General features: G+C 65.6%; 65 protein-coding genes and 3 pseudogenes (1 of these 68 cut by a window edge). 31 read left to right on the top strand and 37 right to left on the bottom strand.

The window, feature by feature from the left end:
* The 7 genes and pseudogenes from OVA26_RS16245 to OVA26_RS16220 form a co-directional block, all read right to left on the bottom strand.
* On the bottom strand, positions 1-441 hold the 5' end (the start) of the coding sequence (locus OVA26_RS16245; RefSeq protein WP_268105038.1) for a DNA topoisomerase. The gene continues 1803 nt to the left of window position 1, outside the view; 441 of the gene's 2244 nt are visible here — the first part of the coding sequence; the start codon lies at positions 439-441; the stop codon falls past the left edge of the window.
* A 322-nt stretch (positions 442-763) separates the two neighbouring features.
* Positions 764-1087, bottom strand: a complete 324-nt coding sequence (locus OVA26_RS16240) for a hypothetical protein (protein ID WP_268105036.1) — start codon at positions 1085-1087, stop codon at positions 764-766.
* Between the two features lie 40 nt (positions 1088-1127).
* Positions 1128-1970 (bottom strand): sigma-70 family RNA polymerase sigma factor, encoded by an 843-nt coding sequence (locus tag OVA26_RS16235; protein WP_268105035.1) that lies wholly within the window; start codon positions 1968-1970, stop codon positions 1128-1130.
* Positions 1971-2101: 131 nt separating this feature from the next.
* Positions 2102-3835: a WD40 repeat domain-containing protein gene (locus tag OVA26_RS16230; RefSeq protein ID WP_268105034.1), complete on the bottom strand. Its 1734-nt coding sequence runs from the start codon at positions 3833-3835 to the stop codon at positions 2102-2104.
* Positions 3836-4246: 411 nt separating this feature from the next.
* Positions 4247-4399 (bottom strand): annotated as a pseudogene (locus tag OVA26_RS17450) (Ig domain-containing protein); the annotation flags it as partial.
* 892 nt (positions 4400-5291) lie between these two features.
* The gene (locus OVA26_RS16225; protein ID WP_268105032.1) at positions 5292-5831 is read right to left on the bottom strand and encodes a helix-turn-helix transcriptional regulator; all 540 of its coding nucleotides are present in this window, start codon (positions 5829-5831) and stop codon (positions 5292-5294) included.
* Positions 5832-5900: 69 nt separating this feature from the next.
* Positions 5901-7628 carry a DNA primase family protein gene (locus tag OVA26_RS16220; RefSeq protein WP_268105031.1) on the bottom strand — a complete coding sequence of 576 codons (1728 nt, stop codon included), beginning with the start codon at positions 7626-7628 and terminating at the stop codon, positions 5901-5903.
* Between the two features lie 772 nt (positions 7629-8400).
* Here OVA26_RS16220 and OVA26_RS16215 point away from each other — a divergent pair.
* Entirely contained in the window at positions 8401-8886 is a 486-nt protein-coding gene (locus OVA26_RS16215) for a hypothetical protein (protein WP_268105030.1), read from the top strand.
* A gap of 271 nt (positions 8887-9157) precedes the next feature.
* Positions 9158-11032, top strand: coding sequence for a hypothetical protein (locus OVA26_RS16210; RefSeq protein ID WP_268105029.1), 1875 nt, complete (start codon positions 9158-9160; stop codon positions 11030-11032).
* Here OVA26_RS16210 and OVA26_RS16205 read toward each other — a convergent pair whose 3' ends face one another.
* Together OVA26_RS16205 and OVA26_RS16200 are read right to left on the bottom strand one after the other, a co-directional pair.
* On the bottom strand, positions 11033-11602 hold the full coding sequence (locus tag OVA26_RS16205) for a ParB family protein (RefSeq protein WP_268105028.1): 570 nt from the start codon (positions 11600-11602) through the stop codon (positions 11033-11035). It lies immediately after the preceding gene.
* Positions 11599-12504: a ParA family protein gene (locus OVA26_RS16200; RefSeq protein WP_268105027.1), complete on the bottom strand. Its 906-nt coding sequence runs from the start codon at positions 12502-12504 to the stop codon at positions 11599-11601. Before OVA26_RS16200 ends, OVA26_RS16205 begins: the two co-directional genes overlap by 4 nt.
* Positions 12505-12999: 495 nt before the next feature.
* Between OVA26_RS16200 and OVA26_RS16195 the strand changes: the two genes are divergently transcribed.
* The gene (locus OVA26_RS16195; protein ID WP_268105026.1) at positions 13000-13875 is read left to right on the top strand and encodes a replication protein RepA; all 876 of its coding nucleotides are present in this window, start codon (positions 13000-13002) and stop codon (positions 13873-13875) included.
* A gap of 547 nt (positions 13876-14422) precedes the next feature.
* Here the strand turns inward: OVA26_RS16195 and OVA26_RS16190 are convergent.
* Genes OVA26_RS16190 through OVA26_RS16180 form a run of 3 tightly spaced genes read right to left on the bottom strand, consistent with a single transcriptional unit; the run spans position 14423 to position 16117 of the window.
* Positions 14423-14686, bottom strand: coding sequence for a hypothetical protein (locus OVA26_RS16190; protein WP_268105025.1), 264 nt, complete (start codon positions 14684-14686; stop codon positions 14423-14425).
* Entirely contained in the window at positions 14683-15684 is a 1002-nt protein-coding gene (locus OVA26_RS16185; RefSeq protein WP_268105024.1) for a hypothetical protein, read from the bottom strand. The genes OVA26_RS16190 and OVA26_RS16185 overlap by 4 nt, the downstream gene beginning before the upstream one ends.
* Positions 15685-15742: 58 nt before the next feature.
* Positions 15743-16117 (bottom strand): hypothetical protein, encoded by a 375-nt coding sequence (locus OVA26_RS16180; protein ID WP_268105023.1) that lies wholly within the window; start codon positions 16115-16117, stop codon positions 15743-15745.
* 194 nt (positions 16118-16311) lie between these two features.
* Between OVA26_RS16180 and OVA26_RS16175 the strand changes: the two genes are divergently transcribed.
* The 7 genes from OVA26_RS16175 (at position 16312) to OVA26_RS16145 (ending at position 20744) form a co-directional block, all read left to right on the top strand.
* A complete protein-coding gene (locus tag OVA26_RS16175; protein WP_268105021.1) occupies positions 16312-17385 on the top strand; it encodes a hypothetical protein in 1074 nt (357 codons plus the stop codon).
* A 223-nt stretch (positions 17386-17608) separates the two neighbouring features.
* Positions 17609-17812 carry a hypothetical protein gene (locus tag OVA26_RS16170; protein WP_268105020.1) on the top strand — a complete coding sequence of 68 codons (204 nt, stop codon included), beginning with the start codon at positions 17609-17611 and terminating at the stop codon, positions 17810-17812.
* Entirely contained in the window at positions 17809-18243 is a 435-nt protein-coding gene (locus OVA26_RS16165; RefSeq protein WP_268105019.1) for a hypothetical protein, read from the top strand. Before OVA26_RS16170 ends, OVA26_RS16165 begins: the two co-directional genes overlap by 4 nt.
* Entirely contained in the window at positions 18240-18665 is a 426-nt protein-coding gene (locus OVA26_RS16160) for a hypothetical protein (protein ID WP_268105017.1), read from the top strand. The genes OVA26_RS16165 and OVA26_RS16160 overlap by 4 nt, the downstream gene beginning before the upstream one ends.
* Positions 18662-19225 (top strand): SLOG family protein, encoded by a 564-nt coding sequence (locus OVA26_RS16155; protein WP_268105015.1) that lies wholly within the window; start codon positions 18662-18664, stop codon positions 19223-19225. The genes OVA26_RS16160 and OVA26_RS16155 overlap by 4 nt, the downstream gene beginning before the upstream one ends.
* 174 nt (positions 19226-19399) lie before the next feature.
* On the top strand, positions 19400-19885 hold the full coding sequence (locus tag OVA26_RS16150; RefSeq protein ID WP_268105014.1) for a hypothetical protein: 486 nt from the start codon (positions 19400-19402) through the stop codon (positions 19883-19885).
* A 136-nt stretch (positions 19886-20021) separates the two neighbouring features.
* Positions 20022-20744 carry an Abi family protein gene (locus OVA26_RS16145; protein WP_268105013.1) on the top strand — a complete coding sequence of 241 codons (723 nt, stop codon included), beginning with the start codon at positions 20022-20024 and terminating at the stop codon, positions 20742-20744.
* 15 nt (positions 20745-20759) lie between these two features.
* Here OVA26_RS16145 and OVA26_RS16140 read toward each other — a convergent pair whose 3' ends face one another.
* From OVA26_RS16140 to OVA26_RS16115, 6 genes are all read right to left on the bottom strand, one after another.
* Positions 20760-21275 carry a hypothetical protein gene (locus OVA26_RS16140; RefSeq protein WP_268105012.1) on the bottom strand — a complete coding sequence of 172 codons (516 nt, stop codon included), beginning with the start codon at positions 21273-21275 and terminating at the stop codon, positions 20760-20762.
* A gap of 90 nt (positions 21276-21365) precedes the next feature.
* The gene (locus OVA26_RS16135; protein WP_268105011.1) at positions 21366-21599 is read right to left on the bottom strand and encodes a hypothetical protein; all 234 of its coding nucleotides are present in this window, start codon (positions 21597-21599) and stop codon (positions 21366-21368) included.
* On the bottom strand, positions 21592-21912 hold the full coding sequence (locus tag OVA26_RS16130) for a hypothetical protein (protein WP_268105010.1): 321 nt from the start codon (positions 21910-21912) through the stop codon (positions 21592-21594). Before OVA26_RS16130 ends, OVA26_RS16135 begins: the two co-directional genes overlap by 8 nt.
* A gap of 326 nt (positions 21913-22238) precedes the next feature.
* Positions 22239-22415, bottom strand: coding sequence for a hypothetical protein (locus tag OVA26_RS16125; RefSeq protein ID WP_268105009.1), 177 nt, complete (start codon positions 22413-22415; stop codon positions 22239-22241).
* Positions 22416-22453: 38 nt separating this feature from the next.
* Positions 22454-23341 carry a hypothetical protein gene (locus tag OVA26_RS16120; RefSeq protein ID WP_268105008.1) on the bottom strand — a complete coding sequence of 296 codons (888 nt, stop codon included), beginning with the start codon at positions 23339-23341 and terminating at the stop codon, positions 22454-22456.
* A gap of 187 nt (positions 23342-23528) precedes the next feature.
* On the bottom strand, positions 23529-24065 hold the full coding sequence (locus OVA26_RS16115) for a hypothetical protein (protein ID WP_268105006.1): 537 nt from the start codon (positions 24063-24065) through the stop codon (positions 23529-23531).
* A gap of 178 nt (positions 24066-24243) precedes the next feature.
* Between OVA26_RS16115 and OVA26_RS16110 the strand changes: the two genes are divergently transcribed.
* A complete protein-coding gene (locus OVA26_RS16110) occupies positions 24244-24828 on the top strand; it encodes a thermonuclease family protein (protein WP_268105004.1) in 585 nt (194 codons plus the stop codon).
* Positions 24829-25137: 309 nt separating this feature from the next.
* Here the strand turns inward: OVA26_RS16110 and OVA26_RS16105 are convergent, their stop codons facing one another.
* From OVA26_RS16105 to OVA26_RS16060, 11 genes and pseudogenes are all read right to left on the bottom strand, one after another.
* Entirely contained in the window at positions 25138-25578 is a 441-nt protein-coding gene (locus OVA26_RS16105; protein WP_268105002.1) for a hypothetical protein, read from the bottom strand.
* A 141-nt stretch (positions 25579-25719) separates the two neighbouring features.
* Positions 25720-25836: pseudogene (locus OVA26_RS17445) on the bottom strand (DUF2510 domain-containing protein); the annotation flags it as partial.
* Positions 25837-25962: 126 nt separating this feature from the next.
* Positions 25963-26565, bottom strand: a complete 603-nt coding sequence (locus OVA26_RS16100) for a hypothetical protein (RefSeq protein WP_268105000.1) — start codon at positions 26563-26565, stop codon at positions 25963-25965.
* A complete protein-coding gene (locus OVA26_RS16095) occupies positions 26562-29486 on the bottom strand; it encodes a hypothetical protein (protein WP_268104998.1) in 2925 nt (974 codons plus the stop codon). Before OVA26_RS16095 ends, OVA26_RS16100 begins: the two co-directional genes overlap by 4 nt.
* Positions 29487-29509: 23 nt before the next feature.
* A complete protein-coding gene (locus OVA26_RS16090; protein WP_268104996.1) occupies positions 29510-31063 on the bottom strand; it encodes an RCC1 domain-containing protein in 1554 nt (517 codons plus the stop codon).
* Positions 31060-31866 carry a hypothetical protein gene (locus OVA26_RS16085; protein WP_268104995.1) on the bottom strand — a complete coding sequence of 269 codons (807 nt, stop codon included), beginning with the start codon at positions 31864-31866 and terminating at the stop codon, positions 31060-31062. Before OVA26_RS16085 ends, OVA26_RS16090 begins: the two co-directional genes overlap by 4 nt.
* A gap of 101 nt (positions 31867-31967) precedes the next feature.
* Entirely contained in the window at positions 31968-32489 is a 522-nt protein-coding gene (locus OVA26_RS16080) for a hypothetical protein (RefSeq protein WP_268104994.1), read from the bottom strand.
* 118 nt (positions 32490-32607) lie between these two features.
* Positions 32608-33036, bottom strand: a complete 429-nt coding sequence (locus OVA26_RS16075; RefSeq protein WP_326493380.1) for an A24 family peptidase — start codon at positions 33034-33036, stop codon at positions 32608-32610.
* A gap of 65 nt (positions 33037-33101) precedes the next feature.
* On the bottom strand, positions 33102-34514 hold the full coding sequence (locus OVA26_RS16070) for a type II secretion system F family protein (protein WP_268104992.1): 1413 nt from the start codon (positions 34512-34514) through the stop codon (positions 33102-33104).
* A 35-nt stretch (positions 34515-34549) separates the two neighbouring features.
* Complete coding sequence (locus tag OVA26_RS16065; RefSeq protein ID WP_268104990.1) at positions 34550-35656, bottom strand: type IV pilus twitching motility protein PilT; 1107 nt, start codon at positions 35654-35656, stop codon at positions 34550-34552.
* On the bottom strand, positions 35649-36977 hold the full coding sequence (locus OVA26_RS16060) for a GspE/PulE family protein (protein ID WP_268104989.1): 1329 nt from the start codon (positions 36975-36977) through the stop codon (positions 35649-35651). Before OVA26_RS16060 ends, OVA26_RS16065 begins: the two co-directional genes overlap by 8 nt.
* Before the next feature lie 368 nt (positions 36978-37345).
* Between OVA26_RS16060 and OVA26_RS16055 the strand changes: the two genes are divergently transcribed.
* The 3 genes from OVA26_RS16055 to OVA26_RS16045 are packed head-to-tail and all read left to right on the top strand — an operon-like array spanning position 37346 to position 38480.
* Entirely contained in the window at positions 37346-37744 is a 399-nt protein-coding gene (locus OVA26_RS16055) for a hypothetical protein (RefSeq protein ID WP_268104987.1), read from the top strand.
* The gene (locus tag OVA26_RS16050; protein WP_268104985.1) at positions 37741-38175 is read left to right on the top strand and encodes a hypothetical protein; all 435 of its coding nucleotides are present in this window, start codon (positions 37741-37743) and stop codon (positions 38173-38175) included. Before OVA26_RS16055 ends, OVA26_RS16050 begins: the two co-directional genes overlap by 4 nt.
* 11 nt (positions 38176-38186) lie before the next feature.
* Positions 38187-38480 (top strand): hypothetical protein, encoded by a 294-nt coding sequence (locus OVA26_RS16045; RefSeq protein ID WP_268104984.1) that lies wholly within the window; start codon positions 38187-38189, stop codon positions 38478-38480.
* Positions 38481-38539: 59 nt separating this feature from the next.
* Here the strand turns inward: OVA26_RS16045 and OVA26_RS16040 are convergent, their stop codons facing one another.
* Complete coding sequence (locus tag OVA26_RS16040) at positions 38540-39013, bottom strand: single-stranded DNA-binding protein (RefSeq protein WP_268104982.1); 474 nt, start codon at positions 39011-39013, stop codon at positions 38540-38542.
* 196 nt (positions 39014-39209) lie between these two features.
* Positions 39210-40025: a hypothetical protein gene (locus OVA26_RS16035; protein ID WP_268104980.1), complete on the bottom strand. Its 816-nt coding sequence runs from the start codon at positions 40023-40025 to the stop codon at positions 39210-39212.
* A 101-nt stretch (positions 40026-40126) separates the two neighbouring features.
* Between OVA26_RS16035 and OVA26_RS16030 the strand changes: the two genes are divergently transcribed.
* A complete protein-coding gene (locus OVA26_RS16030) occupies positions 40127-40339 on the top strand; it encodes a hypothetical protein (protein ID WP_268104978.1) in 213 nt (70 codons plus the stop codon).
* Between the two features lie 15 nt (positions 40340-40354).
* Here the strand turns inward: OVA26_RS16030 and OVA26_RS16025 are convergent, their stop codons facing one another.
* Positions 40355-40837, bottom strand: a complete 483-nt coding sequence (locus tag OVA26_RS16025; RefSeq protein ID WP_268104976.1) for a hypothetical protein — start codon at positions 40835-40837, stop codon at positions 40355-40357.
* Positions 40838-41008: 171 nt separating this feature from the next.
* Here OVA26_RS16025 and OVA26_RS16020 point away from each other — a divergent pair, with 171 nt between their 5' ends.
* The 14 genes from OVA26_RS16020 to OVA26_RS15955 all read left to right on the top strand — a co-directional run bounded on the left by OVA26_RS16020 (position 41009) and on the right by OVA26_RS15955 (position 49247).
* A complete protein-coding gene (locus OVA26_RS16020; RefSeq protein WP_268104975.1) occupies positions 41009-41560 on the top strand; it encodes a hypothetical protein in 552 nt (183 codons plus the stop codon).
* On the top strand, positions 41557-41907 hold the full coding sequence (locus OVA26_RS16015; protein WP_268104973.1) for a hypothetical protein: 351 nt from the start codon (positions 41557-41559) through the stop codon (positions 41905-41907). Before OVA26_RS16020 ends, OVA26_RS16015 begins: the two co-directional genes overlap by 4 nt.
* A 37-nt stretch (positions 41908-41944) precedes the next feature.
* On the top strand, positions 41945-42517 hold the full coding sequence (locus tag OVA26_RS16010; protein WP_268104971.1) for a hypothetical protein: 573 nt from the start codon (positions 41945-41947) through the stop codon (positions 42515-42517).
* Positions 42518-42535: 18 nt separating this feature from the next.
* Entirely contained in the window at positions 42536-42874 is a 339-nt protein-coding gene (locus OVA26_RS16005) for a hypothetical protein (RefSeq protein WP_268104969.1), read from the top strand.
* A gap of 599 nt (positions 42875-43473) precedes the next feature.
* Positions 43474-43998 (top strand): single-stranded DNA-binding protein, encoded by a 525-nt coding sequence (locus OVA26_RS16000; protein WP_268104968.1) that lies wholly within the window; start codon positions 43474-43476, stop codon positions 43996-43998.
* Positions 43999-44375: 377 nt separating this feature from the next.
* Positions 44376-44618 (top strand): hypothetical protein, encoded by a 243-nt coding sequence (locus OVA26_RS15995; protein ID WP_268104966.1) that lies wholly within the window; start codon positions 44376-44378, stop codon positions 44616-44618.
* Positions 44619-44689: 71 nt separating this feature from the next.
* Complete coding sequence (locus OVA26_RS15990; RefSeq protein ID WP_268104965.1) at positions 44690-45208, top strand: hypothetical protein; 519 nt, start codon at positions 44690-44692, stop codon at positions 45206-45208.
* Between the two features lie 49 nt (positions 45209-45257).
* Positions 45258-45731, top strand: coding sequence for a hypothetical protein (locus tag OVA26_RS15985; RefSeq protein ID WP_268104964.1), 474 nt, complete (start codon positions 45258-45260; stop codon positions 45729-45731).
* Between the two features lie 104 nt (positions 45732-45835).
* Positions 45836-46282 (top strand): hypothetical protein, encoded by a 447-nt coding sequence (locus OVA26_RS15980; protein ID WP_268104963.1) that lies wholly within the window; start codon positions 45836-45838, stop codon positions 46280-46282.
* Positions 46283-46385: 103 nt separating this feature from the next.
* A complete protein-coding gene (locus tag OVA26_RS15975) occupies positions 46386-46682 on the top strand; it encodes a hypothetical protein (protein ID WP_268104962.1) in 297 nt (98 codons plus the stop codon).
* Positions 46683-46717: 35 nt separating this feature from the next.
* Positions 46718-47263 carry a hypothetical protein gene (locus OVA26_RS15970; RefSeq protein ID WP_268104961.1) on the top strand — a complete coding sequence of 182 codons (546 nt, stop codon included), beginning with the start codon at positions 46718-46720 and terminating at the stop codon, positions 47261-47263.
* 126 nt (positions 47264-47389) lie between these two features.
* Positions 47390-47827, top strand: a complete 438-nt coding sequence (locus tag OVA26_RS15965) for a hypothetical protein (RefSeq protein WP_268104960.1) — start codon at positions 47390-47392, stop codon at positions 47825-47827.
* Between the two features lie 30 nt (positions 47828-47857).
* On the top strand, positions 47858-48556 hold the full coding sequence (locus OVA26_RS15960) for a hypothetical protein (protein WP_268104959.1): 699 nt from the start codon (positions 47858-47860) through the stop codon (positions 48554-48556).
* 343 nt (positions 48557-48899) lie between these two features.
* Complete coding sequence (locus OVA26_RS15955; RefSeq protein ID WP_268104958.1) at positions 48900-49247, top strand: histone-like nucleoid-structuring protein Lsr2; 348 nt, start codon at positions 48900-48902, stop codon at positions 49245-49247.
* 89 nt (positions 49248-49336) lie between these two features.
* Here OVA26_RS15955 and OVA26_RS15950 read toward each other — a convergent pair whose 3' ends face one another.
* From OVA26_RS15950 to OVA26_RS15930, 5 genes are all read right to left on the bottom strand, one after another.
* Complete coding sequence (locus tag OVA26_RS15950) at positions 49337-50179, bottom strand: class F sortase (RefSeq protein WP_268104957.1); 843 nt, start codon at positions 50177-50179, stop codon at positions 49337-49339.
* Positions 50176-50709, bottom strand: coding sequence for a hypothetical protein (locus OVA26_RS15945; RefSeq protein WP_268104956.1), 534 nt, complete (start codon positions 50707-50709; stop codon positions 50176-50178). Before OVA26_RS15945 ends, OVA26_RS15950 begins: the two co-directional genes overlap by 4 nt.
* A 74-nt stretch (positions 50710-50783) precedes the next feature.
* Positions 50784-52034 carry a ParM/StbA family protein gene (locus tag OVA26_RS15940; RefSeq protein ID WP_268104955.1) on the bottom strand — a complete coding sequence of 417 codons (1251 nt, stop codon included), beginning with the start codon at positions 52032-52034 and terminating at the stop codon, positions 50784-50786.
* A 17-nt stretch (positions 52035-52051) separates the two neighbouring features.
* Complete coding sequence (locus tag OVA26_RS15935) at positions 52052-52243, bottom strand: hypothetical protein (protein ID WP_268104954.1); 192 nt, start codon at positions 52241-52243, stop codon at positions 52052-52054.
* Entirely contained in the window at positions 52236-52601 is a 366-nt protein-coding gene (locus tag OVA26_RS15930) for a hypothetical protein (protein ID WP_268104953.1), read from the bottom strand. Before OVA26_RS15930 ends, OVA26_RS15935 begins: the two co-directional genes overlap by 8 nt.
* A 411-nt stretch (positions 52602-53012) precedes the next feature.
* Between OVA26_RS15930 and OVA26_RS17440 the strand changes: the two are divergent.
* Positions 53013-53189, top strand: a pseudogene (locus OVA26_RS17440) (DUF4326 domain-containing protein); the annotation flags it as partial.
* A 72-nt stretch (positions 53190-53261) separates the two neighbouring features.
* A complete protein-coding gene (locus OVA26_RS15925) occupies positions 53262-53762 on the top strand; it encodes an NADAR family protein (protein WP_268104951.1) in 501 nt (166 codons plus the stop codon).
* The last annotated feature ends 170 nt before the right edge of the window (positions 53763-53932 follow it).

The following is a 53932-nucleotide window of genomic DNA, read 5'->3' as shown; positions in this document are numbered from 1 at the left end:
TGACGCCGGCGCCTCGTCGGTGAACTCCATGCGAGAGAAGCGCTTGTGGTGCAGTTTCAGCTCGTCGATGATGTTCCACGCGATCGCGTCACCCTCACCCGTGGGGTCGAGGTCCGTCGCGATGACGATCTCGTCGACGCGGCCGAGCACCGCGCGCAGCTGATCGAGAGTCTGCTTCGTGTCTTTGATCGGCACCCGGCTCCAGGCAAAGCGAGTGCTGTCCCAAGGGAGATCCGCCAGATCCCATGACTTCATCTTCGAGGCCTCGTCCGCTGTCGCTCCGGTCAGCTGGGCCTCCGGGGGTGCGAGCTCGAAGAGGTGGCCACGCGCGGAGACGATGACGTAGCTCTCGCCGTTGGGGGCGACCCCCTGGACGCCACCGAGGGCGGCGGCGAAGGCTCGTCCCGCCGAGGGCTTCTCCGTGAGAATGGCCAGCGTCATGAGTCTCCTTGCGTTCGTTTTTCCTCGTATACGAGTTTAATCGTAACCGAAGACACTCCTTTCGGCGGCGGCTGCGGGGTCGACCACCCTCCTAGGTTCCACGTCGACATGGCGGTTTCCGCGGACAAATGACGCACACATGGCGGTTTCGCCATCTCCCGCGGACGGCACCCGCCCACGCGACGCCAGCTCACGCTCCTTCCCACAGTGCGCCGCGGACCGGGGGGCTGATGTGCGCGCAGGCGCAGGCGGCGTGTGGGACCACAGGCCGCCGCCGGATATGCGTGGAGCCCGGAGATCAATCCGGGCTTCACGAGAACTGTCAGGCGGCGAGGGCCACCGGGTGCGTGATGTCGAAGAAGATCACGGCCGATTCCATCTCGCTCTGATGACCTTCGGCGCGCAACGAGGCGTCCAGACGTCGGGCCGCGTGGCGGAGGCAGATGCGGTTGAACTGGCGGAGCTCGAGGCGCGCGGACTCCAGCGCCTGCTGAGCCTCTTCGGGAACGTGGGCGTCAACGGCGTCGTGCAGCTCGACGGCCTTCTCGCGCATCTTGACAACCTCCTCCGCGATCGCGCGGTAGGACTGCGCTGCCTGGCGATCGTGCTCGGCCAGCAGCATGCGTTCGACGTGTCCCTTCATCATCGTGCGATCCTAGCGGCCACCACCGGCACCTCGGCCGGCATCAGGATGCGAGCAGCTCAGGGGCCGAGTTGGCGCCGAAAACCTGATCGAAGAAGTCCGCCCGCTTCGGCGTCGACCGATCGGGGTCCTCCCCGCTCTCCCACGAGCGCATCGCCTCGCCCATCAGAGCCAATGCCGTCTTTCGCAGCTTTGACACATACGGGTGGCTCACGGCCATTTGCGCAGCAATTTCTATGAGAGGGCGGTCCTCGAGGTAGATGCCTCGGATCACGAGTCCCATCTGCTCGGGAAGAGCCGCGATGATCCGCGCCAGCATCCGTCGCCGTTCGGAGCGCTCCGCGGCATCCTCGGGGAGGATGACCTGGTCGATGAGGTCTGTCGCCTCTCGCCCCGTATCCGGAGCGAAGTGCTCTTCGAAGCTCGTCGACGTGCGCACCATCTCATCGAGCTGCAGGTGCTGAGTCACGGTCTCCCGATCCATCCCGGTCCGCGAGACGAGCTCAGCGATGGAGGGTCGGCGGCCGTCGGGGGTCGTCCCAGCCTCGATGGCCACGTGCAGCTTCTTGATCTTCTGGCGACTGCGCTCCCCCGCGGGATCGAACCTGCGCATCTCGGTGGCCATCGACCACTTGATCTGGCTGCTCGCGTAAGCGCTGAAGGGCACGCCCCGCGAGGCGTCGAAGCTCAACGCTGCCTGCGCCAGACCGACCCGTGCGGCCGAGAGAAGATCGTCGAGGTCCAGGTGGTCGGCTGTGCGAGCTTTCTGCGTGGCCAGGTAGGTCGCCAGTGGCATGTTCTCGTTCGCCAGCTGCTCGGGCGTGAGGGTCAGGGGTGTGGTCGTTACTGCTGCAGAACCAGATGAACTGGGGGAATCGTCCGGCAACGTGTGCTCCGATTTTCGCTTGTTTAAGAGCAAACTAACAGCAACCAAGGGTTACGGGAAACGCCCCTTCGCGTTGCGACTACGACGAAGGCCCCGGACCGTCGCCCGGGGCCCCCTCGCAATACTCGATCTCAGTCGGACGCGGTGAATTTCAGGAGGGTCGTCGTATTGGGCCCGCCTGTTACGGCCACCATTCGGCCATCCGGGGAGACAGTCGTTCGAGGTGACATCCCGCTGGGCAGCGGAACCCTGACCACTTCACTTCCGTCGCGGGTGTCGACCGCAATCAGATTTCGCGAATCCGACACGTACAGCCACCGCCCATCTGGGGACATCGTGAGTCCAGCGAGCACGATCCCCTTGATGGAGTGCGTAGCGATGACATCGCCCGTCTCGAGGTCGACGCGCCGGAGAGTCCCGCCGGCCCCGGTCCACGCCGTGTTGCCCGGAGCTGCCGCGACGAAGTACGACGTGAGGGTGGGGGTGATCACCCGCGTCGTCCCTGACAGGGTGTCGAGAACGTAGATGCCGGACGATCCTGAAGCGGTCGCGAGCACGCGGCCGTCCGCAAGCGCGTCGATCCGCCAGCCGGAGCCGGTTTTGCCGAAGGCGACCGATCCGAGCACCGCCCCCGTCGACGCGTCGTACGAGACCAGTTCCGCGACGCTGCCCGACTTGGACCGAGCGAAGTGCAGCGTGTTGCTGTCGGCGGACCACACGACCGCCATGGCGCTCGTCCCCACCTTGATCTCGTTCACCTTCTCGAGCGTCTTCGCGTCGTAGACCTGCAGAGCGCCGTCGGACGCGACTGCGTAGCGGTTGCCGTCGGGGCTCAGAGCGGCGCTTCGATTCGTGCCGATCTTCAGCTGCTTGATCGTCGTGCTCGTGGCGATGTCGACGAGGGAGATCGTCTGATTCGTCGCCAGATAGAGCTGGGAGCTGTCAGCCGAGAAGATGGCGCTGTACGGCCCCACCGCGGTGGTGAGCGATCCCGCAGGGGTGATCGCAGGGTTCCCCTTCACGGTGATCGTCACCACGCCTCTTGCCGTCAGGCCCTTGTTGTCGACGACCTCGATTGTCACGCTCCGAGTGTCAGTGTCACGCGGCGCCCCAGAGAGGGTGCCGTCCCATTTCAGGGAGAGCCCAGCGGGAAGCGAGCCTTCGACCACCCGGAACTGATAGCCGCCCCAGCCCCCGGCCGCGGTGAACCGTTCGAGCGTGGTGACGTACTGCGTCGTGTCGAGATCGGCAACGCTGATGGTTAGCGGAATGACGTCGACGACCACCGGGATGCGGAAAGTGTTGCGGCTAATCTGCGGCGAGTTCACATCCTGCGCCTCGATGACGAGTTCGTAGGTGCCGGGCAGCGCGTAAGACGCCGTGAGCATGCTCTCATCGATCGTGGCTGTCGCCCCTTGAGCGCTGATGAGCGTGTAGACGAAGTTCGCATTGCTCGCGCCGTTGCTCGCCTGGAGAGGGACTGAAAGCGCCTGCCCGGAAACCATCTGCAGCGGTGTGGTGTTCATCTCGATGTGCGCGGGAAGCACGTAGACGGCCGAGCGCTGCGCGACAGAGCCCTTCTCGTTCTTGGCCGTGACTGTGAGGTTGAAGCTCCCCGTCGTGGACGGCGCGGTGCCTCGCAGATGGCCGTCGATGATGTTCAGCCAGCTCGGCAACCCCTCGGCAACGTACGCGATCGCCAGACCAGTCGAGCTGGTGGCGCCGAGATCGAGATCGATCTCGCTGCCGACCGTGAAGCTGATGCGAGGGTTGAGCGAGAACTCGATCTTGTCTATCTGAATACCGCCGGCTCCCTGGTCGATCTCCGGGTCCGCGGGCTCGACCTCGCTGCCTTCTCCGTCCACCGGCTCGTTCGGGGTCTCGTTTCCGGAGGCCGAGGGGGTCGGCGTGGGTGAAGGTGAGGCCGGCTGCGCCGGTCCCTCGGTAGCGGGGGCAGTCGGTGTGGGGCTCGCGGCATCGCCCGGGTCCACCTGTCCTGTTCCGCCTCCCGGCACGACTGGATCCGTACCGGTACCGGGGGTGTCGGGGTTCGCCGGGGCGTCGGGATCCGCTCCGGGGCCGGGAGTCTCGCCGCCTTCATCCGGGGCGTCCGGCTCGGACGGGTTCGTCGGGACAGAGCCGCCGTCCTCTCCGCTACCGTTCCCCTGGCCTGGGTCCGGGTTCGCGGTCGAGTCGTCGCCGGGCTCGGGGGCGGGGGTGATGGGCTTCGCCACCACCATCAGGAACCAGCCTCGGATCGCGCGTTGGCTGTTCGCGACCTCGAGCTGGAAGACGTAGCGTCCGGGTTCTGCCAGGGTGCGCCCCGAGATCGTCCCTGTCGCGGGGTCGATCGTGAGACCTTCAGGAAGATCGCCTGCCGCGATGCGCCACGTGGCCCCCTCGAGGTCGAAGACTCCCTTCACGTGCATGAGGAGGTGGTAGGCCTCGTGCTGGATCGCGATCGAGAGTTGCTGGGCGTTCACTTCGTCGCCGCCGCCGGTTGAGGGCTCATCCTCGGACGTGGGAGATTCCGTGGGATCCGGCGATGTACCTGCGCCACCCTCCTCCGAGGTGTCGCCGGGATGTGGCGTCGAGGGGTCACCGCCCTCTTCGTCGCCGTGACCGACGCCGGTTCCCGGCGTCGCCACTCCCCCACCGGCCGTCGGCTCCGGCTGAGAGGTCGCGGAGGGCGAGGCGGTCGGCGTGGCGGGAAGCGTCGGACTCGGACTCTGCGTCGGCTCGGCAGGCGCCGGCTGCAGGGGGCTCGGTTCGGGCTGCGTGGCATCCGGGATCACCGACGGCGCAGGCGCTGTCGGTGTCGAGGGTCGCAGATCCGGAAGTCGCGTCGGCGGCCCGATCGGCCAGAGCGGCTCATCGACGGAATCATCCTCGACGGCGTCGATCTCCGTTGGCAGGTCGGTCTCCGCGCTCGGGGTCGCGATCTGATCCGCATCCTCGTCACCGAGCGAGCCGGGGACGATCTCGGGGGGCGCCGAGGCCGCGGCCTCGGCTTCCACGGAGGCCGGTGAGCTCGAAACGCTGCTCGTGGCCACGACGATCCCCGCCGTGCTGAGCGACAGTGCGGATACGCCGGCGAAAGCGATGAGCATCATGAGGCGCTTGCGCTTCTTCCCACCCTCTTCCGTATCGGCCAGACCGGGCTGAGAGGTGTCCGCCATCAGGTGCTCCATCTTCAGTTCGTCGCGCACCGTCGGATACGGCCGCCCCCCCAACGGTATCAGTGCAAGAACGTCGAATTTGCTCGTAAACGTGGCGGATATAAGCAAAGCCGCCGATTGTGTCGAAGCTTTGCGCCCTCGCTCACGTGCGCAGAGCGACTCCGGCACGCACGCACAAGGCGGCCAGCACCTTGAAGAGCGTGGCCATCGACTCGGGATGCCCGATCCCCTCCTCGAGCTCCTTCAGTCGGATGGGCCGTACGCCGGCGACCTCGGCGACCTGCTTGCGCGTGGCATGTCCACGGAGCTTGACCAGCAGATCTGCTAGGTCGGCCGGGTTCTGCAGCATGCGGAACTGCTCGGTGCCCGGATTGATCCGGCTGTGGCCGATGTGCAAGGCCCCGCAGTGGTTGCGGCACCAGTAGTGGTCAGTGGACGCGTCCTCGCGGATGCGCTCCGGGATCTCGCTGATGCTGCGGTATCGGCGCTTGAAGACCCACTGACCGTCGCGTTGGGTCTTGCATTCGCGTGGCGCCGCCGTGGGGTCGGTTACCGGGGCCGCCATGCCCGCACAGCGCGCCGAGCAGTACAGGCCGAGGAGGACCTCGGCGCCGCCGCCGCCCAGAGCCTTCTGGCAGGCCTTGCAGCGCTGTCGCGTCGGGAAGAGGGTTTCGGACGCCATCAGAAGCCGCCGGTCGTGGGGTGCGTGTTCTGGCCGGGTGTCATGGTGTTCCTTCGATGTGGGGCGGGCTCAGGCGGCAAGGTCGTCGAGCAGGGGTGAAGAGGTGGCCGCGTTGGTGATGAGGCGGGCGATGCCGAGATAGTTCGTCTTCAGCGGGAACGGGGTGCAACGACGCACCGGGTCCGTCCCGGTGTAGGCGCTGTTGGTCCAGTCCTGCAGGTTGTACTCGGCGATGAGTGGCTCCGGCTGCGCCATCTTCTGCCCGGGGCGGTGCTTTTTCTGGGGGTCCGAGTACGACCACTCGGTCGAGTCGGACAGGATCTCCACCAGCTGCGAGGCGAAGTCGTTCCTGTTGCCCGGCATCCCGGATGGGTGCGTCTGCTTGAACCAGACCAGGTAGTGATCCCAGAGGAAAGCGGTCGGAAGTAGATCCCACACCCACTGCTCGGAGAACTCCTCCCACCAGTCCTTCACTGGTGCGTTCTCGCGGAGTACCTGCGCGAGAAGGTCCTGGCATGCCTGCGGGTTGGAGAACTCCGTGTGCTTCATCGAGAGCGCGCGCTGCAGCACGTACTCGAGGACGTCTTGACGTCGGAGATAGTCGGCCTTGATGTAGCGCCGCTCTGTGTTGCCGAACCAGCGCCGGAAGGGCACGTAGAGCTGGCGGCGGGCGTAGGACGCGCTCTTGTCGCGGCTCTTGGGGAAGTCGTTCACGCACTGGATGACCGTCCCCGAGAAGCTCAGGGTCACGGGGTCTTTGAACTTTCGCTGCAACGAGACGCGGTCGCCCGTGACCACGCTCTTGAAGTCTCCGAGGTCTTTCGCGAAGGCTCCGACGCTGTTCTCGTCGACGATGATCGCGCGAGCGTGGATCAGCTCCGTGAGCGCGAACGGCTTGCCGAAATCTGCGATCGGGATCGATGCGTGCCCGGAGGGACCGAGAAGGTTTCGCGCGAGCTCGCAGAAGGTGCCCTTCCCGTTGTTCCCACGACTCGAGTACAGGAAGGCGGCCTTGTTCCAGCGGACGCCCGGGCGCACCGCTGCGCTCAGGATCTCCCAGAGCAACTCCGGAACCCCCTCATCCTCAGAGAGATCGGCGATCCAGCTCTCGACATCCCAGGTGTCGCCGTGCGGGGTCTTAATGATCGGGTTCGCGGCCGCGGCGTTGTAGGCAACGGGGCTCTTCGAGAGGAAGACCAGGTCCGGGCTGAATGGGAGAAGCTCCTGTGTGTTGTGGTCGAACACCCCGTTCGCGACGGGGACCAGGTGAGCGTCGGTCGTGCGTGCGACGACCTCGGCGTGGATGCGCAGGCGCTTCAGCATGGAGTCGATTGCGTTGCTCGTGAAGCTGGGGCGGATCTCGCTGGCCAGCTGCGCGATGGGGGTGTCCGAGACCACGTAAAGCCCCGCGTCCGGGCCGAAATCGCCGCGGTACATCGCGAGGAGGGTCTCGTCGGGAGACGTCGAGCCGGCCAGGTTGATCGCGACGATGCGGAAGCGCGAGAGCAGGACGCGAACGACGGTGATCTCGTCGAGAACCTGCACCTTCGTGACTTGCGGCGAGCTCGACGATGAGTCTTTGCGCGCCCGATTCTCCATGGCGATCTCGCCGTTGATGCGCTGCAGGATTTCGTCGCGGATCACGCCGAGCGTGACGTCGTCGTTGACGATGCTGGTCAGATATGCGGAGACCACGCGATCGGTGAGAGTCTCCGCGGAGGTCGGTACGAAGCCGAACAAGTCCTGGGTGTGATGGGCGTCAGTGTCGATTCCGGGGTCATCAGATGTACGTCCCATGCGGGTCCCTTCGGTGGCTTTGCGTCCTCCCCCGGTGCTCGGCCTGACGACCGAGTGGTACCACCGTGGGGAGAGCCGCCAAGTTAGCACGCGCCACAGGCGGAATCAGCTCGTATACGAGGAAAAGGAGCGCGTACCTGCTCGGTACCTGGCAAATTCGGCGCCCAGGTACACCACCAGGTACGTCTGGAGCCCCGGAAATACGGGCTCAGGGGGCCGGTCGAGGGGGTGTACCTGGCTGTACCTGGAGATATTGAAGAAGAAGTAGGTACACCCACACCCCCCCCCCCCCGCTCATCGCCGAACTCATCCCCTGGAGGGATCTCGCCAGCGCCAGGTACAGCAGGTACGCCGACGAAAACACCCGATCAGCCTGACTAAAGAGAGTGAGCTCGTGTCGCATGGTTGCGCCCACCGATTCCGCCCCCGATCACCCCTTTTCTTGTCCGCGGCTGTACCTGCGTCGATCTAGGTACGTCCAGGTACGGGCGGTGGCGCTTTGGCGAGCTGGGCGACATGTGGCCAGAGAGTGCCCGCATCCTGACCGCGGGGTGACCGCTCCGTGGCCACGCCGCGGTCACGCGTGGCCCATGGTGGAAACACGCCGCTTTGCCACGTAAACGTGCAGAACCGACTGCGCCCTGATAGCGTCTCGCGGGTGCCCGTCGTTTCGCTCTGTTCGACTTCGGCGTCGGGAACCTTTTTCGGAAAAGATCACCGCGCCGTGTGTCGTGCCGCAGTTAACGCGCACGGCGACCCTAATCTCGGCCACATGACCACCATGATCGAGCAGCCCAGCGTGGGTTCCGGTGCTGTCAGCTCCACCCCCGCGAACCTCCCAGCTAAGCCCGTCCGCGGCCGCCCCGGCAAGGGAGCGCGCGACGCGATCGTTGCCCGCCCGGACATCGACCTGGGTGACACCATCATCTACTTCGCCGTGCGCGCGCACCTGACGCCGGGCGAGTACATGGTCAAGCTCGCGGCCGAGCGGCTCGACATGCCGGAGTACATCCCGGCGCCGATGATGCGAACGGTCCGAGTGGCCGACCACGCGATCCGCAATGGTCACTACGCCTTCACCGCCAAGCCTCCCGTGGAGTTCGGGGCGATCCTCAAGGACAACGCCACCGAGAACGGTCTGAGCTTCGGCGACTACATGGTCCTCCTGGCCGCCGAGGCTCTCGAGATGCCCGACAGCAAGCCGTCGGTGCCCGAGCAGCTCGAGATCGCGAAGGAGGCCGTTCCGACAGCCGCCTAAACACAGGAAACCCCCACCAGAGGCGGGGGTTTCGAGTGGAAGCGAGAGCTTCCGAAGATTCGATCTTCTGAGCGCCAGACGCCAATCAAGTCGCTCAGAAGGACTTCCGTCAAAGATCCGGTTGGAGCCGGTCCTTTGACGTACCGCCAGGCCGTTCCCCGGAGGTACCGCCATCGTAGCCTACGAGCGCGCCATTTTCGCGCCATCGCTCGACCACGACACGCCGACGAAGGCGTCGTCTGTCGATGCCGCGTGGGCGATCACGCGACAGATGGTCAAGCGGCGCTACGTCAACACGATGGTCGCCGACGCCTACGGCACGCTCACTTCACACCGATACCCGCGGCCGTACCCAGCACGAATCCCCCTCCCCCCTCGCACCCCCTGGACCATCGATCTCGCTGACGACGTCGACAACCTGTTCTGGTTCGCCTGCTTCGACCTCGACGCCAAGACCCCGGACGCGCTCGAGTTGGCCATCGAGGACTTCGGCGTACTCACTCGACTGCTTCACCGCGCCGGCGTGCCCCACGTCTCCTGCCGCTCCAGCCGCGATGGTGGCTTCCACGTCTGGGTGCCGCTCGCTGGGATCCCGCTCACCCTCATGCACGAGCTCGCGGATGCCGCCGGCGCCGTGCTGAAGACCCTCGACAGCGGCATGCTCCGCAACTCCAAGTCGGGCGCTGCCCGCCCTCCTGGGTCCCCGCACCGCAACGGCAGCTTCTCCCAGATCATGACGGGCGAAGACACCTACCCCGTCGACGTGCTCTACACCCCGAGCGTGACCGAGACAGACGTACGTCGGATGATCGACAGCTTTCGTGAGCTCCGTCCGACCGTGGATCTCGACAAGTCGGTCCCCGCGGGCCCGACAGATTCACGTCACCAGGCTCACCGGGAGATCCCCGCGTGGGGTCTCCCCCACATGCAGACTGTCGGCGGCGGCTACGATCCGTCCCGCAACGCGTACATGTGCCTGCTCGCCGCGGCCGTCGCCGGCTGGTCGTTCTCAGACGTTCAGCAGGCGGCCCAGACGGCGCCCGGCATGGAGCACTACCGGACCCAGAACGCGGTGGCCGGCGGCCGCGTGCCGCGGCGCCCGGCCGAGGCCCACGCTCGCCTGCGCCGCCAGTGGGATGCGGCCGTCCAATACGCCCAGAGCTACGTGAACTACCCCGAGAAGCGCACCGAGCGCGACCTCACCGAGCTGCAGGGGATCGTCCTGAGCGCCGAGGCCATGCTGAACGCCTTCCGGGTCTCCCCCGGCCGCTGGTGCCGCGCCGAGGCAGACATTCACGACAGCACCGTGCTCACTGCGCTGGTCTGGATGTCTGTTCGCTCTGGCCAACGAAAGGTCACCGCGGCGATTCGCTCGGTCGCGTCGCTGACAGGGATTCCGTCGACCACGGTTGATCGGTCCCTCCGACGCCTGACTAGTGCGGGATGGATCGAGCGAGTCCGCTACGCGGAAGGCACCGAAGCGTCCGTTTGGCGGGTCGCGGAGAAGTTCTCCACAGCTCACCTACACGTCGGGCCACATCACCTAATGACCGCCCGCCCCCCACAACAGCTCTTCGACGTCAGAGCCACCGTTCTGCGTTCACTCGAGGATCGTTTGAACGCAGGCCGCAGCGACGTTTTCACACGCGCCGGACTCGGCCCGACAGCACGCCGGGTATACGAATCGCTGCAGACGGAGAGCTTCGACGCCAACGACCTCGCTGAGAAATCAGGAATCCCTCGCGGGCGACTCCTCGCAGCGCTCAGTCGGCTGCGTCGCTACTCGCTGGCCATTAGCTCGCCGCAGGGATGGCGCCGCCGGCTGAACGATATCCGTCACCGCGTTGCCATGAAGCTCGGGGTGCACGGCATTCTGGCTCAGCGTGATCAGGCCTATGGCTGGGAACGAGAGCAATGGGCCTGGTGGATCGCGGAGACCACATTCCGTGCTGGACGCACGACAAGACAGCGCCGTAGGCCCGACACGGGGCAAGTTCGATTCCGACTCACCGATGAGCGTGGAGATCCCAATTCATGGCCAGCGTACCCCCGTGACGTCGACGGGCGCGCCGACCATCGGACGGCTATGGCGTACATCCGCGCGGGTGCTTTGCAGGCCCTCAGAGACCGCGAGCTCGCTGCGTGATCACGCCCTGGGCGTTGGACCGCTCGGGAGCCGACCGGGGTTGTTTCTGAATGGCTGTCCGTTGTTGTACAGGTCCTGGCGACGTTGTACTTCTCTCTCCATGGCGAGCTCGACGAATGCCCCGAAGGATGGGTCGCCCTCAAGATAACCCGTGAGCCGAAACGCCTCGCGAGCACGGTTTCTGGCACCAGCTGTCACTCGTGCCGACATGGTGATGGGCGTGAGCCCATCGGCTTCGGCCTGCGACGCGGGTCGATCGCGCACGATTTCATTGTCTTGTTCCGCGGGCTGAACAGGTTCACGAAACCCGACAGATGGAGTGAACGTAGGGCCCGGTTGAGGCCGGGATCCCACGCCATCCGCGGATCGAACACCGGTTCCTGAAGTGTCGTGTTCGTCACCCGCCTCAGCAACGATCTCGGCGGCTCGTTGTGGTCGTGGTGGAAGCGCGATCTTTCGCTCGACGTTTTCGGGCTCGTCTTTCCCCTGCTGCGCGAGCTCAGCATTTGCGGCGACCCGATTTTTTCTCGACAAGCTCGACAGATCGACGACTCGTGGTTGGTCGCTCATCGGGACTCCTCCGACTCTCGCTCCGACATGCGTTCGATGATTTCCTGTGCAACCGAATGCAGATCGGCGGCCACATCAGACACGGAGCCCGGCATAGCTTTCGTTCCAACAGCCTCACCGCGCACAACCTGCCACCAGTTGGGCTCGTCTTTGGCCTGCTTCTCAAGCTCGAAGACGAGTTTGCCTTCCTCCCTCGCGCGCTGAGCAGTCGCGTCGGAGTGCCGAATGATTGTCTTGAACACAACGTCGTCGTCCCCGCCGAACATCTCGGTGACGTGCTCGATGGTTTCGCGCCGCACCTTGGTCGATGCCTTGCCGATGTCACCGATGACGCAGCCGAGAAAGTCGATGTCCGGGTTGATGTCAAGAATCTCTGCGAAGCGTTGCGTGACCTTGAACAACCCCGCGCGGCTCGATTTGTCGGCTTTCGTGGGTGCGATCACGTACTTGGCGGCCGCGAGAGCGTTCTGCTGAATGACAGGCTCACCAGGAGGGCAGTCGATCAGAATGACGTCGTAGTCACCGGCGAGCTTCTCGAGCACGTGAGCGAGCTTCAATCGCCAGTCCCCGCCATTTGATTGACGCAGACCTGCTGCCGCCACCTCGAGGTGACTCCCCCCGACGAGGACGTCGAGGTTTTCGCGCACACCTTGAAGAGGCGCCGGCTCCGTACCGAACGCCCAGGCCGCGGCCAATCCCCGACCATCGTCGTTGTTCTCCGACTCGCTGTAGCCAAAGTCCTCTGCCGCATTACCTTGCGGGTCCATGTCTACGAACAGAACGCGATATCCGCTTGCCGCCAGCATCCCTGCGGTGTTCGTGCAGATCGTCGTCTTGAGCACACCACCTTTGCCGTTGATGACGGCGATCACGCGGTTGAGTACTGAGCGGTCGAGAGCCATGTTGGTCCTTCGAAGAAGCGGTTCACCTCCCCCACTTCATTCGCTTACCTGTTCGGCGAATGGCTGCAGGCCGGTGAGGGTCCCCCCGATCGTACCGTTGCTTACGTTCGACGCATAGAACCCGTATGACAGGTTCAACACGTTCAACGGGTCATACAGGTTGCACATGTTAAACAGGTTGCACACGTTGTACATGTTGAACACGTTGTACACAACACTAGTGAGAATCTGCGATCGTGAGGTCTGTGCGTTGTACACGTTGTACACGTTCGATACATTCGGCGCGGAATGCAGCCGCGTCTCCACCCATCTAGGTCGAAGGTCAGGGACAATAGACGGGAGAGACAGGGGCCCCAGTCGATGCCAGCACGCAATGAAGGATCCTCCGCCGCCCCCGTACGTCGTGGTGCGTCGTCCAGCCCGCAACCTGAGCGCGACATCGTCATAGCGCCGTCGATTGCCGAGACCACGAACAACGGCCTCACCTTGCCCGGGGTGGCTGACGACAGTATCGGATACTCGGCGCGCATGTTCGCGCAGGTCTCTCTGCCGCAGCGCAATCCGGGGGATAGGCCCTACATCGAACGCACGGACGGGAATCTGACGCTCACGCTGCGTCCCGGGTACATCAAGGTGCCCGGAGAGAAGGCGGGAGAGTTCGAGCTCGTTCAGAAGTACCCATTCGGCGTGTACCCCCGTCTCGCGCTCACATACGTCTCGACAGAGGCCTTCCTGTCGAAAAGCCCGGTGGTCGACCTGGGTCACAGCATGAGGTCGTTCCTCTCAAAGCTCGGCGTCGAGTACAGCGGCAAGACGAACAGGCTCGTCAAGGAGCAGCTCGCTGCACTCTTCAGTGCACAGCTGACGCTCACCGGCACGGGTCACAACGCGGCTGGGCGAGGAACCATCACGCAGTTCGTCAATGTGGCCGAGAAGTACTCGCTGTGGTGGGCGAACGAGGAGAGCGAAGGTGTCGACGGGCTCTGGGGCTCTACAGTTCGGCTTGACGACAAGTTCTACAACTCGATCGTCAAAGAGCCTGTTCCGGTGGATCTTCGGGCCCTTCGCACCCTCGGCGGCAGCCCTCTGCGGATCGACCTGTATCTCTGGGCGACCTACCGCGTACAGACACTCGAGGCCCCGGCGTTGGTCACGTGGGCTGAGCTCTACACGCAGTTCGGTTCGCAATACGGACGACCGCGAGCCTTCAAGTCGCCGTTCATCAAAGCTCTCGACGAAGTGAAAGCGGTGTACCCGCAGCTCAACGTGGAAGTCGCCGAGTCCGGCGTCACTCTTCATCCCACCCTCTCGCGCATCACCTCGAAGCGTTCCGCAAGGCAGGTCGGTTCTAAGTCGGCAGGCGCCGCCTGAGTCCTCCTGGGCTGATTCGACACTGAAACGCTGGGGTGTTTTGGTGGCGCCTTCTCTCGAGGCCGCCATCGGTTCGGCCTCGGTGCACGGTCTGATGTCAGAAGATCCGCGGAATCACTGGGGCATTTTGGTGGCGCACCCCGCTTACGCAGGCGTGCGCTGCCTGGCCAGTGCCTCTTCGACTGAGAACCAGAGGGGTGGGTACTTTGGTGGCGGCTTCATGGTGGACTCGCGTATTTCCGGGGAGATTTGGGAGGTCGCGAGCCGTATTCTCGCTTCCCATGCCGCGGTATTAAATGTCACCCGCTCGCGGCAGGTGTGGTTGGGGAGTTGGAGCGCGTGGGTGGGTACTTTGGTGGCGCATTGTCATCCCGCCTTCGCGAAAGTCCTCGAATACGTGACTTTTCTGGACGGAAGTGACGTTGTCACCGGTTATGCTCTCGGTACAGGTCGCGAATGGCTTTGCGGACTCAGTCGGCTCCTCGTGGGCAGACACAGAAAGCCCCCCGGATGGTACCGGGGGGCTTTCCTCGTTCCGTGCTGGTTCTTACGCTTCGCTGCTCTCGAGCGCCTGCTCGAACGCCTCTGCGTGTTCAAGGTCTCGGCGTGCGTCGTCGACGCGGCGTTCCTGCTCGGCGGCTTCCCGGCCACCCCGGGCCGCAGCGACACGGAGTCGGCGCTCTTCGACAGCCACGCCGAGACGGGCTTCGTGGGCTGAATCCGTCGCGCGCGACAAAGCGCCCAGATCGGGTTCGATGACTCCAGGCGCCGCGCCCCGGCGGCCGGACTGCGTCGATTCGTTGATGCTCATCGGTTGCTCCTCATCTGGTCGTGCTGCTCGATCGTACGTTGGGCCCTCGCCGCAGCGCGCACTTGGCTACGGGCGACGAGAACCTTCTTCTGGGTGACGTCGACGTTCGATTCGTTGACGTCCGCTGTGGAGAGTCCGGCCACCCGGTCGGTCAGCAGGTACGCCACGGCGAAGTCGATGCTGTCGGCGGTGACGCCGACCTCACTGACTCGCTTCAGCCCGAGACGCGTCGCCTGTGCGAGCTGATCGATGTTCTGCAGAACCAGGTCGATCTTGTCCTCCATAGCGGTGACCCGTTGGTCCTCACCGCGAAACGCTTGCTCGGCTGCGCGAGTGCCTTCGTCGAGCTCGAGATCCATACCCGTCTTCGCCACGATGAAGGCGGTGATGATCGACGGGCCAGAGAGTGACTCTGCAAACTCTCCTCCGAGGCTCTCCGCGAGCAGGAGGCGAAGTCGATCGATCACGGGCACGGGGAACGGCTTCACGACGACGGTCGGAGTGTCCTGGCCAGTCGAGAAAGCCGCGCGATTGCGGGGTCGAGGGCTCGTGCCCACCGTTGTGGCGAGACGCTCCTCGAAGCTGAGCTCCGACCTCTCCTCATGAGGATCGGCGTTCTCGTGCTGAGAAGTGACCATGACCAAGGGTTCGGGCTCGAGAACCGCGGTGGTCGTTTCGGCATCGTCCGCGCCCTGCTGCTGCGTCGAGGATGATTCCGCCGCTCGACGAGCACGATCATCGATCTGCTCCTGTGTGGAATCGGTGTGCTCGCCCTCATCAGGGTCATCCCGCTGGGGGAGCGGGGTTGCGTCGGCGCCTGTCGAGGCGTCGCCCGGCGTCTCCGCGCCGCCGCCGTGTTGACCCACGTCGCGAATCTCGGCCGGGGCACCAGTGGGCTCGGCATCCGGCTTGGGCTCGCGACGCGGTGGCAACGTGATCTGCAGGTCGTCCGTCGTCGGCATCTTGATCCCGCCGAGGGCATCATCGAATCGACTCATAGCGGTACTGCTCGCTCTTCTGTGTGTTCGGAATCGGTGGTGGGGGAGTGGTCCAGGGTCAAGCGCCGGCGGCCGCGGAAGCGCTGGTTCCGGATGCCAGCTCGCCGTCTTCCGGATCGTGCAGGTAGTTGTCGCCCTGCGTCAGCCGGATGATGCTGCTGAAACCGCTCGTGGTCACGCGCTCGAGGTTCGCGGCGTTCGTGGAGAGGGCGTGCACCTCGTCGATCAGCTGGTTCAGTCGCTGGATGCCGAGATGCGGGATATCGAAGTCTCCGCTCATGCGGAGGTTCTTCTCCTCGATCGCCGCGACGAGGTACTCGGTCTCGGTGAGGCCCAGTTTCCGCGCCCAGTGATTCGCCGTGACCACCGTGTCCGGGTGCAACCGAACCGACTTCCGAATGCGCTTCGGGTCGTTGTCGATGTTGTCGGTCATGCCGCTCCAAAGGTCATAAACTGCTCGAAAACGAGGATTAAATGCAATTGTAGGCCCTGATGTGGACTGACGTGGAGATTCACCTGCGGTGGACATACCTGCACGGCGCAGCCGTTGCCGGGGGAGTGGTTGAGGCGCTCCCACCGTTCGGGTGCGAGCCCGGACACGATCACCTCGCGAATGCAGGAGTAGTCATGGACACCATCACGCCGCAGCTCTACTCAGGTGCCCTCCGCCCTTATCCCGGCGTGATCGCAGAATGGTCGACGGCGAAGCAGGCCCGGGCCCGGAGTATCCTCGCCGACGTCGACGCTGCGTTTCCCGGCATGGTCGGGAAGGTCGATCCGTCTGCGGACGTCGAGGACTTCTGGGAGGACGCCGCTCGCATCTCCGCCGCGTGGCGCGCCACCGGCGGCCGGCTGGTCCTGACGGAAGCGGGGACCTCGTGGTGCACCTGGTCGAACGACAAGATGCTTCGTCGAATCGGTCCCGTTGCCCGGTCCGAGGAAGGTGGTGACCACGGCACCGACGACCTCGCCGGTCACGCGCTGGTCGCTCGCCACGGTGGTCGCGGCATGTTCATCGGAGGAGTGGCGACCGATGACCCCACGCGCGACGTCGCGATCTGGCTCGCTGCCCGCCACCGCGACCACGGCGTCCGGCGTGGCGTGGTGAAAGCCGTCGCTCGGAAGAACGGCATCTGGTCGATCGAGCTGGACCGCGACCCCGAGGTCGTCACACGCAGGCTCGCGGACGCCATGGACTGGACCTTCGTTCGACTCGAAAGTCTCTCCGGTGCGCTTCTCGCCCAGGATGAGCTCGAGTTGACATGGGAGCTCCGTCTCTTCGTCGTCGACGGCCGAGTGGTGTCGGCTGCCGGTTGCATCGAAGAGTTCACGCCCCTCGATCACGACCGAGCGATAGGGCTCATCGACACTCGGGTTCGCCGCATCCGCGGTCACCTAGAACAAGGGCTCCCCAGCCCCGTCGAGGACCGTCCCGACATCGTCCATCGACTCGTCTCGTTCGGCCGACGGGTCGCGCTCGAGCACGGCGGCACCGTCTGCATCGACGTGGCGATCGATGCGGCAACGGACGAGCCCGTCGTGATCGAGCTCAACCACCTCCCCAATTCCGGTCTCTACGCCTCGGACCCCTGGGCGGTGACCGCCGCCGTGGTCAGAGCGCGCGACCGCGGCTACGCACCCATCCGGCGCCCGGAGGACGTTCTCCGATCAGCCCCGAAGACAGAAGGAACCCCCGCATGAGCAAGTCCGATCGAGACCGCCCGGCCCGACCCCGCTCAGGAAAGAGCGGCTGCACCGGGTGCCCGGCCTGCGGTCGCGGCCCCTACAAGAGCACCCGCAACCGTGGCATCCGTCACCAGAAGACAGCCCGCATAGCCGAACAGCTCGGTTGATCACGAGGGTGCGCTTTGCTGCGCGCCCTCGTCCATTCCCGACTACCACGACGTCATCCAGGAGGGTGAGCATGAGCACCACACGAACCATCGAGCCCGAGGGGGACGCCACCGCCGGCGCGGAGGCGGACACACACGAGGCGATCGCGTACACGCGGTACGAGTGGGACTGCCCCGTGTGCTCGGAAGTGAACGAAGTTGATCACGATCCTCAGTCCGAGACCGTCTCGTGCGGTGACTGCCGCACCACCGTCCTGATCAGGGAGACCCGATGAGCGGCCCGTCGCGACCAAACGCCGCCGGCGTCATCTGGCTCGTCGAGCAAACCCATCAGTACGAGGAGGCCACGGAGGTTGTCTTCGCCAGCCGCCACGGGGAGGTCGCCGCGACCATCGCGCGGGCACTGAGTGCTCAGAACCCGAGCGCAGCGTTCACCCCTGTCAGCGTCCCGCTGGTCGACGATGTCGCGACCGCATTGGCTGAACGGCTCACCCTTCGACAGACCCCGGCTGTTGGCGACGTCGTGCTCGAAGCCATCGAGACGCGCCTGAGCGAGTGGGTCTTCGACCCTCGCTTCGTTCACGTGGACGTCAAAGACATCTCGACCCCGACCCACATCGCCGTTACCGGCCACGACCACGCTCTTGTGCGCGGGATGTACACCGCCCTCGTAGAGAACAGCCAGCAGAAGGAGAGCCCTCGATGACCTCGATCGCCACGTTCAAGGACGACCTCGAGTCCGCGCGCGTCACACGTGTCGTGGAGACCGCCGCAGACGCCGCCTACCGTCGCCGTGCGCGGCTTGCGGAGAGCGCGGTCGTCGACGGTGTGGGGCGTGAGACCCTCGTCCGCCGTCGTCGAGACGCCGGCCTCGACGAGCTGAGGTGGGTCTCCCTGCTCTCCTCCTCACGAACCGCCAGTCCCGACGAGTTCCAGGCCTTCGCAGCGGCCCTCGGCGTCTCGGCTCGGTGGCTCGCGGTCGGCAGCGGGAGCATGGCGGAACCGCCGGAAGGATGGTCGATCTTCGGGACCCACGTCGATGTCGCTGGCCGCCTCGAGTTCTCGAGCACCCTCGACCCCTCTGGGCTGCCGCTTTGGGAGCGCCCGACAGATGAGGTGGCCGCATGACGTCCGTGATCCTGATGACCGGGAGCCGGTCATGGAACAACGTCCAGGTGTCCGCCGACGCTCTGAGCGCGACCCTGATCATGCTGGGCGTCACCGAGAAACAGGCAGCGCTTCGCCACGGGGCGTCTCGCGGCGCGGACACCCTCCTGGCCCGGACGGCAGAAGGTCTCGGCATCGCCACACAGGCCGTTCCTGCTCAGTGGGATCGCCACACGGAGCAATGCCCGCCATGGGACCGTCAGAACGCCACCTGCAAGCTCGCCGGCCACCGACGGAACTCCATCATGATCGCCGCCGGAGCGAACATCTGCCTGGCGTTCCCGACCCACGCGATGAGCCTGCAGCCGGGGGAGGACTCCAAGGACACCTCGCGGGGAACATGGGACTGCGCCACGAAAGCGAAGGATGCCGGCATCCCGACCCTCGTCGTGTGGGGTGATCACTTCTTCCCCTTCGGTCAGCCCGGGGCCGAGCTGCTGCAGCGCGCCGCCACGCAGCGGGGTCTGCAGCTGGGCCCGTCGCTCTCTGCGCCCATCCTCGGCATCTGGCTGCCGTTCTGAGCCTCGTTGGAGCCCATGTTCGCCGTGTTACGGCAGACGTGGGCTCCTTCGTTTTCGAGCGAAACAGTGCTGAAGCGCAAGGTCCGGTCAAGAAACGACGAGGATCACTTCAGCAGACGCCCTATCCGGCCGTGCAGCCGTTGCCGGCCCTGGAGCGAACACTAGAGTCTGGCCATGGCCACAAGAGATGACGACGCGGGTAGCAGCCTGCGCCGATGGGGGAGCGGTAGCGGAGATCCGCAGCTGCAGGCCGCCGTCGAGCTCGTCATCCGGTACGGCCTGGCCAACCCGGCCTACCCGTGGGTGAAGAGCGGCATACCCCGTTCGCGGTGGCCAGAGGACTGGATCGACTTCCGCACCCTGAGCTCGGCAGCTGAACAGACGCCAGGACAAGATGGTGCTGTGATGCGAGTCGCCGCCGACTTCGGGCGCGGGTTCCCCGTCGACCCCACGGTCGTAGCCGCGCTCGACGACGACCGCCGCGGCCTCGTCCTTGCCGCTCTCACCCAAAGGCCGGTGGGGGAGTGGCCCCCGCCTCGAGCAACCACCCCTGAGATCCCGACCGACGTGATCACCCAGATCATCACCAAGGAACGCCGGGGCCTGGATCGGCTCCTGCGCGACATTCAACTCACGGACCGGGATACCCTCGACGGGTAGCGACGAACCCGGCGTCCGCTGGCGGGGGCTGAAAACACAAGTGGGTCTCATAAGACGCTAGGCGCCTCAGAGACCCACCGAGGTGTACGCAACGATCCAAGCCCGTTGCTCTGAGGTAAACGATACGGTGTTTCCTATGTCGGGTCAACACGCTCTTAGATCGCAGCTCCTCAGTCAGTCGCGCCTGTCGCCCTACATGTCTGAAGCGGGCACCAATCAGGATCGTGCGTGGGACCTGTATCTGTGGGCGACGCAGTTGACAGGGTCCCTTCATGCTCAAATCTCCTTCGTCGAGCTCGCCTTCCGCAACGCTCTCGACCGCACCCTCGGGGACTGGAATGTCGCTCAAGGCGGGGATCGAGAGTGGACGCTCGAGGGCAACGCCATCGACCCGCTCTACTCGACCCTCAGGGGCGATCTGATCGAGGCCCGCAAACGGGCGACCAAGGAGTCTGTTGCCCGCGCCGCCGGCCACCCTCGGAGGGGGGTCGCAGCTACCCACAACGACGTCATTGCGCAACTCATGTTCGGCTCATGGGTCAAAGTGATCACCCCCATGGCGCCGCAAGACCCGCCCGCTCATCAGCAGGCGCTGTGGGCCGGCGGAGTCCACGCGGCGTTCCCCGGGGCTGACGCCACCGACGCGTCTCGTGTGGAGATGGGGAAGAGGCTCAACCAGCTGCGCGTGCTCCGCAACCGTGTCGCGCATCACGACAGCATTCTCAAGGTCAACGTCACCCATCGCCTCAACGAGATGCTCGGCGTGGCCCACAAGTTGGACCCTGCTTTCCCCGCGCTCATCATGGGAGGTAGCCAGGTGCGTCGAATCAATAAGTCTGATCCGCGGAAGACCTGGTAGCTCGCTCCCTATCGCTCAGGCCTTCTGGCCGGCGATCGTTCGTCGCGCGCTCTCCATGCGCTCCTCGACGAGGGCCGCGGCCTCGGGGTCCGTCGCCAAGGGGCTCAGGAAGGCGTCGCGGTCGCGGCGACGCTTCGCCGCCGTCTCGCTCCCATAGGCGATCTCGCGCTGTCGATAGATGCGTCGTTGCTGGTCCGCGTCGGTGTCTGAGTCGGTCTGCGAGAGAGTCGCCAGGGCGCTCATGACGTCGGCTGGCCACTCTTCGACCTGGCCGATCTGCGCCTCGAGCGCGCGTTGGCTCAGATCCGCGGTGTCCACCTCGTCGAACAGCTGGCCGACGCGCTGTCGAGACACGTTCATCACCACGCCCAGATCCGTCTGCTTCGCGCCGTACGCGCCCGCCAGCGCCACGGTCTTCGCCTGAAGTGAGATCACGTGCTCGAGGAGCCGCTCGACGTCCTCTCGCACCCTCGTCACGCGGAGGGTGTCGCGGATGAGTTCCTGTTGCTGGGGGAGTCGTGGTCGTGCCATGACGTCGACGGTAGGGGTCTCGCGCGAGGGCCGCAAGCGCAATTGAAATAGGCAACTGGATATGCGGATTATCGTGACGAGGACTATTAACTATTGCCGCCGCGCCCTCAGTTCGACGATGGAGTCCTCTGGGAGGTCCATAGACAGCTCGACGGCCCGCTGCCATGTGTCCGCTTCCACTTTGAGTGCTTGCGCGATCTTGGGCGCGAGGATCGTGTTGCCCTGGACGGTCTTCTCGTCGAGCGCTCCGATTGCATCAAGCACGTAGGAGTCAAGCAGTCTGAGGACTGGTTTGCCGTCGTATCGTGCTGAGAGATCAGGCATCCAGAGACTCCCATGGGTGCGATCGCAGAGTCGCGAAGTCGCCGCGGATCAATTCTTCGGCAAGGGCGACGCGTTGGTCGTGGCTCAACCCTCGGAGTCGCCCAATTTTCTCAGGGGTGTGAACATTGTCGAACCGGACTGACTCAGGGTAATACTCCAGGCTCCATCCGTCGGAGTCGCAGACCGTGACAGCGCGGTGTTCCTCATCGCCGTCGGCATTCTCAATGGTCCGCAAAAGGTCAGCGGCGGCCTGGACGGTGATGCCTTCTTCGATTTCGTCGCCGTATCGGTCCATAAACCACAAGTCACGCATTGTTATTCACCTTTGCCCCAGATGGAGAAGCCGCCTCACGACTGGGCGTACGTTTCGCCAGATCAGAAGCAAAATTCGCGCCCCCGCGTGCACGTATATCAGGGAGGATTTTCCGCATCCGACGCAATAGTCGGCTTAGAAGCTGACATAACATAGATTATCGGAGTAGCCGTTTGCGAGCAAGATAGCGCAAGTTGCGCCCCATGTACGGTACGGCGTCTGGCCGTGGCGCGCCACGCCGTGTGGCGACAAACACGCAAGCGACGGCGGCCCCGGTGAATCCGGAACCGCCGTCGCTTGCGTGTTTGTCGTGCGCTATGGTGCGTCTACTTCGCGCCCGACGTTCGTTTCGAGCCGTACTGCACCCAGGTCCAGATCATGACCCCGGCGAAGAGCACCCAGCCCACCCAGGCTGGAATCACCTGGGCGACAGCGAGCACCATGCACACCAGTCCCAGCAGCACGAAGACGATGAGCCCGATGCGGAAAACCTTGTTCGTCATGGTCCTACTCCTGTCCTTTCTCGGTTCAGTCTGCCGACTCAGGGGCAGTGAACGGTGCCCCGAGGTTCGATGAACGGGTTCCAGCTGGGCACGAACACCGGCGGCAAGAGATAACCGACGGCGCCGACGCAGTTCCCCTGGCCATAAGCGACGCCAGCAGTTCCGGCGGCAATGCCCGCGCCGGCGGCGCAAGCGGCGCCTGCCCACGGGCCACCCAGTGCCGTGCACCCCGCGGTGAACGCAGCGATGCCGGAGGGTCCGCCGTTCGCGAGGTCACGAGTCTCGTCCCTGTTCAGATACACAGAGCACCAGCCGACACCACACTCCGACGTCGGATCAGCCGTCACGGGGAACGCAGCGCCCTCGAGCGAGACGTTCTGCGTGATGACGTTCCCGGACACCGTATAGGACGTCTCGAGGTCCTTTCCGTTGGCGTCCTTCGCCCACGGCGCACTGATCTTGTTCACCCAGGTCCCGTCCGCCTTCGTCACGGTCACGGAGCCGTCGTCGTTCAGAGTGAGCTGGGTCGACGCGTCACCCACGGTGAAGTCGTAGGCATCCGGCGCGGTGCTGTCCTTGATGACCACGAAGCTCGCGTTCGCGCCGGAGCTCGACAGACCCGTCACGAACCCGTACGAGGACGAATCCTGAACGGTCGCGCCCAGTCGATCGACGTGTTCCGCGGCCGCGTCAGTAACCGGTGTGATCTCGACGCGCTCCGGTGATGGTGTGCCGGGCTCCGCCGCCATGCGCTGCAGAGTCGTGGACTGCTGAGACTCCTGAGCCACGTGAGGAAGGGCCTCAGCTGCGCCGAGCAGGCCCTGCGATTCGACGACACTGAGCGTGTCGATGGGCTCATCCGCCGCGAATGCGGGTGCGGATTGAACGGTCACGGCCAGCAGTGCGGCAGCGATGCCGGCGACCATTCGCGACTGCCTCTTCGATGAGGTGCGCGGGGAAAGTACCATGTTCATTGTTGCTCCAAACGGGGGGAATGGAAGCGTGGCCTGGTAACCACGCCACTTCGACGCTATCCCCGACGAAGCGAACGTCTCAGAGACGTTCAGGGTTCTCTCAGGTTCACTGCCTGGGCTCACACAGCCCCACTCGTCGCTATAGGCAGGTCGTGTAATCGACCTGGATCGCCGTGGCGAAGTTGGTGTTGATCCGCTGCGCATCCTCCGGCGTCGGGACGCTGGTGGGGTCGTGAGTCATGGAGGCGAACTGCTCGTACGTCGGCCGGCTCGGGCTCTCGACGGCGGCCAGAGTGTCGATCGCGGCCACTGTCTCAGCGGGCATCGGGCCGATAGATCCGGTCTCGCCGCCGGTGGCGAAGAACGCGCTGACGGCGTCGCAGAGCTCGCCGCTGACGATGTGTCCCGGGATGGCGCCGCCCCCGCCGGCGATCGCGCGATCCGCCGCCACCTGCTCCTCCGCGCTCATCGTCGGAACGGCCTGCAGGTCGATCGGCGGTCTCTGGGTGAAGAGCGTGGGGATGACCACGAGAGCGCCCGCGATGCCAAGAAGCGCGAGGGCGCTTCCGCCGATGACCCACCCGCGTGAGCGCTGACTGGAGCTCGCCGAGGATGTGTCAGGAGCGCGCTTCGGGAGCCCATGTCCCAAGAAGCTCGGCGGGGTGCCATCGTCCATTTGCATGCCTTCCTGAGGCGGCTCGCGTCACCCTCCTCGAGTATCCAATTCTACTCGTATTCGAGGATAATTGAGATCAGCCAGAGGCCGCCCCGGGGTTCTGCGAGAAGACACTCAGACCTCACGGGGCCCGTCGCGCGGGCTCCCCCAACCTCATCCCCCGACACCTGGAGGCATCATGCGATCCCCTCTCCGGCCGCTCTATGTGACGGCCATCACCGCAGCGATGTTCGCTACCGTCAGCTGCAGCATTCAGCCGATCGCGGCCTTTCCCCGTGCGGCGACCACCTCTGCGACCGCCGAGCACACGACGTCGCTCATCCGGGTCGTCGACGGGGACACGATCGCCGTGTTGCCGACAGAGGCGCTCCCCGCGACGAACGAGGCCGGGACGGAGCACGCCGTCCGTCTCCTCGGGATCGATGCCCCCGAGATGCATAAGGTGACCGAAGAGCCGCCCGAGTGCGGCGCAGAGGCGGCCACGGCGTATCTGACGTCGCTCGTGGCGACGGGCGTCGACGTCACGGTGGTGTACGACGAGCGATCCGACCACACCGATCGGTACGGGCGCTCCCTGGCATACGTGCAGTCCCCCACCATCGGGGACCTCGGCCGCGAAGTGGTGGAGGCCGGCTACGCGGAGGCCTGGTACCCGAAGGGCAAACCCGAGCCGGCTCGCTACGCCGAGTATGCGGCGACAGAGCTCGAGGCGGCATCCGCCGGCGCCGGTGCTCACTCCACGTGCAGCTCGATCGGAAGGTGACCGTGATCCACGAACAGTTCGCCTTCTGGATCGGAATCGCGGCCCCGCTGGCGGTCATCGGAGCTCTCTGCCTCGCGCTGCGACCCGCACGGTCATCCACAGACAGCGAAAACGAAGAAGCTCCTGTCTTCAGTTCGAAGGAGTCCGTCACCAACGGCCGATCCTTCGAGCGACCGTCGATCACTCCCGAGGCGCGTGCCGCGCGCCGAGACGCGCCTTGGACGGCGCCGTGAGGATGTCGGTCATCCCCGCCCATGACAGAACCCCCGCGCGCCTCGGAGCAGCGGGGGTTCTGTCTTTCCCTGATCGTTACGCGGCCGCGGGGCGAAAGAGCTCGGCGATGAAGTCTTCCGGTCGTTGAGCCTCGTGCTCGTTCACGATGACATCGTCCCGAGCGCAGAAGTACGCCGCCTGCAGACGCTCGTTCGAGGCATCCCACTCCCCCTGGCGCTCGCGCCACACCCTCGCACGCACTTTGCCGACCACGTACGTGATGACAGCCGCGGGAATCCACGCCACGAAGATCGCGAAGAATCCGCCGACCACGAACATGTACGGCTCGTTACTGCTGAGCGTGGCGACCAGCCCGGCGAAGGCCGTGATACCGAGCGTCCATCCGATGAAATGCGCGAACCAGGGGAACGACGGACGCGCTAGAGGCGACAGCCGCTTCGCGAGCTGCGTCATCCCCGTCGTGGTGAGGTACGTCGAGGCGACTCGTATCTTCCCCTCGTTGGGTGACAGAGTCAAAGCGCTGCCTCGAGTGTCCGTCACCCCCTCGTCGACGAGCACTGACACGCGCCGAAGTGCGTCATCAGAGTGACAGATCGGGCACGTTGCCCCAACGGAACTGGTCGGGGTCGGCGCGATGTCTCCCGAGGGTGGGGCCGCCGGTTTTGCGCGAGCGTGATCGGTCCAAGCAGCTCCGTCCCACCACTTCTCCTGCTGCGGATTTGTGGGGTGGACGTACCACCCCGCGGGCGGCAGCCCTCGTTGTCCTCCCGACACAGACCCTCCTCGGTGCTCAGCGAAGACTATCCGACCGGTGATGGGTGGAGGCGAGAACGTGACCGCGCACGACAGAACCCCCGCGCTCCGAGGAGCCGCGGGGGTTCTGTGTTCGCCTCGGAAGTCTCAGTTCTCGCCGGCGGCGGCGGCCAGGAGCTGCGCCTTACCATCGACGGTGCGCACGGCGACGAAGGTCATGATTGCGCTGTCAGCCGTCACGATCTCTCGCATCCCCGCGGGGGCCGTCTCTTCGAGCGCGCCGTAGACGAGCACTTTGCTGTCGGATCCCGCCGGGCCGGCGAGAACAGCCGTCTGGTGTCCGCAGACATCTACGACCTCATACGCCCCCGATGCTGCGAGCTGGGCGAGGTTCTGCTTCGCCCAGTCCTCGAGGCAGGTGTCGTCCGTGTCGATCTGCACCGCGGTGACTCCCGCGTCGCTCCCCGCGCGGCTGCGCGCATCGAGCACGTCCCCCCCGAACCCGCTCTGCAGGTCCTTCGAGATGACCTCGACCTGCGACAGATCTGCCGTCGCTGGGGCCGCGACCACCGGATCGTTCGCAGCCACCTGCTGCGGCTGCGGCGTGATCACCAACGACGCCGGATCAACCCGCTCCGGGCCGAGCGCGTTCGCGAGGACGAGCCCGCCGACCAGGGCGGCCACCGCAAAGGTGGCCACCCCGATCAGAATCGGGCGTCGACGCGAACGCGCCTTGGTCTCCCCGCTCACGAGCGCACCTGAATGACGACGCTGTTGCCGGGGTCACTCTGCGGGCTACCCACCCACGGCGTCCCGCACGAGTACTTGGCGTTGTGATAGGTCACGTTCCGCGTCCCTCCCTGCAGGAGCCAGTTGTCCTGCCATCCGAACGGGTGGTTGTAGCTGCGCGGGTTCCAGTCCGTCGAAGTGAAGTTCGACCAGTTGACCCAGGAGCCTTCCGAGCAATAGGTCTTGTAGTCGATCGTGATGGACGGGCAGCCGCCGTTGTAGCAAGTGCTGTAGGTCCAGTTCGTGCCGCGCACCCACTCGCGATAGTTGTAGGCATCCCATACAGGCGGCGCAGGCTGGAGAATCGGCATGACGAACGTGCCCGACTGAGTGGATGCCACTCCGCTTTCGTAGCCCGTCACGACGGACAGGCACTTCGCGTTGACACCGACCTGATAACCGTAGCCGTAGAGCGCGTAGCCAGCGTTCCAGGAGTACGACCGGTTGTTGTCCTTCCAGGGCTCTACCGCTCGCACATCTGTTGCGAAGCCACCGTTGCTCTGGCCGGAGCGGTTCTCCAGAGTCTGCGCCTGGAGTTTGGTCCCCGCGGGGCAGCCCCAGGGGAAAGTCCAGTCGAGGCGGCCGGCCTTGTTGCTCCCGCCAGCTCCCGTCCAGGAGATGTTCTGCGCTGCCGGGACTGCCGGCCACGGCGTCGTGTATGCCACCGCGGGGCTGACGACGCTCTTGCCACCGACCATCGCGCTCACGCCGTAGACGGTTTTGTTGCCGTATGTCGTTCCCGGGATGTAGGTCAGCGTCTGCGTCAGCTCCGTGGTCGAATCCGGACGCGAGTTCTCGTAGCCCCAGTCGGCGCTCTTGAAGCCAGAGAAGGTGGTCGGAAGGCTCGAGACCGCGGTCCAGCTCAGCTTGTGCTCATCACCCGTTGCGCCCTGCGTGACAGTGAGAACGGGGTTTGGGAGAGGCTGCGAGTACGGGTTCTCAACCACGGTCCTGGCGCTGTACATCGCGCTGCAGTTGACGGTCACGCCGAACACGCCGTCCGAGCCGTTCGCGACCTCGGACATGTCCATCCCGATGCCGGCCGGGGAGATTTTCTGGACGAAGGAGAGCTTGCGCGGAGCCTTCTGTCCCGCCGGCGCGGTGGGGTTCCAGTTCACGGCGAGGACGGTCGAGGTGGTGTCGTAGCAACGGCCTCCCGTGACGACAACCCGCGCACCCTCTCGTGCACCGGAGAACATGAGGCCAGCGGTCGTCGAGCGCGAGATGACCGTTCGAGTGCTCTCGGGGACGAAGTACATCTGCGGGCTGGACGTCGACGATCCCCCCGAGACCCCCGTGGCATCCGCCGTGCATCGACTCTGGACCTCGTAGGTGGTCCGGCTGTACTCACGGGTCGTCATCGTCGTCGTTCGGTCCGTCGACCAGTCGCTCCATGCCGTCCAGGGAACCTCCGCCCACGTGCCCGTGCCGTAGACCATGTTCGATCGGAACGAGTACTGCGCGGTGGTGTAAGAGGGACACGTTACGGCCGTCCACACCGGAACATCTCCGGTGTACGAAACCCACGTCGCACCGGGGGTGCGGACCGGGGTGTTGAGCGACGCCACGGATACCGGGCTGCGCGTCTCCCCTACGACGGCGACGACGCCGTAGGTGACGCCGACGCCGTAGGTCGCGCCGGCGGTGTCGACGCGGTGGGTCAGCTCCGCAACGGATGCGACGCGGTTTTCGACGGTGTCGACGCCGGTGACATTCGTGCCGCGCGCGGAGAAGACGTCGAACGTGGTCGGAAGGCTGGAGACTCGCTCCCACGTCAGCTGGTGGACGTGCGGTGCGAGCGCGTCGGCGACGACCTTCAGGCTCGGGCCCGGAATTGGCTGGGTGTAGATTGCCGTGTCTTTGACGACCACGGCGCCTTCAGAGCAGGTCGCAGCCACCTCCGCGATCCCGGTGGCCCCGTTGGGGACGGATCCGAGGTCGACGGTGACGATGCCTCCGGTGAGCACGCTGTTCAGCACCGTGTTGACGCGCGGAGCCTCAGAGGGGCTCTGCTGGACGAACGACGCGTCGATCTTCGTGGGACCCGAGGTGCACACGCCTCCGTTGAAGGAGATCGCGACGCCCTCACGAGTGTTCGCGATGGATTCGCCGATGGTGGTGGAGCGCACGGTTCCGGTGATGCGCAGAGGGCCGGGGATGACGTCGGTGCTGGGGGTGGGGATGAGGCTCGCGGTCTCCTGCACCTCGCTGATGTTCAGCACGTTCGTGTATCCGGTGGCCAGCGACTTCTGCGTATTCGCCGAGGTGTCCTCGTCGAGGGCCTTGAGGGCGAGCGTGACCTTGAAGGGCCGCAGATCGTCGAAGTCGACCTGCTTCGTCCCCTCGGGTTTGCTGGCCGTGACGAGGGTCGGGTTCGCGGCCGGGTCGAAGGTGATCTCGCGACCGCCGAGGTTAGCGTAGGCGAACTCGGGGGTTTCGATGTCGAAGACGAGCTCGATCGCTTTGGCCGTGGTCGCCGGCGCCGAAAGAGGTGTCGTAGGGGCGCAGACCTCGTCTCGCACCTCCGTGTCGACCTGGAGCGTGGTCTTGCCGTCGCGGGTGCCGTTCTGCCAGGTCTGCACCTCGCACTTGCCGCCGTCGACGTTCTTCAGCAGACCGATACGGTTGGTGTCGTTGCCGAGAACGATGTCGGAGGCGTTGACGGCCTGCTCGAAGCGGACGTTGACGTTCTGGAAGCTCGAGGACGTATCCGCGCTCGCTTGCGTGATCGCCCAGAATGCCAGGCCGGTGGCGAGCACTCCCCCAACGGCCGCGACGGTCACCATTCGCAGGCTCATCCCTGCGAGCACCTCGGGCAGGCTCGTCGTGAAGCCCCGCTTGTCTCGCAGGACCTCGCGCGGCGTCGTGCGCTTGAAATTCATGATCGTCCCCCTTCGCGTTTAGTCTATTGTTTTTCACTCGTGTACGAGGAAAAACCGTCTGGTTTTGGCATGCGCACCGGGACCCCGGTGGAGCCGCGGTAATCGATCGACCAGAGACCCGCCGTCTCGGCGCCGACCCCGTACACGTTCCCGGCGGTGTCGAGGAGAGCCGTTCGGGAGTTGACGCCATCGGCCGCGACCGAACGAAAGAGCGTGTTCTCGAGCAGCGGGGTGAACCAGTCAGCCTTGGGGAGAGCGAAGTCCGTGCTCCCGGCGTTCGTGCTGCCGGCGTACGACAGCTTCCCGGTGGTGTCGACGGCGAACGTTGCATAGCGGCCCGCTGTGACCGTCACGAACCGCTTGCCCACCTCCACCTCCTTGGGTGCAGGCGAACTGCCGATCAGGCCGGTTCCCATGGCGCCTCGCGTCGTGGTGCCGAAGACGAACAGGCGGCCGTCGCTGCTGACGGCGGCCCCGTGGGTCTCCCCGAGCGACACCTGAGCGAAGGTGACATCTCCGGTTGCCGGGGTGAAGGTGAACTTGTCGCTGGTCGCGGACAGCTTGCCGTTGGCGTCGATGAGGGCGATTCCGTTTCCGGCGGGGCTGGCGGCGACAGCACGGTACTGGGTGCCCTTGTTCACGATTCCGTCGGCATCGGGTGCGGGGAGACCCTTCTGGGGTACGCCTGTCATCCACAGGTCGCCGGAGGTGGTGATGCCGATGGTGTTGTCGAGTCCGCCGACGAGCGTGTTGACGCGGACCTTGAGCTTGGTCGGGGTGGAGATGAGCGCGTCGCCCTTGCCCAGCTGACTCTTGTCGTTCTTGCCCCAGACCCACGCGAATCCCTGGGAATCGATGGCGTACCCGCGGTTGTCCGTCGTGGTCACCGATCGGAACGTCGTCTCCCCCGTGTCGACGAGGTGGGGGGTGATAGGGGTCGAGCTGACAGTGCCGTCTCCGGCCTGGCCGATGTCGTTCGGACCCCAGACCCAGAGGCCGCCGCGGGAATCGACTCCCGCACGGTCGGCGACAGAGACCCACGTCACACTGCTCGTCGCGAGATCGACGGGTTTGACCGTCGACGGCTCTCCGGATGCCACGCCCCAGGTCTTGAAGCGCAGACCCTCCTCCGCGAGGCCCCAGATGTTGTTGCCGTCCTTGTCGATCGCGGTGACGTGGGTGACCTCGGTCGACTCGAGTGTGACGTCCTTCGTTACGCTCTCCCCCATCGGTGCGACCGTGTCGCCCTGGATCCGCAGGACGACGGAGGCTCCATCGGCTGCGGGGGTGACTCCGAGGATCTGGGTGCAGACCTGCGTCGTGACCGTGCATTCGCGCGCGAGCGAAGGGACCGCGGTGTGCACGAGGTCCTCGTTCATCGCGGCAGCGTAGGTCTCCGCGCGGTTCGCGACCCCCTGCGACACCGCGGTGAACAGCTCCACCTTCTTGGTGTGGACCGCGTAGTTGCCGATGAGGATGCCGACGGCGGTGATCAGGATCAGGACGAGTGCGATCATGCCGATCGCGTCGGCCATCGCCTTCTTCTCGGTCATCACGGACTTGATCGACTGGGTCATGACGTGCTCCCGGCTCGGTAGATGAAGACGGTCGACACCACGACGTTCCCCGAGGTGACGGTGGCCGTCACTGGCGCGCTGGCCTGCGCGGTGAAGGTGCCGTAGAAGTTCCGGCCTTCCTGCGTCACGGGGAAGACGGCGAGTGTTTTTGTGCCCTGGCTGATGCGGATTTCTCCGTTGGCCTCCGTCGTGTGTGCGTCGACGAGGTACCGCCAGGCGGATGCTGTCGAATCGACGCCCTCGGCGAAAGTCGTTCCCTGCGGGATCGTTGCGTCGGTGGAGACGCGCGCATCGACCTTTCCGACGACGCTCGTCGCGGCGCTCGCGTCTTTTCGGATGAGCGGCTCCGGGCGCAAGAGCTCGAGGTCGTCGGCGTGGGTCCTCGTGGCGTAGAGGCACCCGGGCTTGGCGACGTCGGCCGGCGTGGCGCAGCTGGCGGCGTCGGCGTCCGCGCTCATCGGGGCCACGGCGGTGTACTGCACGCTCGTGGCGGCGTCTTCGCGCCAGGTGGTGACCTCGACCTCGTGCCCGTTCGGCAGGGTGATCGAGGAGGTGTGCGGAGATGAGGGGGTTCCCCATGTCGCCGTCGCATGCTTGTCGCCGACGAGAGCCACGATCGCTGCGGATCGTTCTGCCTTCGTCGCGGTGACGGAGACGGCGCTCGTGTTCGTCACGATCGCGGTTGCGAGGGTGGCGATGGCCATCATCACGAGAGCGACGCCGCCGAGGCTCTCCCCGATGCTTCCGGTCTTCTCCTGCAGGATGTGCCGATGTGATCGGTCCTGCGACTTCAGCTGGATCACGTGTCCCCCAACGGTGCTTGGATGCGGAGCCTGAATGCGACGAAACGCGCCCGAGCCGCCACGTGAGATTCACGAGGCGGCTCGGTCGCGTCAGGGGGTACTTACGGTGCGGTCGCGGTGGAACCGACCGGCGCCGGGCAGGTCGTCCCCGCCTCGGTCGGCTTGGTCTCGCTGACCTTGCCGTCCTTCGCGGTCAGCCAGTAGGAGGGTGCGAACACCGAGGCCGAGGTCGAGACGGCGCAGTAGTTCTGGCCGTCTGCCGACACCCAGATGTCGATCTTGCTCGGGTCGCTGGTCAGGGCGGCCTTGTTCGTGGCGTCACTCTTGGTGAGGTCGGTCTTGCTGCCGAACTTGCCGGTCTTGGACTGCTGCAGGATCTGCGCGGACTTCACCGAGTCCAGCGCGCCCTTCGCGCCGGAGTCCTGTCCGAAGGTGATCGCGGCGCCGACGCCGACGCCCACGACCGCGGCGCCCAGGAGCCAAAGGCCGACCGAACCGAGCGACTCGGTGAGGCTGAAGGAGATGCCGCGCTTGCTGGTCAGAGCCTCGCGGATGGGCAGGAGAACGCCCTTGGGGGCGTCGGTGGTCTTCTCGCTCTTACGGGCGGTGGATGCTTCGGTCATGACTGTCCTCTGATCAGGCGGGGTCGGAACGGGGTGTGAGGGCGATGAGTTCGCAGACGTGAGTCTATACCTACATTGCTCGTATATCAGGAAAAACGAGTTTTTAACTGAAAGACGATCAGATCGGGAAAATCATCACACTGGCTATGAGGGATGCCGTCATCGCTGGGACGTGAGGAAGCTCGACGGGGACCACCCCGCCGCCGGCCGCAGCGACCCGCCAGCGACGCATGCCCAGGAACAGGCCGTGCTGGATCAGCATCGAGACGCACACCCACCAGAGCCCGAGTACCGGATTCGCCGCACCGAGGAGGAAGGCGGGGACGACGGAGAGCTTCACGTCCCCACCCCCCATCGCTCCCCGAAGCGCGAGGGCCAGATAGATCGCGAACGCGAGAGCCGCCGACAGGGCGCCCGCGACCCACTGCTGGGCGCTGATCCCCTCGAGCGAAACCGCGACGAGCACCGCGGTCGCGAGGAGAACCGTCGCCCAGTCCTCCACTTCCTGTCGCCAGATGTCCGCGGTAGCCAACGCCAGCATCCCCACGATCGTGATCGCGATCGCCGCGTGCGGGGTAACGGTGGCCCCGCTACTGAGAAGAGCGTCGATGGTCAGCCCACCGTCTCGATCAGCGTGGGGATGAACGTCAGCACGGGCATGACGATGAGGATCACGACCACGACGATCGCGATGACGACGACGCCTTCCGTGATGGGGCCGATGCGGTCCGCGAAGCGGTTCAGGCGCTCCTGCGCCTTGGTGTGGAAAGTCGTCGCCAGCTCACGCAAGATCTCGACGCGACGGGTGAGCGAACTCGTCGTCTCGATGCGGTTTCGGAAGTTCCACGGGAGCAGCTCCGTCTTGGCGACGTCGGCGAACCCGACGATGCCGTAACGCTGGCGCCCGGTGTGCTCGTCGACCCATGCCTGCAGTGCCTTGTTGCCGCACGCGCGGGATGCCGTTTCGAGTGCCTCGAGCTCGGACATTCCCACGGACAAGCAGGCGCTCAGGACGTCGCAGAATCGCGCGGCGACCGACATGCGCATGACCTCGCCCATGAGAGGCGCGTTCATCGCGAACAGGTCCGCCTTGAGCGCGAGCTTCTCGTTACGTTTCAGGAAGGTCTTCCACATCAGCGTGAAGAGCATGATGACCACGACGGCGCCACCGAGCACCCACTTCAGCACTTCGCCGACGGCGAGGATGACCAGCGTCGTTTGAGGGGGCTCCGCGCCGATCCCCTCGAACATCGACGTCGTCATCGGGAGCAGGAACTGCACGGCCGCCACGACGAAGATCATCAGGAAGACCAGCATGAAGCCGGGCTTGAACAGGGCGCTCTTGATCTGACTCTTGATGTTTCCGGTCTCGATGATGATCGTCGCCGCCTGTCGCAGGTTGCGGTGCAGATCCTTCGGCATGTTGGCTGCTCGGATGAGCTCGCGCACGACCGCCGGGAAGGCGTCCGTCTGGTCAGCCATCGCCTCGCTCAGGGTGACACCGCGATCCAGGAGCATCACGACGCGCTCGTAGGCTTCGCCGATGTCGTAGTCGGCGTACTGCTCGGCCAATGCGCTGACGGAGCGGTGTTCGGACTCGCCGTTTTCGAGCATGGATGCCAGGTCGGCGAGGCTCTCGGCCACCTCGTCCGGTCGAGCGCGCTTGCCTTCGAACATGACGATGAGCGGCTTCTTCGGGAGTGGCGTGTCATCGTCGACGCCGTTGATGCGCATCGCTGCAGCATCCGCCGTGCGCTCCTTCGACAGTCGTGACTTCTCGGCCTTCTTCTGCTTCGCCTTCGAGAGCCTCTTCGCGGCCTCCGGTTCCGGCAGCGGAACGTACGGCAGCTCGTCGGCTGCACCGCGCTTACCCTTCGCCTTCGGCCGGCGTTTGGTCTTCGCGACAGGGGTCGGTTTGCTCGCCGGAGTGCCGAAGCCGCTCCCCTGGCCGGGCGCCCAGGTGGCCCCGGCCGGCTCGCTCGCGGTGGAGGGCTCTTCGTCGATCAGGGTGAAAGTGTCGCTCATGGTGTTCCCTCTGCGCGTCGTGAAGTGTGTGGGGGTCAGGCTGCGATGCCGAGCTGGGTGAGCTTCTCGACCAGAGCCTTCGGGTCGCGAGCCTCCGAGCGCGCGCTCACGAGCGTGATGTTCTGGCTGTGCACGAGACGGGCGAGGGATTCCTCCATCGCGACCATGCCGTCCTTCGTGCCGCTTCCGAGCAGCAGCTGTTGGATGAACTTGGTGTCGTTGCCGCGGTCACCGCTTCCTCGGATGACTTCAGCGAGGGCCGAGGTGTTGAAGGCGATCTCCTGGGCGAGAGCCAGGCCCCCGCCGATCTTCGGGATCAGCTTCTGGGCGACGATGGCTACCAGGGACTGCGCCATCTGAGCGCGGATGAGCCCCTGCTCTTCGGGAGTGAACATCGACGTGAAGGAGTCAACGGCCTCGGCAGCCGTGCCGGCGTGCATCGTGCTGATCACGAGGTGACCAGATGCCGCAGCCAGGAGTGCTGAACGCGCGGTCGCGGTGTTCAGGATCTCGCCGACGACGATGATGCGCGGGTGTGAGCGCTTCGCGTCTTCGACGCCCTCGGCGAAGCTGTTGACGTGTGTGCCGACCTCGCGCTGGATAACGAGGCTCTTGCCCTCCGGGTACAGGTACTCGATCGGGGACTCGAGCGTGTAGATCGCGGTCTGCATCTGCTGGTGCACGAGGTTGGTCATCGCGGCGATCGACGAGCTCTTGCCCGACCCGGTCTGGCCGACATAGAGGATCAGGCCCGAGGGGCGCGTCATCAGCTGCACGACGGCCGCCGGCAGACCGAGCTCCTTGGGTGTCGGGATCGACCGCGAGATGATGCGGATGGTGCCCGATCGACCCCCCTGCTCTTCGCGGATCGCGAGGCGGCCGCGGTACTGGCCGCCCTGGTCGAACGACGCTCCGGCCTGGTGTCGCTCGCTCATGACGGCGAGCCCGTTCGGAACGACGTGGTCCACGAGCGCGTCGAGCATCGCACTACATGCGCCTTTGTCGATTCCCGTGATCGGCCTCGTCGTCTTGTCCTTGACGACGTAGGCCCCCCGGTCCGAGGTGAGATGGATGTCGGAGGCGCCGTCGGCTCCGAACTGGTCGAGCATTCGGCTGATGATGTCGAGTCCGGCTTCAGACATTGGGGACGACCTTCCGGGCCTCGTCGAGGGTGGTGACCTTGTTCGCGACCAGCAGGTCGACGTTCTGCTTGAAGGTGGTCGACGTCGCCGCCGCCACCTCGGTGATCTCGGTCCGCGAGACGTTTCGGATCAGCGCATCCGTCAGGTGGATGCTGTTCTTCGTGACCTCGTGGATCGGATACCGACCCGAGAAGTGCTCGCCGTCGGAGGCCAGCCGGCTCACCAGGCGCTGCGACACGACGCCGTTCACCGACTCGAGCACGGACAAGGGTGGTGCATCCGCGAGCTCCATCAGACGCAGCATCGCGCTGATGTTGTTCGTCGCGTGGATGGTGGCCAGCACGCGGATGCCGGACTTCGCGATCTCGACCGCGAAGGTCGCCGTCCTGGCGTCGCGGATCTCTCCGATGAAGACGACGTTCGGGTCGGAGCGGACGAGGTAGCGCATCATGTCGCCGAAGCCGGCGCCCTCGACCTCTTCTTTCACCTCGATCTGGGCGATTCCGTCGATGACGCGCTCCACCGGATCCTCGACGCTGATGAACACCCCGGGCTGCTTCTGTCGCAGGTACTGCAGCGATGACAGGGCGGTGGTGCTCTTGCCCTCGCCGGTGGGCCCGGCGAACAGGGTCATGCCGCCGGGGGTGTCGAGGAGCATCTTCGTGGCGTCGAGGTTCTCGGAGGTGAATCCCAGCTGCTCGATGGCCCGAAGCTCCCCGATCTGGGGCAGGCGGAAGACGATGTACTCGCCGCCGTCGAACAGGGGCAGCGACACCACACGCGCGCGGTAGGGGTAGCCATCCATGGGGAGCTCGTAGTTGCCGTCCTGCGGGACGAGGTTCATCCCGGTGCTGAGCTTGGATTCGGTCTTGATCAGCGTGTGGATTGTCTGCGCCTCGGAGCCGGAGTATCGGTGAATGTGCTCGGGGTCGCCGTCGACGCGCCCTTCGACGGTGAAGGTGCCGTTGAGGGCGGATTTCTTCATGTGGACGTCGGAGACGCCGAGGCGGACGAGGTCGCGGAACATCTCCTGAAAGTCCTGGGCGCCGCGTCGCTCGACGATCTCGTTCAGAGGCTGCTTCAGCTCGGCATGCATCGCGGGCACGGGGGTGAACGGGACTGTCGTCGACGGGCGCTGAGTCATCGGTGCAGGGCGACGCTCAGCCTGCACTGTGGTCGTGCGCTGGGGGGTGCGCACCACGGGCGGCGCCGGCGTCGATGCGACTGCTGCGGCGGCCGGCGCGACCTCCTGCAGTCGCTGGGGAGATGCCGCGGTGAAGTCGAGCCGCCGCGCGGGCTGTCGAGCGTCGGTGTTGTTCATGATCACCGTTCGTTTGGGGATGTGGGGTCCGCATGGCATGGGCCAGCGCTTCAACGATACTTGTTTTATCCTCGTAAACGGTTATAAATGACATTTTTACGACCGCCAGCCCTACCTCATCGGTCCTGCCTGGCATGCTGCTTTCGCGCAGCGAAGCGGGTGCGTTCGCCCGCCTTGCGAGCGAACTGGAACGCGTGAGGCGGTGCTCACGCAGGTGCTGAAGAACGCTGCGACCAGTCGCAGCCGGGAACCACCGCGAGGAGTGCTCTCCTCGCCCAGAGCCGCCAAGACGAAATGACCCCCACTGCCGTTGCAGCGGGGGTCTTCCTCTCCGGGCGTACGGGAACGGATACGCCTTGGAGGCCACCATGTCTTTCGTCAACATCTTCGAAGCGCCGGAGCTCGAGGTCGCCCGTCTCGCCGCCGCACCGGTCGGATCCGAGACCCACACGCTCTCCACGCTGCCGGTCCAGATCCAGGGGCCGATCGACGACCTCGTCATCGAACTCCCGCGCGAGACCAACCACGGACACTCCATCGTCGTGGTCCCCTTCCTCCGCCAGCCGGACTCGAGTGTCGAGCGCGAGACGATGCCCTACCGCCGCTACCGCGCATGGTGGAGCGTGATCGTGGTCGCCTCCAACCACCCCAGCTACCCCGTCGGTGGACATCGCCTCGCGATCTCCGAAGCTGCGCTGGTACGAGGGACTCTCCGCCCCATCGCGATTCCTGCGGCGCCAGCAGCCGATGCCGAGGTCGCGGCGTGAGTCCGTCGCCCACGGACATCGCGGCGCCGGACGCCCCAGCGCTCTCGCGGGCCCTGCCCACCGTCGTCGACGTCAACGGCGAGTCTGCCTACTGGTCGGGAGTGAAGAGACTCCGCCGGCTCCGCGGGCTGGTCGAGGAAGGCCTGCCTGTCTGGTGGAGGCGGTCGGGCTTCTTCGCCCCCGCACATCGGGATACGCCTCCGAAGTGGCACGTGCTTCGCGCGCGCCGGCGACCTCTCGTCGCGGAGTATCGGTGGGAGTTCGAGTGGGTCGCGCAATGCGGATACAGCTCGAGGCTCAACGCGGTCCTCGACCCCGAGCGTGACTTCCGCAAGACCGCGCCGACGCGATCGGAGCGATGCAAGAAGTGCGTCGAGATCCTCGACCACATCAAGAGGCGGGCAGCCGCCGCGTCTGAGACGAAGGAGTGATCAGGGCTGGCATGGATGGAATGGTCAACGCAGAGCTCCCGGCTCGAGCCGAGCGAACCTATCGCGACATCACCTCTCAACCCGCCCGGTTCCCGACCGTCGACGTGGACGATGCGCGCTCTCTCGCCATCGGGGTCGCTGAGGAGACGACTCGTAGCACCGTCGGCTACATGTTGATGCGGTTGCGAGGCATCAACCAGCGCGTCGACAGCCTGGAGTTGGACCGGTTCATCGACCGACAGGCTGCAAGCGTCGGTCTCAGCAACGTCTCCCCCCATGGCTTCACGTCCCACCCCGCGCTCTGAGCTCCGACGCCAGAAGGCCCCGCCCTGCTGACGCGGGACGGGGCCTTCTCGTGGTCAAGTCAGAATGGCGTATCACCGGGGATGGTCGCGGTGGCCCAACCGGCGTCGACGTCAGCCTGCGCACTCGGGGTCGCTCCACCACCGAAGCTTCCCGTGGATCCGCCCTGGCCGGCGGCGCGCGTGACCTGAGCGGTCGCGTACCGGAGGGAGGGGCCGATCTCGTCGATCTCGAGCTCGATCGAGGTGCGGTTGTTGCCTTCGCGGTCCTGGTAGCTCCGCTGCTTCAGCTGCCCCGTGGCGACCACACGCATGCCCTTGGTCAGCGAACCAGCCACGTGCTCTGCGAACTCGCGCCAGACGGAGGCGCGCAGGAAGAGTGCCTCTCCGTCCTTCCATTCGTTCGCCTGTCGGTCGAACGTGCGCGGCGTCGAAGCGATCGTGAAGTTCGCCACGGGTAGCCCATTCTGCGTGTACCGGAGTTCGGGGTCGGCCGTGAGGTTACCCACGACGGTGATGACGGTCTCGCCTGCCATGTCTATCTTCTTTCCTCGGTAAGAGCCCTCGGAGAGTGACGAGGGGCCGGTTCGCGACGCGGCATCACGTGCCGGCATCGTTCGCATATCAGCGTATACGAGGAAAAAACGTCAATCGGACGTTAAACGAGCGTAATCGAGTCAAGCGGCGTTCTGAAGCGAGCAATGGTGGCTGCGTCCACAAGACGACTGCCCGTCAAACATCATCCTCATCGGGCTCGACGACCTCGGCATCAACAACATCTTCGAGCTGCTGTGGACCAGGCGCCTCGGTAATCGCGTGTTGAGTGAACGGATCTCCGTAGTATTCGATCGCGTCGGCCACATTTGAGGGTGCGCTGAACAGGTCGACAGCGATCACCACGACGGCGGTGAGCCGCTTCGTCACCTCCCACAGCTTCGCGCCAGGTTGAGTCTTCATTCGACGAGCGCTCTGGTGGAAGCGGTCGAGCTCATCTACGAGGGCCTGAGGTCCGCTTACCTTGTAAAGGTCGGCCGCTTCCGCGATCCGGTGGGCGTACCGGACGAAGGCAGCTCTGGCATCCGCGTCGAGACTCTCGTCAGCGGTCGCCAGATCAATGATTTCGCTAGCTAGCGAGCGGATCTGTTCGAGAGTCTCCTCGGAGATCTCCTTTTTCTTCACCACGAAGGAATTCAGGATGTGGCTCGTTGTCTCCAGGTCATTCAGCACACCCATGTCGACGTAGTTGGTCATAAAGCTGACTGGGTTCGTGCCAAGCGGGTCGCCGTGGAAGTACTCACGCACCTTTTGAAGAGGCCTCAACAGTTTCTCTACGGGCATCGGGGGGGCTTCGATCTGTGCCACCATCGCCTCCACCTCGTCCGGCAGCTGCATCAATCCCGCCATCGAGCTCATGTAACGAGGACTGATGCCCTTGGTCTGAAAGTAGGCCGACGCGTAATTGTTCAACCCCTGATTCGATGGCATGGTCCTCATCTCGCTGAAGTACGAAAAGAGGCGGCCGGCGGGATTTGATGCATGGTTCTCCATGCGCTCAGCGTAGAGCGCGTCATGATTCACGACGCTTCCGCTGTGTCCCTCAGCGCCGCTGCGGCGTCCCCCGTTCCCTCACGAGCAGAAAGCCGCACCACATGAGCGTCCCGACCTCACCCCACAATCGCGTCACGCACGAAGACGTGCGCGAGCTGCTCGGCTACCTGGCCGCCAACGCGGATGTCGCGCGCGCCGACGACCGACCGGACAAGGTCGCGACGTTCACCCGATTCCAGGCAACGGTGAAGACCCTGGTCGCCCTGGTCAACGGTGATCTTCAGAGCCCTCAGGCGACTCCACGCTCCACCTGAGACGGGAGCGCTCGATCAGAGAAGAGGCGGCGCGGGCGGCGCCACCGGCCCGGAGTTTCTCTCGGCATCCGCACGCACGGAAGGTTGGGTGTACATCAGCTGGTCGGGGTGTTCGTCCATGTAGCGGGACACCTGCATCGTGAAGGCGTCCAGCGCGCTGGCGTCGGAGCTGTCGACGCGCGGATCCGGGTCCCCGGAGGCAACAGCGTCGCGTCGGTAGTAGAGCGCCCACTCCACGGCGTAGGCCGCCATCTGCCCCACCGTGCCCAGGTACTCCTGAAGCGCAGCGATCTCATCAGGGGCCAGATCGGCGCCCGGGGCGAGCCCGAGACGACGGTGGCCGTGGCTCACGGTGACCTCACCGAGGGGCTGCTCCGCGAAATCCGCGAACCCCGTCATGATCACGTCCAACTCGACCGTCAGATCCGGATACCAACCGCCGTAGCTGAGTCCCAGCCGCCACGCCCACCGGGCATCGGCCTCATCGAGTGTGCCCATCCCCTCATCATCCCAGACCCCTCCTCCCCCTTCCGACCATGTCGAAAACCCCCGACGCCACATTCACCCCACCACGCCTGCCCTGAGGGCAAATCACGGGTGCAACCCGTGATGCGGCAGCCGCAAGCGCAGCGCGCAGCACCCCAATCCACGACCTCGAAAGGGCCGGCCATGATCGACAACACCACCTCGAAGGACGGCTCCGAGATCGCCTCGGAGTACGGTTTCACCGGCACCTTCGCCGCGTTCATCGAATGGCTGCAGGCATCACTGGTCTACGGCGGCGTCATCGTGCGAGACCCCGTCAAGGACGAACGCGGTCGCACGGTCGTGCACGTCGAGACGGTCACCGGTGGCTTCTCCTCGGACGAAGCGCTGCTCGGTCGGCTCGGCCGCTACTGGTGGATGGCTCACCACTGGGTCTCCTCCCAGCGCGGCGGTCTGTCCGTCTACGAATTCACGCTCGAGGAGACGATCAGCGACGTCGAGCGTGTTTGGTTGGAGCCGGCCGATGGGGTCTTTGAACGACTCATGCGCGCCCGTCGCGTCAGGGTGTACGACCAGACCGGTTCGTACGTCGAGTTCTCGTACGACCACGGGGCTGAATTCCTGTTCGAGGAGCGCGAACGCGACCTCTGGGAACCGCAGGGTTTCGTGGTCGTCCGCCCCGCCCCGCCGGTCGAGTCGCTCTTCCCCGCTGTAGCTCCCCGGACGCGTTCGTGAGCGCGCGTCTCAGCCCCGAGGTGCTCCGCGCCACGCGCTCGAGTCTTCGATCGTTCCGCGCGCGGATGGCACTTCCTCGACACCAGCGCGCGGTGCTCCTGCAGCTCCTGGCCGACGCGGAGCAGTGCCCGGAGATCGCCACGCTCGAGCGCGCCCCGGCCGTGGGGGCCGCTGTGAAGCTGGTGACTTTCGACAGCTACCTGCACCGACATCACAACGCCGTCCCCGGGTCACTGGGGTCGATCGTCGGGCACTCCCATCTCTCACACGACGATCGCGGCGTATTCGTCGACTGGGGCGACGGCGTGAGCGTTCGAGCAGACCTCAACGAGCTCGCTCTCGCCTGATCGCGACCCACCCCACACAGAACAGAAGGGCCACTCCATGCCGATCACCACTGCGTGGAACGTCGCCGTGACGTTCAACGAATCGACCTACACCGGCGACATCCAGTACGGCCCGGACCGTTCGATCGTCCTGGTTCACGCTGACGGCGAGGAAGAGGTCCTGACGATCTCGTTCGCCTCCTGTGGTGTCCGGAACACAGGCGACACCGTTCTGATCCATGACGGCGGAGTCCGCTCCGGACTGGCCGAGTCGCTGGAGCGAGCGGGGATCGTCGAGATCCTCCGCTCCGTCCCTCTCGGCTTCGACACCGTCGCGGTCGAGGCGCGCGTCCTCCTGGTGACCGAGATGGGGGCCGTCCTCGACCAGGTCATCACAGAGTCCGGATCCGTCTGGGACGTCGCCTGGGCGAGCGACGCCTGGCCCGAGGAAGGAAGTCGCCCCGGGCACGCGCGCAAGAACGGTGGCACCTGGACTCCCATCGAGATGGGCACGACCGGGTACGAGACCGGTTCCCGCCTCATGTGGCGTCGCGCCGACGGCGCCATCCTCACCACCAGCCGCGTCGTCAGCGCGCGAGCGATCACCATGCACGCCGCACACGCGGCCTGAGCAGAAAGCATCCCGCCGATGTCGAACACCACCCCCCTCCGCCTCGTCTCCGCCGACGTCGAGCTGACCCTGTCGACCAAGAAGGTCATCGCCGGCCGACTCGAGCACTCCCCCTCCGCCCGGAGCCTCGTGCTCTTCGACCCCGAAGAGCTGGACCCGATCCTCCTCTCGGTGGCCGCCGGCGAAGCGCCCCTCGAGACGGCGGCGCTCGACGCCGACCACGTGCTGCTCCGCGGGTGGACCGAGCACCGCGGTGTCCCGGAGCAGCTTCACGAAGACGGTCTCGTCGTCCTCACCGGCGAGGAGGTGCAGATCGGTCTCTTCCGCCTGCGCGCCGCCGTCGCGCGCGTGAGATGACCGAGGGACCGGGCTTCGCCCGAGAGGGCTGAAAGGAAAGACCAGGTCTTCGCACAGCGACGACCGGGGAGCCCCGCGAGAGCGAACCGCCCTCCGCGAGTGAAGGGGGCATCTGCCGACCTGCTGTCACCCAGGCCAGACCTGGGATGGCGAGATCCGACAGGCAGACCGACCTTCCGCCCATCAGTACGGGTAGGGCCGGGGACACCAGATGGTGCCCCCACCATCAGCCATTCGACCGGCAACCAGCCTCGGCCCTCCCTGCGCTGCAGGGCAACTGCACAACCGCGACATGCCGCGGCGAAAGAACATCCCTAGGACAGCAGAGCAGTCCACGGGGGAAGACATGACGGAGAGTCAGGTCGGCGACCAAGCCGCCAGAGTGCCAGCGGACCCGCAGCACGGTGTGAAGCAGTCGCTGACCTCTCTACGTCAAACAACTGAACAGACTTCCGCAGCCTCGCTGCGAACAGCACGAACCCCAGGGCAGCACAGCTGCCTTCGGGGGAAGTGGTGACGGAGGAACAGGTCCTCTTCACCGAAAACAGACTCCGGTCACGGCGCAGGCTCGTGACCACACCTCGATCAAGGAGATCATCGTGGCAAACCCCCTCAACACCCTCTCGCTCGTCGGCCGCATCGCCTCGGACATCAAGGAGTTCCCCAACGCCGATGGCAGCAAGGTCCTGCTGATCACCCTCGCCGTCGACGACAACTTCCGCTCGGGTTCGGACAACAAGGTCCAGACGAACTTCGTCCCCGTCCGTGCGTTCATCCCGAAGTCGGTCGACGGTCGCGGCTCGTGGGACCGTGTCGGCAAGGGTGACCTCGTCGCCATCGCCGCGCGCATCGTCGCCAAGCCCTACATGAAGGACGGCGAGACGGTGTACCCGCCCGCCACCATCGAGGCCGACGGCTACCCGCAGTTCCTCGAGAGCAAGAAGGTCACCGAGGAGCGTGCCGCGCGCAAGGCCGTCGAGTCGACCACCGACGCGCCCGCCGCCGCGGCCGCCGCCGCCGCTCCGGAGGAGACCCCCGAGCAGCAGATCGCCCGCCTCCAGGCTGAGATCTCCGCGAGCCGCCTCGCGGCGGAGACCAGCCCGTTCACCAACGCGGCGGCCTGAGCCAGCCCGCTCCCAGAACCGCCCCTGACGATGCCCCCGGCCGGGTGTCGTCAGGGGCGCAGCACCCCGTGACCCCCAACGTGAGCACCTGATACTCCGGACGGAAGCACCCTGCGCGATAGGCGCCAGGGATTGCTCCCGGAACTCGCTCGGAATGAGCACAGCCACACACGGTCGGTCACGCGGTCCGCATCCGCGGATCGGCGGAACACAACAGAACATCGCGAGAACCCCACCCCTGCCCGGGTGGGGTTTCTCTTTTCCCTCCCGGGCTCGGCGAGAGCTCCTTCGAGGCCAACAACACGGCACAGCCGTGTCGGACACACCCATGACAGAGAACACCTCCCTGTCGACGCCAGACGCCCCAGGAGGCCGAGATGCTGCACATGGACACCACCCAGAGCTGGAACACCATCCTCGCCGTCATGGCCCTGGTGGGAACCGTGATCTACCTCGTCATCCTCATCGAGCAGCGTCGGCGATGGAACGCGGAGAACGCGTCCTCCACCGAGACCGAGCAGGCCCCCGTCGAGCCGAAGCAGAGCCGGCACCTCTCGCTGGTCCCCGACCTCCCCGCCGGCGATCCCGAGCTCTACGACTGGCAGACCCAGGGCCTCTGAGCGCCCTGATCCGCGCCGTCGCACCCCCGACACCCGTTCCGCAACACTCTCGACCATCAGGAGAAGACACGATGACCATCGCTCTCGATCGCACCGCAGCGACCACCTCCGCCGTCCGCCCCCTCCTCAGCCGAGGGATGTGGCACGACGTCCCCACTTCCGTCCTCGCCGCCTTCCTCAGCGTCCAGATCGTGCGTGAGCAGGTGAAGCACTGCGTGCAGGACACCGTCGTCTGGACCCTCGCGATGTTCGACGTCACGCCCACCGGCGGCGGCGTCGCGCCCCGCTCGATCGAACAGATCGGTGAGGGCATCGAAGAGGCGATCGAGCAGCGCTTCGAAGACGAGGACATCACCCTCGTCGACGCGATCACCATCGTCACCCACGCCCTCACCTCGATCTACTCCCAGCGCGTCCGTGTCACCGGCTGGCTGCCGGGACACCGCGTCGCTGAAGGCCGAACCGCGCTCGAGCTCAGTGGAGAGCCCTGCCCCCGCTGCACGGTCAACCCGACCGCCTACGTCGTCGGGAGCCGCCAGAACAACACCCGCTGCCTCAACAGCGAGGACTGCGGCTGGACCAGTTCCTGAAGACCGCCCACACCCGCCATCCAGCACCACCGACCACGAAGGAGGTCCCGTGACCCGGTCTACCGAGATCAAGATCACGATCACCCACGACTCTCGCCCGCCGATCCGTCGACACGTCCACATCCCCGCCGACGATCAGGTCACTCAGGACTGGTTCGACAGCCAGACCGACCAGTCAGCGTCGGTGCGCCTGCTCGTTCGAGACGAGATCAGACGCCACGGGATGATCGACCGGGTCACGCGCGAGCGCTTCGGAACGTCCGTCGCGCAGAGGACGGCTGGCGCCTTCGCCACGTCGGCGCCCGCGTCCGCAACCCCCGCCCCCGCGGCGCCGACTGCCCCCGTGGGGTGGGTCGTGCCCGGACTCGATCCCAAGGACGTCGAGATCTCCCGCCTGCGGGGTCTGATCGCCGAGCGGGACTCTCAGCTCGCGAGCATGCGCGCCGTCGTCGAGCCGTACACCGCGTTCCTTGAGGAACTCGATCGCAGCGGCATCCAGCACGACACCCTGCTCCCGGTGTGACACCCCGCCGCCGGCGGCCCCGACCCATCACGTGGGCCGCCGGCGGCACCCGCACCTCGCGCGAGCCTGCGCAGAACCCCCGCCCTCGATGAGAAGGAGACCCCGTGTCTGCAGAGACCCCCGACACCCGCGACCACCTGCTCGTCGTCGGAGACGCCGTCACCATCCACCGCAACCTCGATCACCCGTCCTGGTCCCGCCCCATCGACGGCGACATGACCTCCCCTGTCTCCACATGGGCCCGCCAGGAGAGCATCCCCGAACTCATCGGTGAAGGCGTCATCTCCGACGTGCGCGATCGGAAGAGCTTCCGCGTCGTCGACGGTGTCCTGCGCCCCGAGACCCGTCGCGAGTTCCGCGTCGACGGCTTCTGGTTCGACGCCGTGACCCTCGACCAGCTCGGGCCGAAGTCCGCGTACATCCGACCTGTCGTCGCCACCGCGACCACCCCCGAGCGCGATGAGACCGCTTCGGCTGTCGCTCGTCATCTCGTCCTCGAGTCCGACATGGCCCCCGCAATCGCCGCGGTCGGAGACGTCGTCCCCGCCTGACGCCCACCCCCTCAGAAGGGACACACTCGTGACCACAGCATCGAGCACCACCATCACCGTCAGCGTCTCTGAACCAGCGCGCGCAGACACTCTCCGTAAGCGCGTGAACGTACCGAGCGATGACGCCGTGGTCCACGACTGGTGGTCGCGACAGAACGATCCCTCCGTCTCTCTGCGTCTGCTGATTCACGAAGAAGTCGGCGACCACGGATTGATCGACCGCGTGAACCGCATCGGGCTTCGCAGTGCCCAGCCCTCCGGCGAAGGCGCGGAGCCCACACCCCGAGACGACGGGGGGATCGACCACGTGCTTGACACCCTTCGTCAGCACTTCTCCGACCCTGTCGTTGCACAGGTTGCTGCCCTGCTGGATGCAACCGGACTCCTGCGCGCCGCCTGACTTCCCCGCCACACACCACGAGCACGGAGGTGCCCATGAAGCTGTCCGATCTCTACGACGCCGACAAACGAGCCCGCGACGCCGACGCGCGCCGGCTCGCTGCCCAGAAGTCCATCCCGCACCCGCTGCAGAACGTGGCCTACGCCGACGGCGCCAGCATGTGTCGCCACGCGAAACGCCACAAGCCGTTCCAGTTCTGCAACCAGGCTGTGATCGGACCGGAAGGACCCATCGACATGTCTTCACCACTCTCGCCGCTGCCGGTCGATGACCGCGCTCAGCTGAACGCCCGGGCGCGTGCACGCGTGTGGCGTGAGGGGGTCGAGCCCACCCGTTCGGTCGCGCAGACCCTGCCGGATACGACCTCCAGCCACCTCGCCGACGTCGATGCGATCATCGCGAAGACCCTGCATGAAGCATGGCTGCGGATCCACCTCGCTCGTCTCGACGATCAGCACCACGCACGTCCCGCCCTGGCGTACTCGCGCGCGAACGCCGCCAAGGTGAAGCTCGGAGACGTCTGGAACGCGCTGGGCCTCGATGGGAGGATCTTCGACGAGCCGGTCGTCAAGATCAACTGATCTGCGGGGCGGCTTCTGCAGAACTCGAGACCCCGGGAGATTCCCGGGGTCTCGGCCGGTCGCGATGGACCCCACCGATCGCGCCGTCGTTCTAATATACTCGGAAACGAACAGAAACGAGGAATAGTGCAGTCTCCGGAGAAGATCTACTACGAGAGCCAGGACGGCTTCGGTCCCGAGGACTTCTACGCGCTGTTCCGCTACCTCAACCGTCTGTTCCAATCGGTCGGCCCGACGGAGACCCTCGCGCAGGCGCTCCGCGATGACACGTCCCTCTCCGAGGCTGACCGTGTTCGCGCCGCGCGCGCGGCAGCGCATCAAGCCCGGCGCACTGGCAGCCGCGACGACGAGCTCGCCAGCATCGATCTCGAGCGACTCTCCCACGAGACTCGCTACCTGATGAAGCACCTGCTCATCGACATGCGTCGCTTCGACGCCGCCCTCGAGCGCTTCCCGAACCTCGCCGGCCTCGAGGACGTCCCCGCCCTTCCGAAGCCGTTGTTCCTGGACGCTCGTCCGAGCCTGCAGAACGACTACCTCACCCGCGTCGGCATCTACCTCTGATCCGTCGCATCCCTCCACGAAAGCAGATCCATGAGTGCCACCAGCGACCGCAAATCCGTCACGGAGCTGGATGAGGCACTGCGCCTGCTCGACCACGAGCTCGAGCAACTGAAGCTGGACACCCCCCTGCAGATCCGCGCGATCGGCGGCTACGCCCTCATGAAGCACGGCGTTCGCACCGGGGACCGTGCGTACACGGTCGACATTGACACCGTGACGAAGGACTACAGCGCGGCGGTCATGCGCGCCATCCAGACGGTCGCGAGCCGCGCCGGCCTCGCCGAGGATTGGCTCAACAACTACAACGTCATGGACAACGACCCCGAGCAGGTCGAGAACATGATCGGCGCGGAGTGGCTGCCTCAGCCGATGGGCCTGCGCAACATCGCCGTGGAGATCGCGACGATCGAGACCCTCACGCGCTCGAAGATCGTCGCCGTCGACGGAGCCGAGTTCTCCGGTCGCGAGCAAGATGCCCCGGATCTTCTCGACCTCATGAAGTACCAGGGCATCGCCAATGCCCGCCAGTTCGCGGCGAAGTACCCGGACCCCTACGGCGAGTATCCCGGGGCGCGCGACGTCGTCTCCCGACACTTCGCACCCACCGCTTCCCGGGACGCCGTCGTTCGCCACGTGTACGAGAGATTCCCCGAGCTCCGCGACGACAACCTCGACGAGCTCGGGCTCGCTGACGACTTCGCCGACGACGATCTCCACCTTTACAGGTAGCCGATGCGAGGGGGAACCGCCAGCGGTTCCGCGTTCGTGGCAGAGCCCCGAACGGGTGAAATGCTGACGCAGTAGTTCAACCGACACGTCCTCGGGTGCGGGCCCCCAGCCCCCTGAGTGGACCGTCGGCCCGTCGTCTCGCACTACCTGTCTTGGTGCACGACGGAGAAGAACGCCAGCTCGGTGCTGGAAATGGAGTGCAAAGCTCCCGCGTCCCCCTCTCTCGCAAGGAAGAACCCCGTAGCCACGTCGGCTACGGGGTTTGTCTTTTTCAGCAGACTGAATCCCCTTGGGCGTTCGCTCAAATTGCAGAATGTGCCTTATCTCGCGCTAACATCGATATATGGCAAAGCGAATTGTGCACCACCTCGTCGACGATATCGACGGAACCGAAATCGCCGAGGGTGAGGGCGAGACTCTGAACTTCTCGATCTCTGGAACGGCTTATGAGATCGACCTCACCACGGAGCACGCCGCCGAGCTTCGAGCCGCCTTTGAGCCCTACATCTCCGCCGGGCGCCGCGTGAGTGCGTCGACCTCGAGCGCAACGTCCGCCCGCACGCGATCCCCGCAGGTGCGGAACTCCGACATCGCTGAGATCCGTTCCTGGGCGAAAGAGAACGGCCACACGGTCTCCGACCGCGGTCGAGTCCCCCAGCCGATAGTAGACGCGTACCGCGCCGCCCACTAAGCCCTCGCACGAGAATGGCCGCTTCCCTCTCGGGTCGCGGCCATTCTTTTTGCATTTACGCGGAATCGGCGCCACGTGGTACCTGATTGCTATGCCGATCCGGCTTCCGCATTCGATGCGTCAGTCGGCGCAGGCGCAGGATTGACGGGTGTTGCGATGGCGAAGATGTTCTTTAAGAAGTGACGACCGCTCGTCATCTGACCACCACACGTCGTTATGACGAGCTGACGGTCGCCTTCGGCTGACCAATACTCCTGGGGGAAATCGGTGTGCTGCTCGACTCGCATTCTGGTCAGCTGCCACTCCTGTTTGGAGCCGGTGGCGTCCGCCGTGTAGATGAGCTCGCCACCCTTCAGCGTGTAGAGGTAGCGCAGCGCGCCCCATCCGCTCGCGGTGCTCACGTGGCCGGCGATGAGAGTCGTACCCGCGTCGCCGCCGACGAGCGGGGCGCCTGCCGCGTAATGGACCGCCTTCCGCGCGTTGACTGGAACCTTCAGCGTCTCGAAGTTCGAGTAGCGGCTGTCAACGAAGGTCGCGTCGTTCTCAAGAGGCATATAAACGCCGAGCGCCGGGATGAATAGAGTGTTCGGCGCCATATCCGCGACCGTCATCTGGCCTCCGCCATCCATCGCGACCGGCTGCTCCCCCGTGGGGCCTGTCGGCTTACCCTGCGGCATCTCGAACTCGACCTCAGGGACCGGGGCCGACGCATCGACAGGGGTCAGTGCCTTCCAGACGAGACCACCTGCAGCGACGACGAGCGCGACGACGACGACAGCCAACACCGCCATGACGACCCTGTCGCGCATGCGAGGGGATGGCCGCTTCATCCCACGTTCTCTCTTCGTGCTCACCGGCTCGGCCGGGGTGGTGCGCGGAGGGGTGAACGATCCGGTTCCTGAGCCCGGCGACCAGGTGGGGGTGGTGCTCATGCGACCTTCGATTCAGATGGGGGTGTGAGTGGGTCGGTGGCGTCGCGCCGCTGGTGAGCGGTGTCGCGCATCTGCTGCAGCGCCCACCGGGCGCCGTCGGCGAACCACTGTCGGACGCGCGGCTGTTTCGTGATCTGCGGGTCGATGGGTTCGCGAATGACGCGCTCAGCCAAGCGGTCGATCTCGGCGGCGACACGAACGCGGAGTCCCCGTTCGGTGAGGGCGAGGGAGAGCGCCTCGACCGTGCGCCGCACCGTCGCGATGTCTTCGGGCGTCAGTCGGGCATCCAGCTGGAGGTTCTTGAGACGCTCGGTGAGGTCGTCGATCTCTTCGTCGAGCTCGTCGACGAGGCGCAGGGTGTCTCTGGGGATCCACGCGAAGGGGGTTCCGTCGTCGAAGCGCACGAGCACGGCATCGCCACCAGGATCTTCGATGACCGCGCCGTACCAGCCGCGCGGATGCCGCACGCGGTCGCCCTGCACGAATCGAGCGCTACGAAACGGTGCCGTGGTGGAGGGGGTGGTGGTCACGTCGTCCTTCTCTGGCTGTCGTACGCGAGCGCGGCCGCCGCCGGATCGAACCCGGTGGCGGCCGCGCAGGGCGATCAGGCTGCGACGGCCGCAGCCTTCTTCCCGCGAGCCGGCGCCGCAGCGGCCGCCTGCTCAGAGACCATGTCGGCGGCGATCAGCAGGCCTTCGCGGTTGAGGTGACGCGAGTAGCGCGTATCCAGGAAAAGCACCGGGGTGCCCTCCGGGACGACCTCGAGCAGACGCGGGTGCAGCATCTCGCGGACGGAGCCGCTGCCGCCGCCGAAGACGTAGACGACCTCGGTGTCACGACCGACCTCGGCCATGATCTTGCGGAACTCCTCCACGACCTGCTCACTGAACAACTCGGACTGCTCCGAGACGATGGCGGTGACCTTCGCGTGCTCGGCGCGCTTGAGAGCGCTCGGGGTGGACAGCAGGTAGTCGGCCAGCGACTTGCGCGAGTTGAAGGCCAGCTTCGCGCGGGACAGGGGGGTGAGCGCGTTGTTCAGCACCGTGCCGAAGCCCTTGTTGAAGGTGCGCGAGGCGTCGCCGTTGAACTTGCCGTCCGTGTAGACGGGGAAGTTCACCGTCCCCTCTCCGATGTCGATGCCGACCGTGGAGCGCGCGTCGTGGATGTCCTTTCCGGTGACGCCCTCGAGCGCCTGCCCGTGGGCGCGCACGTCCTCGACCATCGAGTTGGCCAGATCCACGCCCAGCTGACGGATCGCGAACTGCGCGGATGCACCCTCAGCAGCGACCTGCACGTCGACGAACTCGATGCGCACGGACACGGGCGTCTCGAAGTTGTTGACGGTGACCAGGTGCGTGCCGCCCTTGAAGCTCTCGGCGAAGACGACGCGGTGCTCGCGGTACTCATCGATCGGCAGAGCCAGGGCGACACGAGCTTCGACGTCGAGCTGGCCCTGGGGAAGCGCACCGTTCTTCTTGACGTAGTCACGCAGGGCCTTGCCCGCGAACAAGCCCATGACGAGAACCTTCGTCAGCGACTGCTCCGCCTTGCTGATGCCCGACACGACGTCGAACTCCTCGAACCGCGGCGTCTGCGCGCGCAGTGCCCGCTTGCCGAACAGGTGACGATGCGTGGCGTGCACCAGCGGCGAGTTGAACTGCAGGTCGAGCTCGTTGAAGAACTCGCCCGAGGTCGTTTCCAGGGCGGCGGAGTCCGGCGTCGGAAGGTCCGAGGCGCTGGTGATCAGGGCGACACCGGAGGGGATGTCGAACTTGTCGAGTCCGTCGCCGCGCAGGGCGGCCTTGACGTAGCCGTTGCCGACGTCGACGCCGCCGGTGATGGTGATCTTGCTCATGGTGTGTCTCCTGACCGTCAGATCTCTGTCTGGCTGGGAATCGGGGTGTCTTGTGTCTTGGGGGCCTTGTGGTGGAAGCGGCAGATGCTGCCGAGCGGAAACGTCTCGTCGTGTGTTTCGCACCAGGCGAAGTCGAACGGTTCCTCGCTGAACATCACGCAGACGGCATCCGCGTTCAGCGGACCGTCATCGTCGGGCGAGTCAGCCATTCATGATGTTGTCGATCGTGAATCCCGGCGCCGTGTCGCTGATTGCCGGAACCGGTGTCAGTACGGGCGGGGTGGCTGGTATCACGGGCGCCGGCGCCGGCGGCGCCAGGGAGGTGATGGTGGGTGCGTCCTCATCGCTCTCCTCGATCGGATCGCTCGGGCGACGTCCGCGCCGGGGCTGCTGAACGACCGGCTGGAAGGCCGTGTCGACGTAGCCGTTGCGCTCGATCTCGGCGCGGATCAGCATCCGGACGGACAGGCTCACGTCATGCTGAGTGCGCCACCAATCCAGGGATGACTGATCGACCTTGGGGATGGAGACTCGCAGTCGCTCCGAACTTTCCTCTTTCGTTGCCACGCGCTCTCCTTTCTCGTTTTAAGCGTATTCCGAGTGGAAACGCGTTTTCTGCTCGAATATCAGTATAAATGGGCGCGGGTCCGTTTTGGGTGACATCGGACCGATTTCTGTCCGCGCCGTGACCACTTGCTGGTCACGCGCCGGTCACGACGCTGTCGGAAGAGCACCGTTGGGCGTTCTGTGCCCTCCAAGTGACCGGCATCCGGCCCACCCGTGGTCACGCGCAGGCCATGCAGCGGGGTAGGCGGCGATGCCGCCTCGGGGTTGTTCGGACAATCCGTACCGATGAAAGAGGCCCATGCGATGAGCGATTCCACCCTGGCCGCGCCCGCGCCGATCCGCGTCGTGAACAAGCACCGAGAGTCGTTCGACGTGTACATCGGGCGAGGCTCGAAATAGGGAAACCGATTCGTCATCGGGCGCGACGGAGACCGCGCTGAGGTGATCAGGAAGTACGAGGCGTGGTTCGCCACCCAGACCCAGCTGCACGCGCAGCTGGTAGAGCTCCGCGGCAAGAGGCTCGGATGCTTCTGCGCACCCCAGGCGTGCCACGGCGACGTACTGAAGCGGTGGGCTGAGCGCTCCTGAGTCCCGGCCCCACCGGCGGCATCCGCCGAACACCTACTGACCGACGACACCCCTGATCCCTCGAGGAGACCCATGAGCACGCACCCCTTCGCATCCCTCCCCTCGCCCGCCCGCACGAACGCGCCGATCGACAGGTTCCGCGACGAGTACCGCTTCCTGTCGAACTTCTGGACCGTGCCCGCCGGCGTGCACTACGCCTGGCTCACCGCGAGCACGGTGGAGCACGTGTTCCAGGCCTGCAAGACGACCGACGAGCACGACCGTTCGGTGATCCTCGCGGCGTCGACCGCCGGCCAGGCGAAGCGTCTCGGCAAGAAGGTCACCCTCCGACCCGACTGGGAGGCGCGCAAGCTCGGTGTGATGGCCAACCTGCAGGCGTCGAAGTACCAGGACCCCGACCTCCGCGACCGGCTACTCGGCACCGGCGACGCCGAGCTCATAGAAGGCAACCACTGGTGCGACACCTTCTGGGGCGTCTGCCACTGCGACGAGCACAACGGCGAAGGTCAGAACTGGCTTGGCCGGCTCCTGATGGTCCAGCGCAGCGTCCTGGTCGCCACCGTCTCGCTCTGACAGGCGGCGGCGGCGGAGAGCGTCAGGGGTTGTGAACCCTCTCCGCCGCCTCGTCCATCTCTTCCCTCAGTTTGGCTGCCTCCCCCGCCCACTTCTTGTCCCATTCGCCTGTCACCGCGTAGGCGGACGCCCGGTCCACCAGCGTCTTCAGGTGGTCCATTCGGGCAATA

Source organism: Microbacterium sp. SL62 (genome assembly GCF_026672635.1).
Classification (GTDB): domain Bacteria; phylum Actinomycetota; class Actinomycetes; order Actinomycetales; family Microbacteriaceae; genus Microbacterium; species Microbacterium testaceum_A.
Note: the sequence above shows the minus strand (reverse complement) of the source record. Positions and strands in the feature narration are given on the sequence as shown.

What these genes read in the sequence shown, in the direction of transcription:
- OVA26_RS15955 (WP_268104958.1), top strand. Translation starts at nt 48,900, where the DNA reads ATGGCAAAGCGAATTGTGCACCACCTCGTCGACGATATCGACGGAACC.
- OVA26_RS15995 (WP_268104966.1), top strand. Translation starts at nt 44,376, where the DNA reads ATGCTGCACATGGACACCACCCAGAGCTGGAACACCATCCTCGCCGTC.
- OVA26_RS16175 (WP_268105021.1), top strand. Translation starts at nt 16,312, where the DNA reads ATGGACACCATCACGCCGCAGCTCTACTCAGGTGCCCTCCGCCCTTAT.
- OVA26_RS16070 (WP_268104992.1), bottom strand. Translation starts at nt 34,514, where the DNA reads ATGAGCGACACTTTCACCCTGATCGACGAAGAGCCCTCCACCGCGAGC.
- OVA26_RS16030 (WP_268104978.1), top strand. Translation starts at nt 40,127, where the DNA reads ATGAGCGTCCCGACCTCACCCCACAATCGCGTCACGCACGAAGACGTG.
- OVA26_RS16095 (WP_268104998.1), bottom strand. Translation starts at nt 29,486, where the DNA reads ATGAATTTCAAGCGCACGACGCCGCGCGAGGTCCTGCGAGACAAGCGG.
- OVA26_RS16210 (WP_268105029.1), top strand. Translation starts at nt 9,158, where the DNA reads ATGGTCAAGCGGCGCTACGTCAACACGATGGTCGCCGACGCCTACGGC.
- OVA26_RS16090 (WP_268104996.1), bottom strand. Translation starts at nt 31,063, where the DNA reads ATGACCCAGTCGATCAAGTCCGTGATGACCGAGAAGAAGGCGATGGCC.
- OVA26_RS16170 (WP_268105020.1), top strand. Translation starts at nt 17,609, where the DNA reads ATGAGCACCACACGAACCATCGAGCCCGAGGGGGACGCCACCGCCGGC.
- OVA26_RS16150 (WP_268105014.1), top strand. Translation starts at nt 19,400, where the DNA reads ATGGCCACAAGAGATGACGACGCGGGTAGCAGCCTGCGCCGATGGGGG.
- OVA26_RS16115 (WP_268105006.1), bottom strand. Translation starts at nt 24,065, where the DNA reads ATGGACGATGGCACCCCGCCGAGCTTCTTGGGACATGGGCTCCCGAAG.
- OVA26_RS16060 (WP_268104989.1), bottom strand. Translation starts at nt 36,977, where the DNA reads ATGAACAACACCGACGCTCGACAGCCCGCGCGGCGGCTCGACTTCACC.
- OVA26_RS15925 (WP_268104951.1), top strand. Translation starts at nt 53,262, where the DNA reads ATGAGCACGCACCCCTTCGCATCCCTCCCCTCGCCCGCCCGCACGAAC.
- OVA26_RS16005 (WP_268104969.1), top strand. Translation starts at nt 42,536, where the DNA reads ATGTCGAACACCACCCCCCTCCGCCTCGTCTCCGCCGACGTCGAGCTG.
- OVA26_RS16110 (WP_268105004.1), top strand. Translation starts at nt 24,244, where the DNA reads ATGCGATCCCCTCTCCGGCCGCTCTATGTGACGGCCATCACCGCAGCG.
- OVA26_RS15990 (WP_268104965.1), top strand. Translation starts at nt 44,690, where the DNA reads ATGACCATCGCTCTCGATCGCACCGCAGCGACCACCTCCGCCGTCCGC.
- OVA26_RS16080 (WP_268104994.1), bottom strand. Translation starts at nt 32,489, where the DNA reads ATGACCGAAGCATCCACCGCCCGTAAGAGCGAGAAGACCACCGACGCC.
- OVA26_RS16205 (WP_268105028.1), bottom strand. Translation starts at nt 11,602, where the DNA reads ATGAGCGACCAACCACGAGTCGTCGATCTGTCGAGCTTGTCGAGAAAA.
- OVA26_RS16240 (WP_268105036.1), bottom strand. Translation starts at nt 1,087, where the DNA reads ATGATGAAGGGACACGTCGAACGCATGCTGCTGGCCGAGCACGATCGC.
- OVA26_RS16025 (WP_268104976.1), bottom strand. Translation starts at nt 40,837, where the DNA reads ATGGGCACACTCGATGAGGCCGATGCCCGGTGGGCGTGGCGGCTGGGA.
- OVA26_RS16065 (WP_268104990.1), bottom strand. Translation starts at nt 35,656, where the DNA reads ATGTCTGAAGCCGGACTCGACATCATCAGCCGAATGCTCGACCAGTTC.
- OVA26_RS16055 (WP_268104987.1), top strand. Translation starts at nt 37,346, where the DNA reads ATGTCTTTCGTCAACATCTTCGAAGCGCCGGAGCTCGAGGTCGCCCGT.
- OVA26_RS16190 (WP_268105025.1), bottom strand. Translation starts at nt 14,686, where the DNA reads ATGAGCATCAACGAATCGACGCAGTCCGGCCGCCGGGGCGCGGCGCCT.
- OVA26_RS16145 (WP_268105013.1), top strand. Translation starts at nt 20,022, where the DNA reads ATGTCGGGTCAACACGCTCTTAGATCGCAGCTCCTCAGTCAGTCGCGC.
- OVA26_RS15950 (WP_268104957.1), bottom strand. Translation starts at nt 50,179, where the DNA reads ATGAGCACCACCCCCACCTGGTCGCCGGGCTCAGGAACCGGATCGTTC.
- OVA26_RS15960 (WP_268104959.1), top strand. Translation starts at nt 47,858, where the DNA reads ATGAGTGCCACCAGCGACCGCAAATCCGTCACGGAGCTGGATGAGGCA.
- OVA26_RS16120 (WP_268105008.1), bottom strand. Translation starts at nt 23,341, where the DNA reads ATGGTCGCCGGCATCGCTGCCGCACTGCTGGCCGTGACCGTTCAATCC.
- OVA26_RS16215 (WP_268105030.1), top strand. Translation starts at nt 8,401, where the DNA reads ATGACCACCATGATCGAGCAGCCCAGCGTGGGTTCCGGTGCTGTCAGC.
- OVA26_RS15970 (WP_268104961.1), top strand. Translation starts at nt 46,718, where the DNA reads ATGAAGCTGTCCGATCTCTACGACGCCGACAAACGAGCCCGCGACGCC.
- OVA26_RS16225 (WP_268105032.1), bottom strand. Translation starts at nt 5,831, where the DNA reads ATGGCGTCCGAAACCCTCTTCCCGACGCGACAGCGCTGCAAGGCCTGC.
- OVA26_RS16020 (WP_268104975.1), top strand. Translation starts at nt 41,009, where the DNA reads ATGATCGACAACACCACCTCGAAGGACGGCTCCGAGATCGCCTCGGAG.
- OVA26_RS15935 (WP_268104954.1), bottom strand. Translation starts at nt 52,243, where the DNA reads ATGGCTGACTCGCCCGACGATGACGGTCCGCTGAACGCGGATGCCGTC.
- OVA26_RS16220 (WP_268105031.1), bottom strand. Translation starts at nt 7,628, where the DNA reads ATGGGACGTACATCTGATGACCCCGGAATCGACACTGACGCCCATCAC.
- OVA26_RS16200 (WP_268105027.1), bottom strand. Translation starts at nt 12,504, where the DNA reads ATGGCTCTCGACCGCTCAGTACTCAACCGCGTGATCGCCGTCATCAAC.
- OVA26_RS16130 (WP_268105010.1), bottom strand. Translation starts at nt 21,912, where the DNA reads ATGCGTGACTTGTGGTTTATGGACCGATACGGCGACGAAATCGAAGAA.
- OVA26_RS16045 (WP_268104984.1), top strand. Translation starts at nt 38,187, where the DNA reads ATGGATGGAATGGTCAACGCAGAGCTCCCGGCTCGAGCCGAGCGAACC.
- OVA26_RS16155 (WP_268105015.1), top strand. Translation starts at nt 18,662, where the DNA reads ATGACGTCCGTGATCCTGATGACCGGGAGCCGGTCATGGAACAACGTC.
- OVA26_RS16185 (WP_268105024.1), bottom strand. Translation starts at nt 15,684, where the DNA reads ATGAGTCGATTCGATGATGCCCTCGGCGGGATCAAGATGCCGACGACG.
- OVA26_RS16165 (WP_268105019.1), top strand. Translation starts at nt 17,809, where the DNA reads ATGAGCGGCCCGTCGCGACCAAACGCCGCCGGCGTCATCTGGCTCGTC.
- OVA26_RS16125 (WP_268105009.1), bottom strand. Translation starts at nt 22,415, where the DNA reads ATGACGAACAAGGTTTTCCGCATCGGGCTCATCGTCTTCGTGCTGCTG.
- OVA26_RS16160 (WP_268105017.1), top strand. Translation starts at nt 18,240, where the DNA reads ATGACCTCGATCGCCACGTTCAAGGACGACCTCGAGTCCGCGCGCGTC.
- OVA26_RS16180 (WP_268105023.1), bottom strand. Translation starts at nt 16,117, where the DNA reads ATGACCGACAACATCGACAACGACCCGAAGCGCATTCGGAAGTCGGTT.
- OVA26_RS16040 (WP_268104982.1), bottom strand. Translation starts at nt 39,013, where the DNA reads ATGGCAGGCGAGACCGTCATCACCGTCGTGGGTAACCTCACGGCCGAC.
- OVA26_RS16140 (WP_268105012.1), bottom strand. Translation starts at nt 21,275, where the DNA reads ATGGCACGACCACGACTCCCCCAGCAACAGGAACTCATCCGCGACACC.
- OVA26_RS16135 (WP_268105011.1), bottom strand. Translation starts at nt 21,599, where the DNA reads ATGCCTGATCTCTCAGCACGATACGACGGCAAACCAGTCCTCAGACTG.
- OVA26_RS15940 (WP_268104955.1), bottom strand. Translation starts at nt 52,034, where the DNA reads ATGAGCAAGATCACCATCACCGGCGGCGTCGACGTCGGCAACGGCTAC.
- OVA26_RS16035 (WP_268104980.1), bottom strand. Translation starts at nt 40,025, where the DNA reads ATGGAGAACCATGCATCAAATCCCGCCGGCCGCCTCTTTTCGTACTTC.
- OVA26_RS16010 (WP_268104971.1), top strand. Translation starts at nt 41,945, where the DNA reads ATGCCGATCACCACTGCGTGGAACGTCGCCGTGACGTTCAACGAATCG.